General features: G+C 70.2%; 53 protein-coding genes and 3 tRNA genes (2 of these 56 only partly in view). 40 read left to right on the forward strand and 16 right to left on the reverse strand.

Annotated elements, in window-relative coordinates; all coding sequences use genetic code 11:
* The 6 genes in view from RIN75_RS02935 to RIN75_RS02960 are tightly spaced (at most 23 nt apart) and all read left to right on the forward strand, a layout consistent with a single transcriptional unit that may run on beyond the window.
* Positions 1-35, forward strand: the end of a protein-coding gene (locus tag RIN75_RS02935; protein ID WP_309110158.1) for a UDP-N-acetylglucosamine acyltransferase. 664 nt of this gene lie to the left of the window's left edge; only the last 35 of its 699 coding nucleotides appear in the window; its start codon lies beyond the left edge, outside the window; its stop codon occupies positions 33-35.
* A gap of 23 nt (positions 36-58) precedes the next feature.
* A complete protein-coding gene (locus tag RIN75_RS02940) occupies positions 59-298 on the forward strand; it encodes an acyl carrier protein (RefSeq protein WP_309110159.1) in 240 nt (79 codons plus the stop codon).
* Positions 291-1,025 carry a glucose 1-dehydrogenase gene (locus RIN75_RS02945; protein ID WP_309110160.1) on the forward strand — a complete coding sequence of 245 codons (735 nt, stop codon included), beginning with the start codon at positions 291-293 and terminating at the stop codon, positions 1,023-1,025. The genes RIN75_RS02940 and RIN75_RS02945 overlap by 8 nt, the downstream gene beginning before the upstream one ends.
* Positions 1,022-2,395 carry an AMP-binding protein gene (locus RIN75_RS02950; RefSeq protein WP_309110161.1) on the forward strand — a complete coding sequence of 458 codons (1,374 nt, stop codon included), beginning with the start codon at positions 1,022-1,024 and terminating at the stop codon, positions 2,393-2,395. The genes RIN75_RS02945 and RIN75_RS02950 overlap by 4 nt, the downstream gene beginning before the upstream one ends.
* Complete coding sequence (locus RIN75_RS02955) at positions 2,392-3,438, forward strand: acyl-protein synthetase (protein WP_309110162.1); 1,047 nt, start codon at positions 2,392-2,394, stop codon at positions 3,436-3,438. The genes RIN75_RS02950 and RIN75_RS02955 overlap by 4 nt, the downstream gene beginning before the upstream one ends.
* Positions 3,435-4,655 carry an acyl-CoA reductase gene (locus tag RIN75_RS02960; protein WP_309110163.1) on the forward strand — a complete coding sequence of 407 codons (1,221 nt, stop codon included), beginning with the start codon at positions 3,435-3,437 and terminating at the stop codon, positions 4,653-4,655. The genes RIN75_RS02955 and RIN75_RS02960 overlap by 4 nt, the downstream gene beginning before the upstream one ends.
* A 585-nt stretch (positions 4,656-5,240) precedes the next feature.
* Here RIN75_RS02960 and RIN75_RS02965 read toward each other — a convergent pair.
* From RIN75_RS02965 to RIN75_RS02975, 3 genes are read right to left on the reverse strand one after another with little or no spacing between them, the layout of a single operon-like run.
* Positions 5,241-6,338 carry a UDP-N-acetylglucosamine 2-epimerase gene (locus RIN75_RS02965; RefSeq protein WP_309110164.1) on the reverse strand — a complete coding sequence of 366 codons (1,098 nt, stop codon included), beginning with the start codon at positions 6,336-6,338 and terminating at the stop codon, positions 5,241-5,243.
* A gap of 36 nt (positions 6,339-6,374) precedes the next feature.
* Positions 6,375-7,541 carry an L-2-hydroxyglutarate oxidase gene (lhgO, locus tag RIN75_RS02970; protein WP_309110432.1) on the reverse strand — a complete coding sequence of 389 codons (1,167 nt, stop codon included), beginning with the start codon at positions 7,539-7,541 and terminating at the stop codon, positions 6,375-6,377.
* A gap of 31 nt (positions 7,542-7,572) precedes the next feature.
* The gene (locus RIN75_RS02975) at positions 7,573-8,436 is read right to left on the reverse strand and encodes an LLM class flavin-dependent oxidoreductase (RefSeq protein ID WP_309110165.1); all 864 of its coding nucleotides are present in this window, start codon (positions 8,434-8,436) and stop codon (positions 7,573-7,575) included.
* Positions 8,437-8,497: 61 nt separating this feature from the next.
* Here RIN75_RS02975 and RIN75_RS02980 point away from each other — a divergent pair, with 61 nt between their 5' ends.
* The 11 genes from RIN75_RS02980 (at position 8,498) to RIN75_RS03030 (ending at position 22,744) form a co-directional block, all read left to right on the forward strand.
* Entirely contained in the window at positions 8,498-9,310 is an 813-nt protein-coding gene (locus tag RIN75_RS02980) for an HAD family hydrolase (protein ID WP_309110166.1), read from the forward strand.
* Positions 9,311-9,454: 144 nt separating this feature from the next.
* Positions 9,455-10,552, forward strand: a complete 1,098-nt coding sequence (locus tag RIN75_RS02985; RefSeq protein ID WP_309110167.1) for a DegT/DnrJ/EryC1/StrS family aminotransferase — start codon at positions 9,455-9,457, stop codon at positions 10,550-10,552.
* Positions 10,549-11,511: a Gfo/Idh/MocA family oxidoreductase gene (locus RIN75_RS02990; protein ID WP_309110168.1), complete on the forward strand. Its 963-nt coding sequence runs from the start codon at positions 10,549-10,551 to the stop codon at positions 11,509-11,511. Before RIN75_RS02985 ends, RIN75_RS02990 begins: the two co-directional genes overlap by 4 nt.
* A 26-nt stretch (positions 11,512-11,537) precedes the next feature.
* Positions 11,538-13,475, forward strand: a complete 1,938-nt coding sequence (locus tag RIN75_RS02995) for a DUF6541 family protein (RefSeq protein WP_309110169.1) — start codon at positions 11,538-11,540, stop codon at positions 13,473-13,475.
* Positions 13,476-13,674: 199 nt separating this feature from the next.
* Positions 13,675-15,705 (forward strand): DUF6541 family protein, encoded by a 2,031-nt coding sequence (locus RIN75_RS03000; protein ID WP_309110170.1) that lies wholly within the window; start codon positions 13,675-13,677, stop codon positions 15,703-15,705.
* Positions 15,706-15,732: 27 nt separating this feature from the next.
* Positions 15,733-16,737 carry a glycosyltransferase gene (locus RIN75_RS03005; protein ID WP_309110171.1) on the forward strand — a complete coding sequence of 335 codons (1,005 nt, stop codon included), beginning with the start codon at positions 15,733-15,735 and terminating at the stop codon, positions 16,735-16,737.
* A complete protein-coding gene (locus RIN75_RS03010; protein ID WP_309110172.1) occupies positions 16,734-17,996 on the forward strand; it encodes a hypothetical protein in 1,263 nt (420 codons plus the stop codon). The genes RIN75_RS03005 and RIN75_RS03010 overlap by 4 nt, the downstream gene beginning before the upstream one ends.
* A 9-nt stretch (positions 17,997-18,005) precedes the next feature.
* Positions 18,006-18,746 carry a glycosyltransferase family 2 protein gene (locus RIN75_RS03015; protein ID WP_309110173.1) on the forward strand — a complete coding sequence of 247 codons (741 nt, stop codon included), beginning with the start codon at positions 18,006-18,008 and terminating at the stop codon, positions 18,744-18,746.
* A gap of 13 nt (positions 18,747-18,759) precedes the next feature.
* On the forward strand, positions 18,760-19,140 hold the full coding sequence (locus RIN75_RS03020) for a DUF2304 family protein (protein ID WP_309110174.1): 381 nt from the start codon (positions 18,760-18,762) through the stop codon (positions 19,138-19,140).
* Positions 19,141-19,558: 418 nt separating this feature from the next.
* Positions 19,559-20,743, forward strand: a complete 1,185-nt coding sequence (gene glf / locus RIN75_RS03025; RefSeq protein ID WP_309110175.1) for a UDP-galactopyranose mutase — start codon at positions 19,559-19,561, stop codon at positions 20,741-20,743.
* A gap of 111 nt (positions 20,744-20,854) precedes the next feature.
* A complete protein-coding gene (locus tag RIN75_RS03030) occupies positions 20,855-22,744 on the forward strand; it encodes a glycosyltransferase (RefSeq protein WP_309110176.1) in 1,890 nt (629 codons plus the stop codon).
* A gap of 84 nt (positions 22,745-22,828) precedes the next feature.
* On the opposite strand, the gene RIN75_RS03035 is transcribed toward RIN75_RS03030, so the two are convergent.
* From RIN75_RS03035 to RIN75_RS03050, 4 genes are all read right to left on the reverse strand, one after another.
* The gene (locus RIN75_RS03035) at positions 22,829-23,728 is read right to left on the reverse strand and encodes a glycosyltransferase family 2 protein (RefSeq protein ID WP_309110177.1); all 900 of its coding nucleotides are present in this window, start codon (positions 23,726-23,728) and stop codon (positions 22,829-22,831) included.
* Between the two features lie 4 nt (positions 23,729-23,732).
* Positions 23,733-24,548, reverse strand: a complete 816-nt coding sequence (locus RIN75_RS03040) for an ABC transporter ATP-binding protein (RefSeq protein ID WP_309110178.1) — start codon at positions 24,546-24,548, stop codon at positions 23,733-23,735.
* A gap of 15 nt (positions 24,549-24,563) precedes the next feature.
* Positions 24,564-25,475 (reverse strand): ABC transporter permease, encoded by a 912-nt coding sequence (locus RIN75_RS03045; protein WP_309110179.1) that lies wholly within the window; start codon positions 25,473-25,475, stop codon positions 24,564-24,566.
* A gap of 107 nt (positions 25,476-25,582) precedes the next feature.
* On the reverse strand, positions 25,583-26,113 hold the full coding sequence (locus RIN75_RS03050; protein ID WP_309110180.1) for a bacterial proteasome activator family protein: 531 nt from the start codon (positions 26,111-26,113) through the stop codon (positions 25,583-25,585).
* 113 nt (positions 26,114-26,226) lie between these two features.
* On the opposite strand from RIN75_RS03050, the gene RIN75_RS03055 reads away from it, so the two are divergent.
* Positions 26,227-27,426, forward strand: coding sequence for a cysteine desulfurase-like protein (locus RIN75_RS03055; RefSeq protein ID WP_309110181.1), 1,200 nt, complete (start codon positions 26,227-26,229; stop codon positions 27,424-27,426).
* Positions 27,427-27,437: 11 nt separating this feature from the next.
* Entirely contained in the window at positions 27,438-28,079 is a 642-nt protein-coding gene (locus RIN75_RS03060) for a class I SAM-dependent methyltransferase (protein WP_309110182.1), read from the forward strand.
* 32 nt (positions 28,080-28,111) lie between these two features.
* On the opposite strand, the gene RIN75_RS03065 is transcribed toward RIN75_RS03060, so the two are convergent.
* Positions 28,112-29,077, reverse strand: a complete 966-nt coding sequence (locus tag RIN75_RS03065) for an NAD(P)H-quinone oxidoreductase (RefSeq protein WP_309110183.1) — start codon at positions 29,075-29,077, stop codon at positions 28,112-28,114.
* Positions 29,078-29,133: 56 nt separating this feature from the next.
* On the opposite strand from RIN75_RS03065, the gene RIN75_RS03070 reads away from it, so the two are divergent.
* Both RIN75_RS03070 and RIN75_RS03075 read left to right on the forward strand, forming a co-directional pair.
* Positions 29,134-29,766, forward strand: a complete 633-nt coding sequence (locus RIN75_RS03070; protein WP_309110184.1) for a GNAT family protein — start codon at positions 29,134-29,136, stop codon at positions 29,764-29,766.
* Positions 29,767-29,846: 80 nt separating this feature from the next.
* Positions 29,847-31,388, forward strand: coding sequence for a M28 family metallopeptidase (locus RIN75_RS03075; protein WP_309110185.1), 1,542 nt, complete (start codon positions 29,847-29,849; stop codon positions 31,386-31,388).
* Between the two features lie 11 nt (positions 31,389-31,399).
* Here the strand turns inward: RIN75_RS03075 and RIN75_RS03080 are convergent, their stop codons facing one another.
* A complete protein-coding gene (locus tag RIN75_RS03080) occupies positions 31,400-32,140 on the reverse strand; it encodes a hypothetical protein (protein ID WP_309110186.1) in 741 nt (246 codons plus the stop codon).
* A gap of 67 nt (positions 32,141-32,207) precedes the next feature.
* A tRNA-Phe gene (locus RIN75_RS03085) sits at positions 32,208-32,303 on the reverse strand.
* Positions 32,304-33,158: 855 nt separating this feature from the next.
* Between RIN75_RS03085 and RIN75_RS03090 the strand changes: the two genes are divergently transcribed.
* A complete protein-coding gene (locus RIN75_RS03090; protein ID WP_309110187.1) occupies positions 33,159-34,268 on the forward strand; it encodes a hypothetical protein in 1,110 nt (369 codons plus the stop codon).
* Between the two features lie 3 nt (positions 34,269-34,271).
* Positions 34,272-35,282 carry a hypothetical protein gene (locus tag RIN75_RS03095; protein ID WP_309110188.1) on the forward strand — a complete coding sequence of 337 codons (1,011 nt, stop codon included), beginning with the start codon at positions 34,272-34,274 and terminating at the stop codon, positions 35,280-35,282.
* A 15-nt stretch (positions 35,283-35,297) separates the two neighbouring features.
* Here RIN75_RS03095 and RIN75_RS03100 read toward each other — a convergent pair whose 3' ends face one another.
* Together RIN75_RS03100 and RIN75_RS03105 are read right to left on the reverse strand one after the other, a co-directional pair.
* On the reverse strand, positions 35,298-36,002 hold the full coding sequence (locus tag RIN75_RS03100) for an HAD-IA family hydrolase (protein WP_309110189.1): 705 nt from the start codon (positions 36,000-36,002) through the stop codon (positions 35,298-35,300).
* Positions 35,999-36,841, reverse strand: a complete 843-nt coding sequence (locus tag RIN75_RS03105) for a winged helix-turn-helix domain-containing protein (protein WP_309110190.1) — start codon at positions 36,839-36,841, stop codon at positions 35,999-36,001. The genes RIN75_RS03100 and RIN75_RS03105 overlap by 4 nt, the downstream gene beginning before the upstream one ends.
* Positions 36,842-37,049: 208 nt before the next feature.
* On the opposite strand from RIN75_RS03105, the gene RIN75_RS03110 reads away from it, so the two are divergent.
* The 7 genes from RIN75_RS03110 (at position 37,050) to RIN75_RS03140 (ending at position 42,987) form a co-directional block, all read left to right on the forward strand.
* On the forward strand, positions 37,050-37,514 hold the full coding sequence (locus RIN75_RS03110; RefSeq protein ID WP_309110191.1) for a hypothetical protein: 465 nt from the start codon (positions 37,050-37,052) through the stop codon (positions 37,512-37,514).
* A gap of 1 nt (position 37,515) precedes the next feature.
* Positions 37,516-37,821 (forward strand): hypothetical protein, encoded by a 306-nt coding sequence (locus RIN75_RS03115; RefSeq protein WP_309110192.1) that lies wholly within the window; start codon positions 37,516-37,518, stop codon positions 37,819-37,821.
* Between the two features lie 16 nt (positions 37,822-37,837).
* Positions 37,838-38,068, forward strand: coding sequence for an AMED_5909 family protein (locus tag RIN75_RS03120; protein ID WP_309110193.1), 231 nt, complete (start codon positions 37,838-37,840; stop codon positions 38,066-38,068).
* Positions 38,069-38,495: 427 nt separating this feature from the next.
* A complete protein-coding gene (locus RIN75_RS03125; RefSeq protein ID WP_309110194.1) occupies positions 38,496-39,914 on the forward strand; it encodes an FtsK/SpoIIIE domain-containing protein in 1,419 nt (472 codons plus the stop codon).
* Positions 39,911-41,518 (forward strand): replication initiator, encoded by a 1,608-nt coding sequence (locus RIN75_RS03130; RefSeq protein WP_309110195.1) that lies wholly within the window; start codon positions 39,911-39,913, stop codon positions 41,516-41,518. Before RIN75_RS03125 ends, RIN75_RS03130 begins: the two co-directional genes overlap by 4 nt.
* Positions 41,519-41,533: 15 nt before the next feature.
* Positions 41,534-41,713, forward strand: coding sequence for a helix-turn-helix domain-containing protein (locus tag RIN75_RS03135; RefSeq protein WP_309110196.1), 180 nt, complete (start codon positions 41,534-41,536; stop codon positions 41,711-41,713).
* Complete coding sequence (locus RIN75_RS03140) at positions 41,713-42,987, forward strand: tyrosine-type recombinase/integrase (RefSeq protein ID WP_309110197.1); 1,275 nt, start codon at positions 41,713-41,715, stop codon at positions 42,985-42,987. Before RIN75_RS03135 ends, RIN75_RS03140 begins: the two co-directional genes overlap by 1 nt.
* A 76-nt stretch (positions 42,988-43,063) precedes the next feature.
* On the opposite strand, the gene RIN75_RS03145 is transcribed toward RIN75_RS03140, so the two are convergent.
* A tRNA-Ser gene (locus RIN75_RS03145) sits at positions 43,064-43,148 on the reverse strand.
* Between the two features lie 24 nt (positions 43,149-43,172).
* The gene (locus RIN75_RS03150; protein ID WP_309110198.1) at positions 43,173-43,643 is read right to left on the reverse strand and encodes a MarR family transcriptional regulator; all 471 of its coding nucleotides are present in this window, start codon (positions 43,641-43,643) and stop codon (positions 43,173-43,175) included.
* 138 nt (positions 43,644-43,781) lie between these two features.
* Between RIN75_RS03150 and RIN75_RS03155 the strand changes: the two genes are divergently transcribed.
* Positions 43,782-45,503: a bifunctional metallophosphatase/5'-nucleotidase gene (locus RIN75_RS03155; protein ID WP_309110199.1), complete on the forward strand. Its 1,722-nt coding sequence runs from the start codon at positions 43,782-43,784 to the stop codon at positions 45,501-45,503.
* 620 nt (positions 45,504-46,123) lie between these two features.
* On the forward strand, positions 46,124-47,026 hold the full coding sequence (locus RIN75_RS03160; RefSeq protein WP_309110200.1) for a neutral zinc metallopeptidase: 903 nt from the start codon (positions 46,124-46,126) through the stop codon (positions 47,024-47,026).
* A 122-nt stretch (positions 47,027-47,148) separates the two neighbouring features.
* On the opposite strand, the gene RIN75_RS03165 is transcribed toward RIN75_RS03160, so the two are convergent.
* A complete protein-coding gene (locus RIN75_RS03165; RefSeq protein ID WP_309110201.1) occupies positions 47,149-47,580 on the reverse strand; it encodes a MarR family transcriptional regulator in 432 nt (143 codons plus the stop codon).
* 84 nt (positions 47,581-47,664) lie between these two features.
* Here RIN75_RS03165 and RIN75_RS03170 point away from each other — a divergent pair, with 84 nt between their 5' ends.
* Both RIN75_RS03170 and RIN75_RS03175 read left to right on the forward strand, forming a co-directional pair.
* Positions 47,665-48,609, forward strand: coding sequence for an SMP-30/gluconolactonase/LRE family protein (locus tag RIN75_RS03170; protein ID WP_309110202.1), 945 nt, complete (start codon positions 47,665-47,667; stop codon positions 48,607-48,609).
* Between the two features lie 283 nt (positions 48,610-48,892).
* Positions 48,893-49,645: a sulfite exporter TauE/SafE family protein gene (locus tag RIN75_RS03175; protein ID WP_309110203.1), complete on the forward strand. Its 753-nt coding sequence runs from the start codon at positions 48,893-48,895 to the stop codon at positions 49,643-49,645.
* On the opposite strand, the gene hisC is transcribed toward RIN75_RS03175, so the two are convergent.
* The gene (gene hisC, locus RIN75_RS03180) at positions 49,642-50,703 is read right to left on the reverse strand and encodes a histidinol-phosphate transaminase (RefSeq protein ID WP_309110204.1); all 1,062 of its coding nucleotides are present in this window, start codon (positions 50,701-50,703) and stop codon (positions 49,642-49,644) included. The genes RIN75_RS03175 and hisC overlap by 4 nt on opposite strands.
* A 118-nt stretch (positions 50,704-50,821) precedes the next feature.
* On the opposite strand from hisC, the gene RIN75_RS03185 reads away from it, so the two are divergent.
* The 6 genes from RIN75_RS03185 to RIN75_RS03210 form a co-directional block, all read left to right on the forward strand.
* On the forward strand, positions 50,822-51,505 hold the full coding sequence (locus tag RIN75_RS03185) for a dienelactone hydrolase family protein (protein ID WP_309110205.1): 684 nt from the start codon (positions 50,822-50,824) through the stop codon (positions 51,503-51,505).
* Positions 51,506-51,654: 149 nt separating this feature from the next.
* Positions 51,655-52,545 carry a hypothetical protein gene (locus tag RIN75_RS03190; RefSeq protein WP_309110206.1) on the forward strand — a complete coding sequence of 297 codons (891 nt, stop codon included), beginning with the start codon at positions 51,655-51,657 and terminating at the stop codon, positions 52,543-52,545.
* Positions 52,542-53,801: a PPE domain-containing protein gene (locus RIN75_RS03195; RefSeq protein WP_309110207.1), complete on the forward strand. Its 1,260-nt coding sequence runs from the start codon at positions 52,542-52,544 to the stop codon at positions 53,799-53,801. Before RIN75_RS03190 ends, RIN75_RS03195 begins: the two co-directional genes overlap by 4 nt.
* Positions 53,798-54,562 carry an ESX secretion-associated protein EspG gene (locus RIN75_RS03200; protein WP_309110208.1) on the forward strand — a complete coding sequence of 255 codons (765 nt, stop codon included), beginning with the start codon at positions 53,798-53,800 and terminating at the stop codon, positions 54,560-54,562. Before RIN75_RS03195 ends, RIN75_RS03200 begins: the two co-directional genes overlap by 4 nt.
* A 59-nt stretch (positions 54,563-54,621) precedes the next feature.
* Positions 54,622-56,595, forward strand: coding sequence for an acetoacetate--CoA ligase (locus tag RIN75_RS03205; RefSeq protein WP_309110209.1), 1,974 nt, complete (start codon positions 54,622-54,624; stop codon positions 56,593-56,595).
* A 152-nt stretch (positions 56,596-56,747) separates the two neighbouring features.
* A tRNA-Ser gene (locus RIN75_RS03210) sits at positions 56,748-56,794 on the forward strand (it continues 43 nt past the right edge of the window).

The raw sequence follows: 56,794 nt of genomic DNA on the forward strand, positions 1-56,794 counted from the left end.
TCAAGGCGTGGTCGGACCGCGAGTCGGGGCACTGACCAGACGAGTGATTGAGAGCAGCATGTCGATCGAGAACCGCCTGCGGACCGTGTTCGTCGAAGCCCTCCAGCTCGACGACGACGTGGACGTCGAGAACCTCAAGTACCGCGACATCGACGCGTGGGACTCGGTCGGCCACATGGCGCTGGTCGCGGCGATCGAGGACGAGTTCGACGTCCAGTTCGAGACCGAGCAGGTCATCGACATGAGCAGCTTCAAGGTCGCGGTCGACATGCTGCGGGGCTTCGGCGTCGGTGAGTAGCCTCGACGGGAAGGTCGCGGTCGTCACCGGCGGCACGCGCGGCATCGGGCACGCCACCGCCGCCGCGCTGGCCGACGCGGGAGCGACGGTGGTCATCACCGGCCGCGACGGCGAGACGGCCGCCAAGCGCGCCGCCGAACTCGGTGCGAAGGTGTCCGGTGTGGCCCTCGACGTCACCGACTCGGCGGCGGTGAAGGACGTCTTCAAGGCGGTCGCCAAGGAGCACGGCCGGATCGACGTGCTGGTCGCGAGCGCCGGCGTGCTCGAAGGCGGCCTCATCGGCATGCTCACCGACGACCACATCGGCCGCACCCTCACCACCAACGTCGCCGGCTCTCTGGCCTGCGTGCAGGCGGCGGCGCGGGTGATGATGCGCAAGCGGTCCGGCGCGATCGTCCTGCTCGGGTCGGTCGTCGGCGAGCGCGGCAACGCGGGCCAGACCGTGTACGCGGCGTCCAAGGCGGCGCTGTCCGCGGTGGCGAAGTCGGCGGCCAAGGAACTCGGCCGCCACGGCATCCGGGTCAACGCGGTCGCGCCCGGCGTGATCCGCACCGACCTCATCGCCGAGCAGTCCGAGGAGGTGCTGGCCAAGGTGCAGGCGGACACCGCGCTGGGCCGGCTGGGCACGCCCGAGGAGGTGGCGGCGGTGATCCGGTTCCTGGTCTCCGACGAGGCGTCGTTCGTGACCGGGCAGGTGCTCGGCATCGACGGGGGTCTGGTGCTGTGAGCCTGGTGCACCCGGACGCCCGGCTGCGCGACGCCGCGACCGGTGAGCTGGTCGGCGGGGCGGACCTGGCCGCTCGGGTGGCGGCGGAGGCCGTTCTCCTGCGCGACCTGCCGCCGGGCGTGCTGTTCCTGCGCGTCGGCGTGGACGTGCCCAGCGTGCTGCGGTACCTGGGGGCGCTGGAGGCCGGGCGCGCGGTGGCGCTGCTCGACCCGGGGCAGGACCACGCGGTGCTGGCCGAGCTGGTCGGGCGGTTCCGGCCGGCGGCCGTGCTGGGCGCGCTTTCGGAGCCGTTGGGCGGTTACTCGGCGGAAGGCGTGCGTCTCTCGCCGGAAGGTGTCGCGCCGCACCCGGACCTCGCCGTGCTGCTGCCCACCAGCGGGTCCACGGGGAACCCCAAGTTCGTGAAGCTGTCCCGTCAGGCGCTGCACGCCAACGCGGTCGCCATCGCCGACGTGCTGGGCATCGGGCCCGACGAGGTCGCGCCCACCAGCCTGCCGCTGCACTACAGCTACGGCATGTCCGTGCTGAACAGCCACCTGGTGCGCGGGGCGACCGTGCTGCTGGAGGGCTCCGGCGTGGTCGCGCGGCCGTTCTGGGACGCCGTCGAGCGCTACGGGGCCACGTCGCTGGCCGGCGTGCCCTACCACTACGAGATGCTGCGGCGACTGCGGTTCGACCCGGCGAAGTACCCGTCGCTGCGCACGTTGACGCAGGCCGGCGGCAAGCTGCGCACCGAGCTGGTGGCCGAGTTCGACGAAAAGATGCGTGCCGTGGGCGGGCGGATGTTCGTCATGTACGGGCAGACCGAGGCCGCGCCGCGGATGGCCACCGTGCCCGCCGAGCGGTTGGCGGAGAAGCTGGGGTCGGCGGGTCCGGCGCTGCCCGGCGGGTCGTTCGCGATCCGGGTGGACTCCGGTGCGGAGACCACCGACCCGGACGTCGTCGGGGAGGTCGTCTACCGCGGGCCGAACGTGATGATGGGGTACGCGTCCGCCGAGGAGGAACTGGTCGAGGGCGACTCGCTGGGCGGGGTGCTGGCCACCGGCGACCTCGGGTACCTCGACGCCGACGGCTACCTGTTCATCACCGGGCGGCTCAAGCGGATCGGCAAGGTGTTCGGCAACCGGGTCAACCTCGACGACCTGGAGCAGCTGGTGAAGCACCTCGGCCCGGCCGCCGCCGTGCCCGCGGGCGACAAGGTCGTGGTGTTCCTGGACGGCGGCGACCGCGAGACCTGCAAGGCCGCGGCCAAGGCGCTGGCCGAGTCGCTGCACCTGCACGTGACCGGCTTCGACGTGCGGCCGGCGGACGGGTTCCCGCTGCTGCCCAGCGGCAAGATCGACTACCGGTCGTTGGAGGAACGGGTATGAGCGTGTTCGCCTTGTCCCAGGCCGAGAAGGAGGCCGCGCTGCTGGCGCAGCTCACCGAGCTGACGGCCCACCACCGCGCGCACTCCCCGGAGTACGACCGGATCCTGTCCGCTTTGGGCGCGCCCACGGCGTTCGGGTCGGTGGCGGACCTGCCGTGGCTGCCGGTGCGGATGTTCAAGACGCACGACCTCAAGAGCATCCCGGACGACGAGGTGTTCAAGGTCCTGACGTCCTCGGGCACCACGGGCGCGGGCGCGTCGCGGATCTACCTGGACAAGGAAGCCGCCGCCGTGCAGCCCCGGCAGCTGGGTGCGACGTTGCGCGAAGTCCTTGGCGGCAAACGACTTCCGATGCTGATGGTGGACACGATCAGCATCATCAAGAACCGCCGGTCGTTCTCGGCGCGCGGCGCGGGCGTGCTCGGCATGGCGAACTTCGGGCGGTCGCACGTGTACGCGCTGGACGAGCACGACCAGCCGGACGTCGAGGCGGTGAAGGGGTTCCTGGAGAAGCACGGCGGTGAGCCGTTCCTGATCTTCGGGTTCACTTTCATGGTGTGGCAGTACCTCTATGAGGTCGCGCGCGAGCACAAGCTGGACCTGTCGAACGGCATCCTGATCCACTCGGGCGGGTGGAAGAAGCTGATCGACATCGCGGTGGACAACGCGGAGTTCCGGCGGCGGTTCGCCGAGGACACAGGGTTGACCCGGATCCACAACTACTACGGGATGATCGAGCAGATCGGCACCGTGTTCCTGGAGGGTCCGTCCGGGAACTCGTTGTACTGCCCCGATTTCGCCGATGTGATCATCCGCGACCCGGACACGTGGGAGGAGCGGCCGGTGGGCGAGCCCGGGGTGATCGAGGTGGTGTCGACGCTGCCGCGGTCGTACCCGGGGCACGTGCTGCTGACCGAGGACCTCGGGGTGGTGCACGGGATCGACGACGGTGACTGGCCCGGCAAGCGGTTCTCCGTGCTGGGGCGGTTGCCGCGGGCGGAGGCGCGCGGGTGCTCCGACACGTTCGCGGGGGCGGCGGCATGAGGCGGCGCTTCCCGGCCGGTCCGGACACGAACGTCGACGCGTTGCTGGGGGACCTGTCGGTTCCGGTGGCGGATGGACCGCTGCGGGTGGGCGACGAGCGGATCGTCGACTTCCTGGTGTCGTTCGCGCGCAAGCTGCTGGCCCCGACCACGGCTCGCCGGTTCCCCGAACTGGCGTCCCTGGGGTTCTTCCTGCGACGCGGTGAGATCACCAAGGTCCTCTCGTCACTGACCCGTGCCGACGCACTGCGCTTCCCGCGCGGTCTGGTCTTCCACGTGCCGCCGGCGAACGTGGACACGATCTTCGTGTACTCGTGGGCGTTGTCGGCGTTGGCGGGCAACCGCAACGTCGTCCGCATCTCGCCCCGCTCGGCCGGTGCCGCGTCTACGGTCGTAGACGCTCTGAACGAGGCCCTTGCCGACGCTCACCCCGCCGTGGCCCAGACCCAGGCGATGGTCACCTACGACCGCGACGACGCGGTGACCGCGGCCCTGTCCGCCGCGTGCGACCTGCGCGTCATCTGGGGCGGCGACCGCGCCGTGACGGAGGTCCGCCGCCACCCCCTCGCACCGCACGCCAGGGACCTGACCTTCCCCGACCGGGCGTCTTTCGCGGCGGTCTCGGTGGCCGGCTGGCAGGCGGCTTCACCGGAGCAGCGCCGGGATGCCGCGGTCGGCTTCTACAACGACTCTTATTGGTTCGACCAGGCCGCTTGCGCGTCACCCCGGGCCTTGTTCTGGGTCGGTGACGAGGTGGCCGCGTCGGCGGCTTCGGCGGAGTTCTTGGCTCTGTTGAGCGAAGTCGTGGCCGCGAAGGGTTTTGTCGTCGAACCCGCGATGGCCGTCCAGAAGCGCGTGTCGGCGTACGGCGTGGCCGCCGACGGCCACGCCCGCGCGATCCACTTCGCCGGCAACGCGGTGGCCACGGTCGAACTGACCGCGCCGTCGGACGTCCCGCGCGAGTGGCTGGGCGCCGGCACGTTCCCGCTGGCGACGCTGCCGAGCTTGGACGCCCTGGTCCCGATGGTGGAGCGCAAGGACCAGACGCTGTCGGTCTTCGGCTTCACCGAGCCGGAGCTGCGCGACCTGGTCGAGCGGCTGGCGGGGCGCGGCATCGACCGGATCGTCCCGTTCGGCTCGGCGCTGACCTTCTCCGAACTCTGGGACGGCTACGACCTGCTCAACGAATTCACCCGTTTGGTCACCATCAAACCCTGACCCACCCACCCAACACCCCACCCACCCAACACCCCACCGCCCAGCCACCGCCGAACGCGCCCGGACCACCGCTGGCTGGCTCCCGGCCTTCGCTGGCTGGCCCCGGGGCGCGGCAGGCTGACTTCGAGGCGGGTCGGGTGGCTTCAGGGCGGGTCGGGTGGCCTCGGGGCGGGTCGGGTGGCCTCGGGGCGCGGCCGGCTTGCCTGGGCCGCCGCCGGCCTGCGTGGGTGCCGGCCTGCGTGGGTGCCGGGCTGCGTGGGCTCGCCGCAGCCTGCACCCGCCGCTGGATGGGCTTGGGTGCCGCCGGATTGCCCGGGTGCGCCGCCAGCCTGCCCGAGCCAGCGCCGGGTACCCGCGCCCGTCGCCGCTGCGCGAACCACCGCAGCGCCGGCCGCCGCTGTGCCGGCCGCCGCTCAGCCCGCCGCCGCACCAGCCGCGGGGGCCGGGGCGGTGCCTGCCGTTGTCCCGCGCTCCTCGTTCACGGGACGCGCGAGTCGGCGAGAGGTTTCAGATCCTGCGACTCACACGATCGGGTGAGACGTCCCAAGATCGCCTCACCAAGTACCCTACCAGCGCTTATGTCGCCTAGCAGTACCCCAACTGCGACAGCGTGTCCACGACGATGCGGCTCGGGTGGAACTGGTCCATCCGGGACGGCAGGCGGTACGACTCGTAGTCGTCCAAGAACGCCTGCAGCTTGCCACCGTCCATCCCGGTCAGCAGCAGCGTGGTGCCGGGGCCGTGGTTGTCCTCGGTGCGCTCCCGGTGGATCGCGCACGGTACGCCCAGGTAGTTGCACTCGGCCTGCAGGCCACCCGAGTCGGTCACCACGAACTTCGCCCGCGCCATGATCGGCAGGAACGCCAGGTACCGCAGCTTCGGCTTGATGATCAACCGCTCGCCGTCGAACAGGTGCCCCAACCCGTACTGCTTGATCCGGTCCTGCTCCGGCGGCCCCGCCAGGTACAGGATCGGCATCCGCTCGCTGGCCTTCTTCAGCAGCTCCAGCGCCTCGCGGTACTTGTCCGCCCGCGACACCAGCTCGAACCGGTGCAGCGTGGCCAGGCCGAACTCCGCCGGCAACTCGAACGTCGGCTCCGCGTCGATGGCCAGGCGCATCGCGTCGATCGCCGTGTTCGCACCCGTGTTCACGACCGCGCCGCGCGCGTTGCGGAGGTTGTTGACCTCCTTCGCCGTCGGCGCGAAGTGCAGGTCGACGATCTTCGCCGCCAGCTTGCGGTTCAGTTCCTCCGGCAGTGGCGACAGCAGGCTGCCGGACCGGGCACCGGCCTCGACGTGGGCCACGCGGGCCTTCAGGATGCGCTTGCCGATCAGCGCGCCGTACGGCGTGGTGAAGGTGTCGCCGTGGACGATGACCAGCGGGGGGCGGCCGTCGTCGGTGAGGATCGAGCGGAGTTCGGCGCGGCGGCCCCAGGCGTTGCGGAGGACCGTGGCGGCCCAGCCCGGGACCTGCGCCGGGCGCTCGATGTGCACCGCCTGCTCCTTCGGCACCAGCCACACGGCGGGCTCCGGCAACCGCAGGTCGTCCAGCGTCTCGGCGACGTGGTCGACGTGCTGCGCGGTGAACCAGATCTGCGGCTTGGTGCCCCGCTCCGCGATCGCGTGGAAGACCGGAGCGATCTTGATCAGTTCCGCGGTGGTGCCGAGGATGAAGGAGATCACGGCTGGACAGAGTACCGGGGGGCCGCCGACCGGGACCTAGCGCGTCAGGTCCGCGACGTGCTTCGCGATCTCCAGAGATCCGGTCGCGGCGGGCGACGGCGCGTTGAGCACGTGCACCTGGCCGGGCGCGGTCTCGACCAGGAAGTCGTCGACCAGCGAGCCGTCCGGGAGCATCGCCTGCGCCCGCACGCCGGCCGACGCGGGCACCAGGTCGTCCTCCCGCACGGCGGGCACCAACCTGGCCAGGCTCGCGGCGAACCGCTTGCGCGAGAACGACCGCAGCACCTCGTCCATGCCGGTCCGCGCGTACTTCCGGGCCAGCTTCCACGTGCCGGGGAACCTCGCCACCTCCAGGACGTCCCGCCCGGAGAAGTCCCGCCACCGGTACCCCTCGCGGCGCAGCGCGAGCACCGCGTTCGGCCCGCAGTGCACGCTGCCGTCGAGCATCCGGGTCAGGTGCACGCCCAGGAACGGCAGCGTCGGGTCCGGCACCGGGTAGATCAGCCCGCGCACCAGCGACGTCCGGCGCAGCTCGAAGTACTCGCCGCGGAACGGCACGATCCGCGCGGCCGGGGACAGCCCGGCCATCCGGGCGATCCGGTCGCTGTGCAGGCCGGCGCAGTTCACCAGCACGTCCGCCCGCACCACACCGGACGGCGTCGCCACCTCGACACCACCGCCACGACCCGGCCGGATCGCCAGCGCCGGGGTGGAAAGCCGCAGGTCCTGGCCCTCCAGCGAGCGCACGAGAGCCGCGCACACGGCCGGGAAGTCGATGATGGCGGTGCTCTCCACCCGCAGCGCCTCGACGCACGCCACCTCGGGCTCGTAGTCCAGCGCCTCGGCGGCGGAGATCAACTTCGCGGGCACGCCGTTGGCCTCCGCGCGCTGGGCGAGGGCGTGCAGGCGGGGGAGTTCCTCGCGCGAGGTGGCCACGACGAGCTTGCCGCACACCTCCACCGGCACGTCGTGCCGCCGCGCGAACTCGATCATGGACCGGTTGCCTGCCACGGACATCCGCGCCTTGAGCGACCCCGGCTTGTAGTACAGCCCGGCGTGCACGACGTTGCTGTTGTGCCCGGTCTGATGGGCGCCCCAGCGGTCCTCCTTCTCCAGGACCGTGACCCGGTCACCGCGGGAGACCAGCTCGTTCGCCACTGCCAGGCCGACGATCCCGCCGCCGATGACCACGATGTGCCGCACGGGCGGTGAATCGGCTCGGTTCGGCACGGCGTTACCCCAGCGCGGGCAGCACGTCGGCGGCGACCTCTTCCAGCACGCTCTCCCGGCCGGCGAACACCCCGTCGTGCCGCGGCCAGTGCACGACCACGTCGGTGAACCCCAGCTCCTCGGCCCGGCCCACCGCGTCGCGGAAGGTCTCCACGCTGGTCAGCGAGTACACCGGGGCGGAGTCCAGGCTCAGGAACCGGTCGACGCGGCGGCCGTGCTCGTGCTGCACCTCGGTGAACCGGGCCGCCAGTTCGGCCACCCCGCGCCACCACGAGTCCAGGTCGTCGTCGGGCGTGCCGGAAGTCACCCAGCCCTGCCCGTGCCGCGCGGCCACGGCCATCGCCTTCGGCCCGTTGGCCGCGATCAGGAACGGCGGCCGGGGGCGCTGCACCGCACCGGGGTAGCTCCGCGCGTCCACGGCGGAGAAGTGCTCGCCCTCGTAGGTCGTCCGGTCCCGGCTGAGCAGCTTGTCCAGCAGCTCCACGAACTCGGCGAACCGCTCGGTCCGCTTCGCCGGCGCGGGCTGCCCCATCGCCAGGTGGTCGTACCCGTCACCGCCGCCGGCGCCGACGCCGACGGTGAGCCGGCCGTCGGAGATGTCGTCCAGCGCCAGCAGCTCGCGGGCGAACGGCACCGGGTGCCGGAACGTGGGGCTCGCCACGAACGTGCCCAGCCGGATGCGCTCGGTCACCATCGCGGCGGCGGTCAGCGTCGGCACCGCCCCGAACCACGGCCCGTCCACCAGCGTGCGCCACGCCAGGTGGTCGTAGGTCCAGGCGTGGTGGAAGCCGTACTCCTCGGCGGCCCTCCACTTGGGTTCGGCGAACCACCAGCGGTGCTCGGGGAGGATGACGATGCCGGTGCGCACCGTCGTACGGTAGCCAGGTGTTCGCCCACGGGTCATGGCGGGACCAGGCATCATCGGGGGTGTGGAAAGACCTGGACTCGTGGCCTCGGACGTCGACGGAACCCTGCTCAGCCCCCTGCACGGGGTGACCGAGCGCACGGCGGAGGCCGTGCGCCGGGTGGTCGCGGCGGGGGTGCCGTTCGTGCTGGCCACGGGCCGCCCACCGCGCTGGGTGCCGGAGGTCGCGCAGCAGGCCGGGCTGGACGGTTACGCGGTGTGCGCGAACGGCGCCGTGCTCTACCACCTGGGCCAGGACCGGGTGCTGTGGCAGCGCACCCTGGACCCGGTGCTGGTCCGCGACGTGATGGGCGAGCTGGACCGGGTGCTGCCGGGCGTGGCGTTCGCGGTCGAGCGGACGGGCCGGACGGCGTTCGACGACACCGTGGCGCAGTTCATCGCCGAGGACAGCTACGCGCACCCGTGGCCGGAAGGCCCGGAACCCAACGGCGACCGGTCCGGGATGCTGACCACGCCGGTGGTCAAGATCCTGTGCCGGCACCGCGAGATGACCAGCGCGGAGATGGCCGAGGCCGCCGCGCAGGTGCTGGACGGGCAGGTGGACGTGACGTTCTCCACCACGATGGGCCTGATCGAGCTGTCCGCGCCGGGCGTGACGAAGGTGACCGGGCTGGTCGACGTGGCCGAGCGGCTCGGGGTGGCCGCGGCGGACGTGGTGGCGTTCGGCGACATGCCCAACGACGTCGAGATGCTGACCTGGGCGGGTCACGGCGTGGCCATGGCCAACGCCCACCCCGACGCCCTGTCCGCCGCCGACGAGATCACCGCGCCCAACTCGGAGGACGGCGTGGCCCTGGTCCTGGAGCGCTGGTTCTAGAGATTTCACGTGACGGTGACCGGGTCGTCACAACGAGGTCGGCAACCCTCGGCGGATCGCGGGCGTCCCTAGAGGTAGCGTGGTGCCCCGCGTTGCCGGCCGTAGGCACCGTAGCCAGGCGTTCGAAGGCGGAGAGACTGCTGCATGATCCCCATCACTGTCGTTGACGTGGCCGCGGCCGAAGACCTCGTGCTGCAGGTGCTGCGGTCCGGAGCGATCGCCCAGGGACCGATGGTCAAGCGGTTCGAGGACGCCTTCAGCGGTGTCGCCGGCGTGCCGCACGCGGTGGCCGTGAACAACGGCACGACCGCGCTGGTCGCCTCCCTCCAGGTGCTCGACCTCCAGCCCGGCGACGAGGTGGTGACCTCGCCGTTCACCTTCGTCGCCACGCTCAACGCGATCCTGGAGGCCGGCGCCACCGCCCGGTTCGCCGACATCTCCGACGAGGACTTCAACCTCGACCCGGCCGAGGTCGAGGCGGCGATCACGCCCCGCACCAAGGTCCTCATGCCCGTCCACCTCTACGGGCAGATGGCCGACATGGGCCGCCTGGTGCCGATCGCGGAGAACCATGGCCTGGCGCTGGTCGAGGACGCCGCGCAGGCCGTCGGCGCGACCTTCGAGGGTCGCCCGGCGGGCAGCTACGGCCTGGGCTGCTTCTCCCTCTACGCCACCAAGAACATCACCACGGCCGAGGGCGGCGTGATCACCACCGCCGACGACACCCTCGCCGACCGCCTGCGCGTCCTGCGCAACCAGGGCATGCGGCAGCGCTACCAGTACGAGGTCGCGGGCCACAACTACCGCATGACCGACGTGCACGCCGCGATCGGCATCCCGCAGCTGGAGCAGCTGGCCACCATCACCGAGGCCCGCCAGCGCAACGCCGAGGCGCTCACCAAGGGCCTCGACGGCGTCAAGGGCCTGCGCACGCCGCGCGTCCTGCCCGGCCGCACCCACGTGTGGCACCAGTACACCGTCCTGGTCACCGACGACGCCCCGATCAGCCGCGACGAGTTCGCCGCCAAGCTGACCGAGAAGGGCATCGGCAACGGGATCTACTACCCCAAGACCGTCTTCGACTACGACTGCTACCGGGACAACCCGAACGTCGTCGCGAGCGACGTGCCGGTGGCCGAGCGGGTGGCGCGGCAGGCGCTGTCGCTGCCGGTGCACCCGAAGCTGACCGACGCCGAACTCGACACGATCATCGGCGCGGTGCGCGAGGTGCTGGGCGCATGACACCGAAGGTCGCCCTCGTCGGCGTGGGCTCGATGGGTTCCCTGCACGCCCGCGTCACCAGCCAGAACGAGCGCTGCGAGCTGACCCGCGTGGTCGACCCGCGCGAGGACGTCGGCAAGCGGGTCGCCGACACCTACGGCGCGCGCTGGACGCCGGAGATCGGCGACCTGTCCGACGTGGACGCGGTGATCGTGGCGTCCGCGACGGAGTCCCACTACGCGCTCGCGCTGGAGGTCCTCAACCAGGGCAAGCCGCTGCTGGTGGAGAAGCCGGTGTGCGCCGACCTCGCCGAGACCGAGGAGGTGCTGGCGCTCTCCGAGAAGCTGGGCATCCCGGTCATGTGCGGCCTGCTGGAGCGCTACAACCCGGCGGTCATGACCGCGCTGGAGCTGATCACCGAGCCGGTGTACGTGTCCGCGATCCGGCACTCGCCGTACGCGCCGCGCATCCGCACCGGTGTCGCGTGGGACCTGCTGGTCCACGACGTCGACCTGGCGATCCGCTGCATGGGCGGCGCCGAGCCGCACGGCTTCTCCGCGGGCGTCGGCCAGTTCCACCCGTCGTCGGTGCCCGGCGCCGAGGACGTGGTGAACACCCTGCTCACCTTCCCGTCCGGCGCGATCGCGTCGGTGTCGGCGAGCCGCATCGGGCAGCGCAAGATCCGCTCGCTGTCCATCACCGAGCTGGACCGGCTGATCGAGGTCGACCTGCTCACCCGCAACATCACGATCTACCACCACGTGTCCCAGGACGCGGCCACGCCCGACGGCCGCGGCTACCGCCAGCAGGCGATCATCGAGATCCCCGAACTGGTCACCGCCCGCGAGCCGCTGGCGACCCAGCTCGACCGGTTCCTCGACCTGATCGACGGCCGCATCGACGCCGACGCCGAGCGCGCGTCGATCCTGCCCTCCCACCGCGCGGTGGCCGCCGTGCGCGCGCAGTCGACCGCCGGCTGACGGTCCTTACCCGGGGGAAGACCCTCATGAGCGCATTGGTTGTCCTGGCCTACTGGGTGCCGGGACTGGTGATCGGTCTCGCGCTGCGGCTGAGAGGCTGGACGCTGGCCGCGGCGGCGCCGGTGCTGACGTTCGGGGGTGTCGCCCTCGGCACCTACGCGCTGGGGCGCACCGGCATCCCGTGGAACCTGCTCACGGTCGTGCTGTGGTTCCTGGTGCTGGCGGCCGTGGTCGGCGTGCCGACCTGGCTGGTCGCCCGCCGGCGTGCGCGGACCGAGGCGGCCGAAGCCGGCGATGGGGCCGCGGCCGGGCCGGTGGTCGCCAAGCGGCCCTTGCGGGACAACGTCGTCGTGCTGGTGGGCGTGGTGGCTGGCATGGCGGTCGGCGCGCTGACGTTCCTCAAGGGCATCAAGAGCCTGAACACGGTCAACCAGGACTGGGACGCCCCGTTCCACGGCAACGCCATCCGGTGGATCGCCGAGCACGAGACGTCGCTGCCCTCGGCGCTGGGCCAGATCGCGAACCTGCCCGGCAAGGCGAACTACTTCTACCCCAACACCTACCACGCGCTGCTCGCCCCGCTGCTGGACAAGGTCGCGGCGATGCCGGAGCTGCTGAACCTGGCGGCCCTGTCGATGGTGCTGGCGTGGCCGCTGGGCGTGGCGGCGATGGCGCTGGCGTGGCGGGTGCCGCCGCTGGCCGCCGCGGCCGCCGCCGCGGTGTCGACGTGGTTCAGCGCGTTCCCGTACGACTCGCTGTGGCGCGGCCCGCTGTGGCCGTACGTGGCGGGCGTGGCGCTGGTGCCGGCGACGCTGGCGTTGACGCGCAAGATCTTCACCGAGCGCGGCCTGGGCGGGCCGATCGCGGTGGCGCTGGCCATGGCGGGCCTGGTCGGCCTGCACACCAGCCTCGCGTTCGTGATGGCGGTGTACGCGCTGATGCTGCTGGTGGCGCTGGTGGTGCGGCTGGAGCCGGTGGACTGGAAGGTCGCCCGGATCCCGCTGCTGCTGACCGCCGTGCTCGCCGTGCTGGCGGCGCTTCCGTTGGCACTGCCCGCGTTCGCCAACGCGGCGGGCGTGACGAGCGCCGGGTGGCCGGAGTTCGCGACGCCGTCCGAGGCGTTCGGGCAGCTGCTGCTGTGGTCGCCGACCGTGCCGTTCCCGCAGTGGTTCCTGGGCTTCGCGGCCCTGGCGGGCATCGTGCTGATGGTGCTGCACAAGCGGGTGCCGTGGGTGGTGGCCGCGTGGGTCGTGCTGGGCGGGCTCTACGCGGCGTGCGCCTCGATCAACAGCAAGCTGGTCGACACGCTGACCGGCCCGTTCTACAACGACGCCTGGCGGTTCGCGGCCCTGCTGCCGCTGGCCGGCGCGCTCGCGGTGGGCGAGCTGGTGTGGACGGTGGCGACCCGGATCGGCGAGAAGTCCGAGTCCCGGCTGGGCGCGCGGGCCGCGTTCGCCGTGCCGGTCGCGCTGGCCCTGGTCGGCCTGCTGGGGCTGGCCGTGCTGACCAAGGGCGCCTACCTGGGCCGCAACACCGAGCGCCTGGGCTACTCGAACCACGACTACTCGACGGTCACCCCCGGTGAGCGCGAGGCCTACCGGTGGCTCAAGGAGCACTCCGACGGCAAGCCGGTGCTCAACGACATCGGCGACGGCTCGGTGTGGATGTACGCGCTGGCCGGGGTCAAGCCGGTCGAGTGGACCTTCTACGGGGCCGGCGAGGAGAGCACCGCGGGCGTGCTCTCGTTCCACCTCAAGGAGATCGCGACCAATCCGAAGGTCGAGAAGGCCATCGAGGACCTCGACGTGCGGTACGTGCTCGTCGGGCGCGGGATGGTGCGGCCGGACATGCCGCGCTCGCCGGGCCTGAAGGACCTCGACGCGTTCCCGTACGTGCGGAAGGTGTACTCGAACCCGGACGCGACGGTCTACGAGCTGGTCGAGCCGGGGGACCAGCGGCCCTGAACCGACGGCACCGAGCCGGCCTGCGGGACGTTTAACGGGACGGTAACGTCGCGGCAAGCAACGCCCGACGATCCGACGACAACATCATCGCTGCCCTGCCCCCGAGATCCTTCGAGGACCCGATGATGGCCGAGACGACCTCCCTGCGAGCCCGGTGACCGCCCACGACGTCGGGGCGGTCCTCCTTGCGCTGCTAGTCGTGGGACTGCCCGGGGCTGGACTGCTGCTCGCCTGCGGCACCCGCCGCCCGCTGTGGTTCGCGGCCCTGGCCGTGCCGGGGTCGGCGGCGGTCGCCACGCTGGTGGCGATCGGGTGCGCGTTGACCGGACTCCGCTACGGCCCGCTGCCGTTGGCCGTGGTGACGGCCGTCCTGCTCGCCGTGGGTGCCTGGCGGGCGCGCGGGCTCGTGCGCTTCGGGCGGCCGGCGTGGACCGGGCGTTCGGTTCGCTTGGGGCTCGGGCGTTCGGCGGCGCGGGCCGGCGGGCCGCTGCTGGTGGTCGCGGCGGCCGGGGTGAGCGGGTTGACCTGGTGGTACGGGCTGCGTGGGCTGTCGACGGTGAGCCAGGAGCACGACATGGTCGTGCACCACGTCCTGACCGCTTACATCGAGCGCACCGGGCGGGGCGCGCCCTGGCAGGTGCTGCCCACGGACGTGCTCACCGGCGCGGACGTCTCGTTCTACCCGGCCGGCCTGCACCTGCTGATGGCGCCGACCGCGACCCTCGTCGGCGGCACGGTGGTGGGCGTCAACGCCGTCACAGTGGTCGTCCTCGGGTTCGCGTGGGCGGTGTCGGTGGCCGCGCTCGGGTACGTCGCCGGTCGCCGGGCCCGGCTGGGGCGGGTCATGGCCGGTCTCGCGGCGGGGTTCGCGGCCCTGGTCGCGGTGGGGCTGTACCGGCCGGTGTTCTCGCTCATCCACGAGGGCGGCATCGTGCCCAACGCGGCGGCGCTGGTCCTCGCGCCCGGCGTGCTCGCGGCACTGCTGGCCCTGCCCCGCAAGGGCTTCGGGCCGCTGGTCGCGGCGGGGGTGGCGTGCGCGGGGCTGGTGGCGGTGCACCCGAGCGCGATCGCGACGGTCGGGCTGAGCCTGGTGGCGTGGCTGGTCGGGGAGGCCTTGGCGCGGCGGCGTCGGTCTGCCGCGCCGCCTTTCAGGCGGCCGAGCCGCGCGACGGAGTCGCGCCATCAAACGCTGTGGCGCGAGCTGCCGCGGTTGCTGCTGGTCGGAGCGGTGGCGCTGGTGGTGGCGGCGCCGGTGCTGGCGCAGGCGTTGGGCGTGGCGGAGGGTCCGACGAACTTCCGGCCGGACATCCGGCCGGTCGGGCTGTGGCAGGCGGTGCGCAACGCCCTGCTCATGCCGTACGCCGGGTTCGTGCCGGACCTCGTCGGCGAACCGCAGAAGGCGGCGGCGCTGGTGACGTTGGTCGGCGCGGCGGCGGTTCTCGTGTTCCGGCGTGGCTTCGGCGTGTTCGCGGCGTGGCTGGTGTGGGCGGTCGTGGAGGTGCTGTTCGCGACCAGTCCGGACAGCGGGCCGGACGCCCTGGTCACCGGCTTCTTCTACCACGCCCACCTGCGCGTTTGGTCCCACCTCTCGCTGTTCGCGCCGGTCCTGGCCGGGCTCGGCGTGGCGCTGGTGGCCTCGGCGGTCGCGGTGCGGCTCGGGCGGCGCGGTCCGAGGCCGCTGTGGACGGCGGTCGGGCTCGCGGGTGTCGTCGCGGTGGGGTACCTGGTGTGGCCGGCCCTGGGCTACGCCAAGGTCGACGCCGCGTACCTGGCCAACCGGTACGTCCGCCCGGACTTCGTGCGGGTGAGCGCCGACGACCGGGCCGCGATCGACTGGCTGGCCGGGCGCGTGCGGCCCGGCGAGCGCATCCTCAACTCCGCCAACGACGGTTCCACGTTCCTGTACGTCGAAGCCGGCCTGCCGGTCGTCAACGTCACCACGCTCGGCTCGTCCCGGGCCGACTACACCTACCGGCTGCTGCAGCGGTTCAACACCTACCCGACCGACGCCGGGGTGCGGCAGGAGCTGCGGGACCTGAACGTCCGCTGGGTGTACGTCGACGCGGTGGCCCCCGGCATCGGGGCGTCCGGCGCGCCGGAGGGGTGGGTGGGCGGACCGTCGTTCTCGACCGCCCCGGGCTTGGCGCACCTCGACGGGCTGCCCGGCCTGACCCTGGCGTTCCGGTCCGGGACGGTGTCGGTGTACGAGCTGGACCCGGCGACGCCCTGAGCGCCGCCCCGCTGGATACTGTGGGGCGTGCCGAGCCGGAGCGAAGTCCCCAGCCTCAGCGTTGTCATCCCCGTCTTCAACGAGCCCGACTGGATCGGCCGGTCCGTCGGCGCGCTGCGCACGGCGCTGGACAACGCCGGGTGGGACGCGGAGATCATCGTCGTCGACGACGGCAGCACCGACGACACCCCGGCCAAGCTGGAGCAGCTGCCGGTCACCGTGCTCAGCCAGGCCAACGGCGGCCGGTTCGCGGCGCGGCTCGCGGGCATCCACAAGGCCTCCGGCGAGCTGGTGCTGCTGCTGGACAGCCGGGTCGTGCTCGGCGCGGACTCCCTGGTGTACCTGCGCGACCAGATCCTGGCGCACCCCGAGCGCACGGTGTGGAACGGGCACGTCGAGTCCGACGACCCGAGCAACCCCTACGGCGCGTTCATGGCGGGCCTGGTGTCCGTGGCGTGGCGGCGGTACGTGGGCAACCCGCGCCTGACCTCGTTTACCGCCGAGGACTTCGACCTCTACCCCAAGGGCACCGGCCTGTTCCTCGCGCCGCGCCGGCTGCTGGAGCAGGCGGCGGTGTCGTTCTCCTCGCTGTACGACGACGTCCGGATGGCCAGCGACGACACCCGGATGCTGCGGTTCGTCGCCGAGCAGGGCCCGATCCACATCTCGCCCGGCTTCCACGCGCTCTACCACAGCCGCGACGCGCTGCCGAAGTTCGTCAAGCACGCCTACTTCCGGGGCAGCACGTTCGTCGACGGCTACCTCGACTCGCCCGGCCCGGTCCGCAACGCGGCCTTCGCCGCGGCGGGCGTCGGCGTCGCGGGCCTGGTGCTGGCGGCCCGCCGCCCGAAGACCGCGGTGGCCGTGGCCGCCGCCGGTTCGGTCGCGGCCGGCGTGGTGGTGCGCAAGCTCGGCGGCAGCAAGGAGCAGGCGACGGCGGTGGCCAAGCTGCTGCCCCTGTTCGCCGCGTGCTTCGGCGCGGGCGCCGTGCGGGGCCTGCTGATGGCGCTGCGCAAGCGGCTCGGGCGGTGAGTGCGGCGCCCGCGGCGGGCCGGTCCCTGGGCACCGTCGGCATCGCGACGCTGGTCGCCGCGGGCCTCGGGTACCCGCTGCTGATCGTCGCCGGCCGGGTGCTGTCCGAGGCCGACGCCGAGGTGTTCCTGGTGTTCTGGGGGCTGCTGTTCGGCGCGGGGTCGGCGTTGTCGCCGGTCGAGCAGGAGGTGTCCCGGCAGGCCGCCCTGGCGGACGTGGAGGGGCGCCGGACCGGGTTCGCGGCCGTGCAGGCGATGGCGGTGTGCGCGGTCGGCGTGGCGGTGCTGGGCCTGGTGGTGATGCTGCCGCCGGTCAGTTCCCGGCTGTTCGGGGACGCGGGGCTGGTCGCGGTCGTGACGGCGGCGGGCGCGCTGGGGTTCGCCGCCCAGTTCGGGGTGCGCGGGCTGCTCATGGGGCACCGGCGGATCACCCCCTACAGCCGGCTGGTCGTGGCCGAGGCGCTGGTCCGGGCGGTGCTGCTGGGCGGGTTCGTGGTGGCCGGGCTCAACGACCTGCTGCCGCTGACCGTCGCGGTGGCGGTCGGGTCGTTCGCGTGGCTGGTCTTCGCGCGCGGCGCGTGGACGTCGGTGGACCTGCGCGAGGGCCGCGAGCCGTGGGGCGTGGTGCTGCGGCGAATGTTCGTGCTGGTGCTGAGCGCCGGACTGACCGCGAGCGTGCTCACCGGGTACCCGGCGATCGTCAAGCTGTTCAAGTCGCCCACCGAGGCGGACACGCTGTCCGCCCTGTTCTTCGCGCTCACCGTGGCGCGGCTGCCGCTGCTGCTGCTGTCGCCGGTGCAGGCGATGGCGGTGCCGACCGTGGTGCGGCTGTCGGTGGACGAGGATGGCCGGCGGCGGTTGCGCGGCCTGCTCGCCAAGGGCGCGGCGGTGGCCGTGGCGGTGGCGGCGGTCGGTGCGGCGCTGGGCGCGTTGGTCGGGCCGTGGGCGGTGCGGCTGCTGTTCGGGCCGGCGTACGTCGTCCAGCCGTGGGCCGTCGCCGGGCTGGTGTGGTCGTCGCTCGTGCTGGGCGCGGTGATGCTGCTCGCGGCCGTCCTGGTGGCCCGCAAGCAGGGCGGCGCGGTGCTCGCGCTGTGGGCCGTCGTGGCCGCGTTGAGCGTGCTCGTGCTGTGGCTGTCGCCGGGCGGGATCGTGGTGCGGGCGGTGCTCGGACTGGTCGTCGCGCCCACCGCCGGACTCGCGGTCGGGGCGTGGCTCGTCCTACGGGAACGCGCCGACGGGCCGGTTGGACCGGGTCGTTAGGCTTTGCCCGTGTCTGACTCGGTCGACCTGCGTCGAGTGCTGGTCGTTCTCCCGGCGCTGAACGAAGAGAACAACATCGACAAGATCGTCGCCGAGGTGATGGCCGAGCTGCCCGACGCGGGCGTGCTGGTGGTGGACGACGGCTCCACCGACCGCACCGCCGCGCGGGCGCGGGAAGCCGGCGCGCACGTCGCCCGGCTGGCGGTGAACCTCGGCGTCGGCGGCGCCATGCGCACGGGCTTCCGCTACGCGGTGCGGCACGGCTACGACGTCGTCGTCCAGGTCGACGCCGACGGCCAGCACAACCCGGCCGAGGTCCCCGAACTGCTGCGCGCCCTGGGCGAGGCCGACCTGGTCATCGGCGCGCGCTTCGCCGGCAAGGGCGACTACAAGGCCCGCGGCCCGCGCCGCTGGGCGATGAAGGTCTTCTCCCTGGTGCTGTCCTGGATCTCCGGCCAGAAGCTCACCGACGTGACCTCCGGCTTCAAGGCCGCCGGTCCGCGCGCGGTGGCCCTGTTCGCCCGCCACTACCCGGCGGAGTACCTGGGCGACACCCTGGAGTCCCTGGTCATGGCCGTCCGGGCGGGTCTGCGGATCCGCCAGGTGCCGGTGGCGATGCGCATGCGCGCCGCAGGCATGCCGAGCACGTCCCCCGTCAAGTCCGCGGTGTACCTGCTGCGCGCCACCCTGGCGCTGCTGCTCGCACTGATGCGCCGCAAGCCCGCCGCGGGCTCGCACGAAGCGGCCTGAGGAGGTCGGTCCCATGCCCGAGTGGCGGTTGCTCAGCATCGCGCTGGCGGTGTTCGTGCTGGTCGTGGTCATCGAGATGATGCGGCGCCGCAAGCTGCGCGAGAAGTACGCGGGCCTGTGGCTGGTCGTGGGCACCGGCGTGGTGGTGTTCGGCGCGGTCCCGGGCCTGCCGTCCTGGTTCGCGGACCTCACCGGCATCCAGCTGGCGGCGAACTTCCTGTTCGCGGCGGCCTTCGTGGTGCTGCTGTTCGTGGTGTTGCAGCTGAGCAGCGAGGTCGGCCACCTGGAGGAGGAGGTGCGCACCACGGTGGAGGAGATCGCCCTGCTCCGGTGCGAGCTGGAGGACGTGAAGCGGGAGCTGGAGCAGAAGCTGGAAGACGCCCGCCGCTCCTGAGCGCTTCGCTTTCTCGTTCAAGCGACGCGCTTCGCGCTCTCAACCGAACGCGCTGCGCGCTCTCGAGATTAAAAGCGCCTCGCCGCCGGGCAGGCCGCCAAGGATGGACACAAGGGCAGGGCTTCTCGCTCGTGCCGTCCCCGCATGGCCTGGCGGAGCCAACCACAGATTTCCCGGGTGCCGCTGAAAACTTTTGCTCGTTCCTCGCAAAACTTTTCGGCCGCACCCGGAAATCTGTGGTAGCCCTTCGGGCGGGCCATACGGGGATGACACGAGCAAGAAGCCCGGGGTGGGTGTGGGCTCGGAGCCCTGCCGGGCGCTGCGCGCCGAAGAGCGCGGCGCCGGGCGCGGGGGAGGACCTCAGCCGACGACGGGGTGGCGGTGGTCACAGTCGGTCGCTGCCGTACCCTCGGGTGCCGTGAGCTTCGCAGGATATGACCTGATCGTGGTCGGTTCCGGCTTCTACGGCCTGACCGTCGCCGAGCGTGCCGCCAGCCAGTTGGACAAGCGCGTGCTGGTGCTGGAGCGGCGCGAGCACATCGGTGGCAACGCCTACTCCGAGGCCGAGCCGGAGACCGGGATCGAGGTGCACCGCTACGGCGCGCACCTGTTCCACACGTCCAACAAGCGGGTGTGGGACTACGTCAACCAGTTCACCGAGTTCACCGGGTACCAGCACCGGGTCTTCGCGATGCACAAGGGCGTCGCCTACCAGTTCCCGATGGGCCTGGGCCTGATCACCCAGTTCCTCGGCCGGTACCTCACCCCCGACGAGGCCCGCGCCTGGGTCGCCGAGCAGGCCTCCGAGATCGACTCCAAGGACGCCACCAACCTGGAGGAGAAGGCGATCTCGCTGATCGGCCGCCCCCTCTACGAGGCGTTCGTCCGCGACTACACCGCGAAGCAGTGGCAGACCGACCCGAAGGAGCTGCCCGCCGCGGTCATCAGCCGGCTCCCGGTCCGCTACACCTTCGACAACCGGTACTTCAACGACACGTACGAGGGCCTCCCCAAGGACGGCTACACGGCGTGGCTGAAGAACATGGCCGACCACCCGAACATCGAGGTCCGCCTCAACGTCGACTTCTTCGACGTGAAGGACCAGATCCCCGAGGGCACCCCGATCGTCTACACCGGCCCGGTGGACCGGTACTTCGACTACACCGAGGGCAGGCTCGGCTGGCGCACCCTGGACTTCGAGCAGGAGGTGCTGCCGACCGGCGACTTCCAGGGCACCCCGGTGATGAACTACAACGACGCGGACGTGCCGTTCACCCGCATCCACGAGTTCCGGCACTTCCACCCGGAGCGCGAGTACCCGACCGACAAGACGGTCATCGTGCGCGAGTTCTCCCGGTTCGCCAAGGAGGACGACGAGCCGTACTACCCGATCAACACCGCCGAGGACCGGGCCAAGCTGGAGCGCTACCGCGAGCTGGCCAAGCGGGAGGCGGCGGAGCACAACGTGCTGTTCGGCGGTCGCCTGGGCACCTATAAGTACCTCGACATGCACATGGCGATCGGGTCGGCGCTCACCGCGTTCGACAACAAGATCGCCCCGCACCTGACCGACGGCGCCCCGCTCGACGGCAGCCTGGACTGAGCGGACTCCGGTGGCGCGGTATCGTCGCAGCTGACCGCGCCACCGGGAATCCCCGGTGGTAGTCCACACCGCATCCCGAACCGTGTCGTTGGTTCGTCGGAGGAACAGCACGTGACCGAGCACAGTACCCGTGGCGGCATCGACCCGAGCACGGTGCTCCAGCGGATCATCCTGCCCCGGGACGAAGACCCGCTGGACGTCCGCCCGCTCTACCTGGACGAGCCGGAGAACGTGCACTCGCACGTCTCCTCCCGCCGCGAGGTCACCGTGCCCGCGTCGGCCAAGGTGTCGTTCGCCTCGTACTTCAACGCGTTCCCGGCCAGCTACTGGAAGCGCTGGACGGTCGTCGAGGAAGTCGTGCTGCGGATGCGGCTGCGCGGCGAGGGCCGCGTGGACGTGTACCGGTCCAAGCCCAACGGCGACCCGATCCACCTCGACGGGCGGGCCGTGCGGTCGGCGAAGGGCTGGGTGGACGTCGAGTTCCGGATCGGGCTTAAGCCGTTCGAGGACGGCGGCTGGATCTGGTTCGACGTGTTCACCGACGACCACACGCTGGAGATCGGCGAGGCGGCCTGGACCACGGACGTCGAGCTGCCCGCGCAGAAGGTCGCCATCGGCATGACCACCATGCGCCCGGTGGACGCCATCATCGCGCTGCGCGCGCTGGGCGAGGACCCGGCCGTGCTGGACGTGGTGCAGAAGGTGTTCGTCGCCGACCAGGGCGCGGTGAAGGTGCGCGACACCGAGGGCTACGCCGAGGCGGTCCGGCTGCTCGGCGACAAGCTCGAAGTGATCGAGCAGGACAACCTGGGCGGCTCCGGCGGGTTCACCCGCGGCCTCTACGAGGCGATCGAGCACACCGACGTCGACCAGATCATGCTCATGGACGACGACATCCGGCTGGAGCCGGACGCGGTGCTGCGCTCCAACGCGTTCGCCCGCGCGGCGGCGCAGCCGGTCATCGTCGGCAGCCACATGCTCAACCTCCAGGCCCGCGCCCGGCTGCACAGCATGGGCGAGGTCGTGGACCTGGGCACGTGCTTCTGGCGCGCCGCGCCGGGCGCGGTGACCGACCACGACTTCGGCAGCCAGTCGCTGCGCGCGACCGAGGAACTGCACCTGCGCATCAACTCCACCTACAACGGCTGGTGGATGTGCCTGTTCCCGCGCGAGGTCGTGCAGCGCACGGGGTACCCGCTGCCGCTGTTCATCAAGTGGGACGACGCCGAGTACTCGCTGCGCGCCCTGGAGAACGGCTACCCGACGGTGTCGCTGCCGGGTTCGGCGGTCTGGCACATGCCGTGGACCGACAAGAACGACGCCACCGACTGGCAGGCGTACTTCCACACCCGCAACCGCCTGGTCATGGCCGCGCTGCACAGCCCGTACGACGTGCGGTCGACGCTGGCGAAGCAGGGCATCAAGCTCACCCTGCGGCACCTGCTGTCGATGGAATACTCGACGGTGGCCGTGCAGCAGAAGGCCATCGAGGACTTCCTGGCCGGGCCGTCGCGCCTGTTCGACTCCCTGCGCACGGCGTTGCCGGAGATCCAGGCCCTGCGGAAGGGCTATGCGGACGCCCAGGTCCTGCCGTCGGCCCGGAAGTTCCCGCCGCCGACGTTCGACATGGTCCGCGCCGAGGCCATGCTGACGCCGCCGACCAACCCGGCCGTGAAGGCTCGGGAGGCGGCGAAGGCGCTGGTCCACAACCTGCGCTCGCCGGAGCCGGCCACGGCGGACCGGCCGCAGATCAACGTGCCGTCGGCGGACGCGCGGTGGTTCCTGCTGGGCAACCTCGACAGCGCCACCGTGTCGAACGCGGACGGCAGCGGGGTGGCGTTCCGCAAGCGCGACCCGAAGGAGTTCAAGAAGCTCATGGCGCGGGCCGTGCGGAACTACCGCCGGTTGAGCCAGGAATGGCCCCGGATGAAGCAGGTCTACCGGGACGCGCTGCCCGAGCTGACCTCTGTCGAGGCGTGGCGCAAGGTTTTCGAGAACTAGGTAGAAGCTCGACAAAAACGCGCGGCGCCCTCCAGGTCGCCGCGCGTTTTTGTGCCCGAATGCGATTCCGTCGACAGCGGACGGTTACTTCCGGAAGAACTTCTCCTGCCGGCCCTGGCGGACCAGCTTCACCCATTCGAAGAACGCCTTCGGGTCCCTGCGCACACCGACGAAGTACAGGCCGAAGCGGAAGAACTCCAGCATCCCCAGTTTGCGCATACCCGGCTGGGAGAGCAGGTAGCCCCGGTTGCGGTAGGTGTAGTAGCGCTTGATCGGGTTCTCCGGGTCCTGCGCGTGGAACCGGCCGCCGAGCATCGGCTTGAACTCGTCGGAGCCGTCCGGGTGCAGGTAGGCGACCTTCAGGCTGGTGCCGAACGGCAGACCCGTGCGGACCAGTCGGCGGTGGATCTCCACCTCGTCGCCGCGGAAGAACAAGCGGTAATCCGGGACGCCGATGACGTCGACCGTCGACGCCCGGAAGAGCGCGCCGTTGAACAGCGACGCGATGCCGGGCAGGAAGTCGACGCCCAGGTCCGCGGTGCGGCGCTTCCACGTCAGGCCGCGGCGCAGCGGGAACGCGAGCTTGTCCGGGTGCTCGATGTTGGAGACGACCGGGGACACCGCCGCCAGCCCGCGGCGGTCGGCCTCCTCCAGCAGGACCTCCAGGACGCGGTCGTCGGCCGGGCGGCCGTCGTCGTCGGCGAGCCACAGCCAGTCGGCGCCCAGGGACAGGGCGTGCAGCATGCCCAGCGCGAAGCCGCCGGCGCCGCCCAGGTTGCGGTGCGACGCCAGGTAGGTCGTGGAGATGGGGCACTGCTCGACCAGGTCCTCGACGGGCTGGTCGGGGCCGTTGTCCACGACCACCAGGTGGTCCAGCGGTCTGGTCTGGGACGCCAGGACCTTCAGCGACTGCGCGAGCAGCTCGCGGCGGTGCCGGGTCACCACGACCCCGACCACGGAACCCTTCGGCAATGCGCTGCTCACTGGTCTACTCGCCACCGTTCCCGCTCAGCACCGGCGACTGGCCGATCCGTTCCAGCGTCTCCGGGCTGAGGTGCTCGTAGGGGTCGCGGCCCTTGTAGGTCCGGACGACCTCGCGCAGCGAACCCTGCATCTTGACGCGGCCCTCGTCCATCCAGATCGCGGTATTGCACAGCTCGACGAGGAAGTCGTCGGAGTGCGAAGCGAACACCAGGATGCCGGATCGCTTCACCAGGTCGTTCAGCCGGTCCCGGGCCTTCTCCAGGAACGCCGCGTCGACCGCGCCGATGCCCTCGTCCAGCAGCAGGATCTCCGGGTCGATCGACGTCACGACGCCGAGCGCGAGCCGGACCCGCATGCCGGTCGAGTACGTCCGCAGCGGCATCGACAGGTAGTCGCCCAGCTCGGTGAACTCGGCGATGTCGTCGACCCGCTTCTCCATCTCCTTGCGGGTCATGCCGAGGAACAGGCCCCGGATCATGATGTTCTCGTAGCCGGAGATCTCCGGGTCCATGCCGACGCCCAGGTCGAACACGGGCGCGATCTTGCCCTGGATGCGGGAGCTGCCCCGGGTCGGCTCGTAGATGCCCGCGAGCAGGCGCAGCAGGGTCGACTTGCCCGCGCCGTTGTGCCCGACCAGGCCGACCCGGTCGCCGTGCCGCAGCGAGATGTTGATGTCGTGCAGCGCCTCGATGATCGGGATGCGGCCCTCGGAGCCGATCTTGCCGCCGACCTTGCCCAGGGCGAGCTTCTTCAGCGACCTCGACTTGGCGTCGAAGATCGGGAAGTCCACCGAGGCGTTCCAGACGTCGATGCTGACCATGGTTGACGGCCTCACTCAGACCCAGTAGGAGACGCGGGCACGGTAGTTGCGCAGCGCGACCAGCGCCAGTGCCCAGCCGACGACGGTGAACGCGCCCACGACCACCCAGTGGTGCCAGTCCTGCACCTGGCCGAGCAGCGGGGCGCGCACGATCTCCAGGAAGTGGTACAGGGGGTTGAACTCGGCGATCAGGATCTTCCAGTTGCCGTCGCCCTCGGTGAACTTGTTGAGCACACCCACGTGCCACACGATCGGCGTCATGAAGAAAATCAGGTTGATGAAGCTGTGGATCACCGGCGGGATGTCGCGGAAGCGGGTGCTGATGATGCCGAACAGGATCGCCACCCACACCGCGTTGACCACCAGCAGCGCGAAGGCCGGGATCGCGAGGACGATCGTCCACGAGATGCCGGGGTGGGTGACGACGTCGCCCTCCATCTTGTACTGCTCGGTCAGCGCCGGGAAGAACACCGCCAGCACCACCACGTAGACGGCCAGGTTGTGCACGAAGAACAGCACCTGGCGCCACACCATGCGCAGCACGTGGACGGTCATCGGCGCGGGCAGGTGCTTGATCAGGCCCTCGTTGGCGATGAAGACCTCGGTGCCCTCGGTGACCACGCCCAGGATGAAGTTCCAGACGATGAAGCCGACCGTCACGTACGGGAGGAAGGTGGCCAGCTCCTGGCCGAGCAGCGTCGAGTACAGCAGACCCAGCGCCAGGGCCGTGGTGCCCATGGAGATCGTGATCCACAGGGGTCCGATCACGGACCGCCGGTAGCGCTGCTTGATGTCCTGCCAGCCGAGGTGGCCCCACAGCTCGCGCTGCCGCCACGCGTCGCGCACGTCACCGAACGCCCGCGCGAACGTGCGGGAGTCGGGCGCGGGGGGAACGACAGGTCGGTCGACCGTACTCGTGTGTTGCACGAGTACTGAGACTACCGGCGGCAGGTAGGCCGACCTGCCGCCGGGCTGTCACGGTGCGGTCACCACCGCTCGCGAGCGCATCGCTCGTTCGAGTGGCCGGCCGGTGACTACAGGTACTGGCCGCCGCGCACGTGGCCACCTTCGGACGACTCGGCCGAGGGGCCCGCGGGCAGCGCCCGGCCGCGCATCTGCTCCAACTGCACGCGGGCGGCCATCTGCTGGGCGAACAGGGCCGTCTGGATGCCGTGGAACAGGCCCTCCAACCAGCCCACGAGCTGGGCCTGGGCGATCCGCAGCTCCGCGTCGGACGGGGTGCCGTCCTCGGTGAACGGCAGCGACAGCCGCTCCAGCTCCTCGCGCAGCTCGGGGGCGAGCCCGTCCTCCAGTTCGTCGATGGACCGCTTGTGGATCTCCTTGAGCCGCTGCCGGCTGGCCTCGTCGAGGGGAGCGGCGCGCACCTCCTCCAGGAGCTGCTTGATCATCGTGCCGATCCGCATCACCTTGGCCGGCTGTTCGACGAGGTCGGTGACGTCCTGGCCCCCGTCCTCACCCGCCGCGGGCACCCGCGCGGCCCCCACCGGGGTCCCGTCCGGCCCGACCACCACCACGTGCCGCTCGCTGTCCGCTGCCTCTGTCATGGGTTCAATACTGGACCGATCGGGTGGCCGGCGGTGAACCGGGTTGTGGAACCCCGGTGCCCGCTCTCACCCGGCGGGTATCGAGCGGCCGGCAATCCAATACAGTCGCGGGCATGGCGTTCGACGTCGCACGAGTCCGTGGGCTGTTCCCCGCGCTCGGCGACGGCTGGGTTCACTTGGACGCGCCCGCGGGGATGCAGGTCCCCGAGCAGGTGGCCACGGCCGTCTCCACCGCGCTGCGCGCACCGGTCTCCGGGCCGGGCGGCATCTTCCCCGCCTCCCAACGCGCCGAGGCCATCGTGGACGCGGCCCGGCGGGCGGTCGCCGACCTGGTCGGGGCGGACCCCGCCGGCGTGGTGCTGGGGCCGAGTTCCGCGGTGCTGCTCCAGCGGCTGGCCGACGCGCTGTCCGAGGGCTGGTTCCTCGGCGACGAGGTCGTCGTCTCCCGCCTGGACCACCCGTCCAACATCGCGCCCTGGCAGCGGGCCGCGCAGCGCACCGGCAGCGTGGTGCGGTGGGCCGAGGTGGACATCGAGACGTGCGAGCTGCCCGCCTGGCAGTACGACGAGCTGGTCACCGACAAGTGCAAGCTGGTCGCGGTGACCGCCGCCTCCGGGTCCGTCGGCTCCCGCCCTGACCTGGCCAAGATCGCCCAGGCCGCCCGCCGCACCGACGCACTGGTCGTGGTGGACGCCTCCGCCGCCGCCCCGTTCGTGCCGCTGGACATCACCTCGATGGACGCCGACGTGGTCGCGGTGTCCGCCAACGCCTGGGGCGGCCCGCCGGTGGGCGCGCTGGTGTTCCGGGACCCGTCGCGGCTGGACCTGCTGCCGTCGGTCGCGGTCGAGCCCGGCGCGCGGGGTCCCGAACGGTTGGAGCTGGGCCCGCACGCCTACCCGCTGCTGGCCGGTCTGGTGGCGTCGGTCGAGTACCTGGCCGGTCTGGACGACGCCGCCGTGGGCCCCCGCCGTGAGCGCTTGCTCACATCGCTGTCCTCGGTGAAGGCGTACCAGGCGGGTCTTCTGGCTAATCTCATCAACGAACTGCGATCGCTCCGTCACGTCATGGTGATCGGCGACGCCATGCGGCGGGTCCCGGCGCTGGCGTTCACGGTGGCCGGCGTGAAGTCGACCGAGGGCGTCGAGCACCTGGCCGAACGCGGTGTCTGCGCGTTCGCGGACTCCGGGCAGCACGGCGTGTTCTCGGTCCTGGGGGTGGGCGAGGTCGGCGGCGCGATCCGCGTGGGCCTCGCGCACTACACGAACGCGGTCGAGGTGGACGAACTCGTGCGGGCGGTCGCCGAGCTGGGGTAGCCGGAGGTGTGGTGGACGACGCTCTGTCCCGGGAACTCGCCGACCTCGCCGCACTGCACCGCCTCAGCCCATTGATGAGCGAGTACCTGCCCACCACCCCGCACGAGCTGCGCCCGGCCGCGCTGGCCGCGGTGCTGGACGAGGTCCTCCTGGGGTCGCGCACGGTGCTCGTGGAGTGCGGCTGCGGCGCGTCGTCCGTGCTCCTGGCCCGCATGCTGGCCCGGCGGGGTTTCGGGCACCTGCTGTCCATCGAGCACGACGAGCGCACGGCGGCCTTCGTGGCGAGCCAGCTGCGCCGCGAGGGTCTGGGTCATGTGGCACGGGTCGTCCAGGCGCCCCTGACCCCGCACCCGGCCGCGTTGGGCAGCGCCCAGTGGTACCACCCGCAACTGGTCCACGACGAGGTGTCGGCCTTCGTGGAGCGCTACGGCCTGGTGGACCTGCTCCTCGTGGACGGCCCACTGCTGGGTGACGCCCGCTACCCGGCGCTACCGGTGTTCCGGGGCGTGCTGGCGCCGGGCGCGGCGGTGCTGGTGGACGACGCTGAGCGCCCCGGCGAGCAGACCGTGCTCGTGCGCTGGGCGGAGGAGTTCGCCCTCCGCTTCCGGACCACCCCGCGCACCTTCCTGGCCACCGGCGTGGCCCTGGAGTGACACCCCGGAACCGGCGTGTCGGAACTGGCGTGTCAGAACTTCAGGACCACCTTCCCGAACACGCTGCCGGACTCCAGCGCCCGGTGCGCCTCGGCGGCGTCCCGGACCGGCAGCACCCGGTCCACCACCGGCTTGACCTCGCCGGACGCGATCAGCGGCCACAGCCGGTCGCGGACCTCGGCGACGATGCGGCCCTTGCCGTGCGGGCCGTCCACCGGGCGGAAGCGGAGGCCGGTGCCGGTGATGGACGCGCGCTTGGACAGCAGCTTGCCCAGGTTCAGCTCGCCCTTCACCCCGCCCTGCATGCCGATGACGACGATCCGGCCGTCGGGGTTGAGGGCGTCGACGTTGCGGCCCAGGTAGGCGGCGCCCATGTTGTCCAGGATGACGTCCGCCTCGACCTCGGCGACGAAGTCCTGGGTCTTGTAGTTCACGGTGATGTCCGCGCCCAGCTCGCGGCAGCGTTGCAGGCGCTCGTCGGAGCCGGCGGTCACCGCGACCTTCGCGCCCAGGGCCTTGGCGACCTGGATGGCATGGGTGCCGATGCCGCCCGCACCGCCGTGCACCAGGAACGTCTCGCCCTCGGCCAGCCGCGCGACCATCACGACGTTCGACCACACCGTGCACGCGACCTCGGGCAGCGAGGCGGCCGTCACCAGGTCCACGCCGTCGGGCAGCGGCAGCAGTTGCGCGGCCGGCACGGCGACCTTGGCCCCGTAGCCGCCGCCGGAGAGCAGCGCGCACACCTGGTCGCCGACGTTCCAGCCGGTCACGCCCTCGCCGAGCGCGACGACCGTGCCCGAGCACTCCAGGCCCAGGACCTCCGACGCCCCGCGCGGCGGCGGGTAGTGCCCCTGGCGCTGCAGCAGGTCCGCCCGGTTGACCGCGGTGGCGGCGACGTCCAGCAGCACCTCGCCCGGTCCGGCGACGGGGTCCGGGACCTCGGCCCACTCCAGCACGTCCGGCCCGCCTGGTTCACGAATGGTGATCGCGCGCATGCCTGCAAGGTAATCGGGTGGCACCCGGGCCGCCGCGCCCGCCACCATCGACCCGCATGGAGCCCTGGCCCTACCGCCACCTGGCGTTGCGCACACCCCGCCTCGAACTGCGCCCCGACGACGACGAAGGCCTGCTCGAACTGGTCGACGTGGTCCTCGACGGCATCCACCCGCCCGACGAGATGCCGTTCGGCGTGGAGTGGACCGACGCACCGCGCGACCGCCTCGGGTTCAACGTCGTGCAGTACCACTGGATGGTGCGGTCCGAGCAGTGCCCGGGCCGCTGGGCGGTCAACTTCCTGGCGCGGCTCGACGGTCGGGTGATCGGCGAGCAGACCCTGGTCGGGCACGACTTCGCGATCACCGGCGAGGTGTCCACCGGCTCGTACCTGGGCCGCCGCCACCAGGGACAAGGGCTCGGGACGGAGATGCGGGCCGCCGTACTCATGTTCGCGTTCGACCACCTGAACGCCCGCACGGCCAGGTCCAGCGCTTTCGTGGACAACCCGGCGTCACTGGGCGTCAGCCGCAAGCTCGGCTACCGCCCCGACGGGACCCTCGTGCAGGTCCGCCGAGGTGCCCGCGCCGAGCAGACCCGGCTCCTCCTGGACCGCGCGGACTTCCGCCGCCCCGACTGGGACCTGGCGGTGACCGGGGTCACAGACGCCCTGTGGTTGCTCACGGGCTGAGAACCCGCCGAGTGAGGGATTGATTTCGGCACGTCACCGGGCGAGGGTTCGCCCAATCCGAGTGAAGGGGAAACTCGCTCATGCCAGGTAGAACCCGGATGCGCCGCGCGGCTATCGCCGCGGCGTCCGCGTCCCTCGTCTTCGTGGCCGCCCCGGCCGTCGACGCGGCACCCTCGACGTCGGCCCTGGACGGTCCCGCCCTCGCCCAGAAGCTCACCAAGAACGTGACGCTGGAAGGGGTCAACCGCCACCTGATCGCCTTCCAGCGCATCGCCGACCGCAACGGCGGCAACCGCGCGGCGGGCACCACCGGCTACGACGCCAGCGTCGAGTACGTCGCGGGCAAGCTGCGCGGCGCGGGCTTCGACGTCACCACGCCGGAGTTCACCTACCAGGTGCAGGTGACGGACGCGGCGATCGCCAAGGCGGGCGCCAACACCTACGAGAACATCCCGCTGACGTTCTCCCCGCAGACCCCGGTCGGCGGGCTCACCGGTCCGCTGCGGGTCGTCCCCGAGGACGGCTCGACGGGCTGCGAGGCGACGGACTTCGCGGGCCAGGACTTCACCGGCGGCATCGCGCTGATCCGCCGCGGCGGCTGCACGTTCGACATCAAGCACCGCAACGCCGCCGCCGCGGGTGCGGTCGCGGTGATCATCTCCAACAACGTCGACGGCAGGCTGTCCGGCGTGACCCTGGGCTCGCCGGGCGTCGTCCCGACCGGCGGCGTGTCGAAGGCCGACGGCACCGCGCTGGTCGCGTTCGCCGGGCAGCCGGTGACGGTGGACCTGCGCTACCACTCCGAGGACCGCGTCTCCCGCAACGTGATCGCGCAGACCAAGACGGGTCGCACCGACAACGTCGTGTTCGCCGGCGCCCACCTGGACAGCGTCGCGGCGGGTCCGGGCATCAACGACAACGGCACCGGCTCGGCGGGCCTGCTGGAGACCGCGCTGAAGCTGGGCGGTTCCCCGAAGGTGAAGAACGCGGTGCGCTTCGGCTGGTGGGGTGCCGAGGAGCTGGGCCTGCTCGGCTCGACCGCGTACGTGAAGTCGCTGACGTTCGAGCAGCAGCTGGACATCGCGCTGTACCTGAACTTCGACATGATCGGTTCCCCGAACGCGGGCTACTTCGTCTACGACGGCGACAACTCCGACGGCGTCGGTGCCGGCCCCGGCCCGTACGGCTCGGCGCAGATCGAGAAGGCGTTCGTGGACTACCTGACCGTGGAGAAGCAGATCCAGGTCGAGGGCACGGACTTCACGGGCCGTTCGGACTACGGCGAGTTCATCCGCCAGGGCATCCCCGCGGGCGGCCTGTTCACCGGTGCCGAGGTCCTGAAGACCGAGGCCCAGGTGGCGAAGTGGGGCGGCAAGGCGGGCGTCGCGTACGACCCGAACTACCACCAGGTCGGCGACACCCTCGGCAACGTCGACCGAGTCGCCCTGGACCGCAACTCCGACGCGTTGGCCTGGGTGACCGCGGTGTACGCGATCAGCACGGAAGACGTGAACGGCGTGCCGTCCCGCGCCACCCGCGCCACCGTCCGAGCCGAAGCGGCCCGCACCCCGTCCCTCGACGAACACCACGAGGAACACCACACGCACGACGCGACCGAGTGACCGACTAGCTGTTACCGGACGGGCCGAACCCTCAAGGGAGCGTTCGGCCCGTCCCACATCATCCACGTCAACTCCCGGGCCTCCGGGGACCACATGGAGTCGATGTACCCCCAGTACCCTTCAAGCCCTCTGAGCACGGCATCGGGATGCGGCGCACCATCCACCGGCTCCCCGTCCCAATCAACCCACGACAGAACGTCGAGCAACACCCTGATTCCGACGTTCCGCGCCTGTTCGACCTGGGTGGTCACCGCCATCAGGTAAGGCAGGGCCGGCGCCAACACCGCGTACACGACCCGAGACCGCTGATCCGCCACGGCGCCCACCACCCGGTCGTAGGCCCCTTCCTCTCCTCCAGCCAACGCCCGCAACGCCCCCGGCACGTCATGCCCCCGCCAGTTGACGGCATCCACAGCGGCCCAGAAGACGCCGGTCATCTCCCCATCCCGCACCCACCGCCGCCGAATGGCCTCCCGCGCAAGCGCCTTCTCCAGCCACTCGAGAAACGCGGGCAACCGCGCGTCAACGCTGAAGCAGTCCCGCTCGGTGCCGGCCACATCGGCTTGGAGGTGCGGCCAAAGGATGCGGAACGCGTTGTAGTGCGCCTGCCCTTCACGCTGATCGGGGTGGTCGCGCAGGTACCCGTCGAGGAAGTCGAGGTATCGGCCCATCAACTCGTCCACGAGCCCCCCGACAACTCCGCGGCGAACCGCCCCAACCCCTCCTCCGACGCCCGCGGGTGTCACGTCCACCGCCAGACGCGGACAGGGGCGGCGCGCCGTGGTGGCGCGCCGCCCCTGTCCGTGCTGGTGGAACCAGCGGAAGCGGAGGGATTTGAACCCCCGGACGGTTGCCCGTCTCCCGCTTTCAAGGCCGGCTTCCATCGTCCCGGGTCGTCCGTAGCCGACCGTTTCCGCAGCTTACGTGCCCACGGTCGTTCGCCGTAGTTCATGTCCGTCCGGGCTCGTTGCTACACGAGTAGCTACACCCCGTCTGGGCGTGCAGTGCAGCACTGGCACGGCATGTACCCACCGCGATTGATCAACATGCGGTCTCTCGCCTGTGCGTAGGCTGTTCGCGTAGCGATGCGATCGGCGAGCTTCCGGCCTGCTTCAGGATGATGGACCCTGCTCTTCCCATGTTGGAGCGGTGCCGCGTTCGCCACCTCGGCGTAAGCCCGCTGCGCTGAATCTCTCGCCACGGCCGCCTCGACCAACGCTGCCAAGTCCTCTGCTTCAGACATCTGCCTTCCTCTACCTCAGTCCGGCCAGCTCCAGCGGCTGGGCACTGAGATCAAGTGGAACAAATGGCAAACAGGCCGCCCCCTGAGGCGAGTGTCGGAGCCGCTGGCCGCTGGCGCGAAGCGTCGGCGGGCGTCGATCGCCGTGCCCAGCGCTGTCAGGCCGTGTGACCGCGCGATCGTGCCGGGCGTGGACGCTGGAAGTGTTGAAGAGGCCGGCACGATCGCGCGGTCACACGGCCTGACAGCGTGGCGGCGCGCCGCCGGCTCGGCCACGTGCACCGACTCCGCGCGCGGCCGACGGGCAGAGCGAAGCGGGAGCCCGGCGTGCCGCGATGCGGGGAGTCGGTGCAACGTGCGTTGCACCCGGCCGCGCCGCCGCAGGCGGCGCGCCTTGATCCCATAGAGCGAAGTTCGGCAAGACCGAGAAACATGTACGTGGCAGAAGACGATGCGTTGACTAGCGTGGTGATCGGGCTGGTCGGTGGTCGACACACGAGCTTGCGCGGTAGCCCAGGGAGGGAGGGGTCATGCAAGATCTGCCAGATGATCTAAGTCGGTTTGATCATGACCTGGTGCTCGTGCTTTCGAAAGACCGACGAAAGCTGTCACTTAAAGAAGCAGTAGACATAATCCGACTTGAATCCGGCGAACAGGTCAACCTGGAGACAGTGATAGCGGAAGGGCGGAATCCGCTGGAATGGATCCAGCCGAAAGCCCTGTGGAAGTTTGACCACGCGACCCGTCGTGGCGTCCACTATGCGGTTATCCCCGACGAGCATGGCAGCTTTGTATTGTCGGCTTGGAGTACTGAGCACCGTGGCGTCTTTCACTTGGCAGCTACTGTCCCTGTTACTGATCCGCGATGGAAGAAAGTTGAGCGGTGGATTGGGCGGGCCACGCCAAACCTTGTTCCCTGCTTCCTGAATCACGCAGATTTCGCCGACATCGGAGCTGCGCTTGCCAACCTGGGTGAGGCTGAGGTGAGTCGGCTAACTGCGCGCAGTCTGCTAGACCAATCATCTACAACTCGTGGCTGGAAGAGTCGTTCGGATAGCTTGCGGCCAACGCCGATAGACGCCATCGGCGAGGCGGAGGCCAACCATACTTCCGTTAGAACCATGACTATCAGGGTAGGTGACATTCTTAACGTTCACCTCCGCAGGTTGGCTGGTGCAACCTTCTACTCGGGGCGCTTCGAAGTATTCGAAGCAGAGGTCTTGACACGCCTCGCTGCCGCAGTGGCGTCTCGTCGTAACCTAATGGGCAACCGGCAGCGAAGGATTGGCGCGCCAATGGGTGCCCCGATCTCGATCAAGCTTCCGGGTCCGTTCCTCGGCGCAGAAATCGACACCGGTGAAGTCCTCTCCACGTTGGAGGAATTTAGTCAGACCAGCATTGCTGTCCTTCATCGCAATCCGTACCTCCATGTCGTAGTGACTGATTACTCCGATGGATCGAATTTCGATGTGTTTGTCACAGACCCTGAAACTATCGAGATCTATCCCGGATATCGCGCTAGCTTGGGGTCCCTTACGAGATTGAGTCAGCGCTTGGGGGAGAGGTTCCTCGCGACAGACATTCGTGAGGCAGCGGACGAGCCCGTGGTCAACCTCAGCGATCTTGTGGCGAGCAGGTAGAACATGGCTGACGAGATGGCACCATCTTCCCGAGAGCGAAGACTTCTCGAGACCTACTCCACATATGATGAGCACGTCGATGTGATATCGGCCTTCGAGTGGATGTTCACCCAAGTGAAAGATCTTGCCGCTACCGTGCGCCATTTTGAACGGTTCCCGAAGATCGCCATAGGACGCAAGGTTGAATTGACGCCAGACTTCACCGTTCTCTTTTCTGATGGTAGTGCGATTGTTGGAGAAATTGCAAAAATTGCCGTCCACGAAAATAGCGTCGATAAATTATGTAGACAGCTTGGCAATTACGACGCGCTCACCTCTGTTCCTGTGGCCCGAGGCGAGTTGGCGAAGGTTGAACAGGTCGACGTACTTCAGCTTGTGAACGTTCGTGTCGGATACGCCGCAGTGCAGCGGATTATTGTAGACCGGTATACAAATGCGGCGCATCCATATAAGCCGTCCCGTGCGCCGACCATCGTTCAGTACGCACGAGATAGGGAGGTCTACACCTTCCAGCGCATCCTGCATCCGGATAACGGTGACGTGGTCCGGGGCGAGCGGACGCCGAACATAGGTGACTACCTTGATCAAGGCTTGAACATTAAGGCCGCCCACTTCGTGAAAATCAAAGCGGAAAGAGCCTTGATAAACGATCAGGTCGATCCGCTTTATATGGCAACGCACCTGTGGGCGAAGACTTGGCCCAGTATGTATGGAGTTGGGTCAACAGACATCGTGATAAAGCCGGCAGAGACCGCTGATGTGCTGCGTAGGCAGCACGGTGTCGGACGTGCGCTCGATGTCAAAAACGCATTGGAGTTACTGGAAGCTGCGGGGCTTGCGGCCAAAGAGGACGCTGGCTCCTGGCGTATTTCGAGGAAATTGCTTGGGCGAAGTGGTGATCGGGAAGTGCATTCGATCATCGCCCGAAGGGCGTGTGCGCCGAAAGCCCCAAAGAGTGTTGTTTCGCAGAAGAGGCTAACTGTCTCCGAGGTTGAGCAGGGAACTCTTTTTTGAGCGGCTAACACGCCTCTATATGGCGCGAAGGACATTCGCCATGTTCGTCACGACTACATCAGAGCCTGCCGTTGTAAGCGACGATACCTTGCTTGTCTTGTTGGCATAACCGATTGTGTGTGTCTGGGCAGCTTGGGCGGCTTCGATGTCGGTGACCGAGTCGCCGATAAGCGTGCACTTCCAGGGTGGAGACTTAAGTATCGTTGCGGCCTGCCGGACGAGGTACGGGTTCGGCTTCAACAGTTCGAAGTCGGATTGCGTGCGAGCCGATACCGTAAGTACGAGCGGCATGAGGTCGTGGCGGTGGAGGTAGGTGTTCACGGCTGCGCGTGAGTTGTTGCTGACTATCGCTAGCCTGCGGCCGGTCGCGTGCCAGGCTTTGATCAAGTCGTGTGCGCCTGGGGTGGGTGGCGCGGTGGCGGCTGCTTCCACCTCATGGGCTTGTAGGGCGGACTCGATGTAGCGAGCGTCCTTGCTGCTGAGGGTGGCGGCGTAGGTGAGGATTTCGAACGGGTCTTCGGTCTTCTCGACCTCGGCGGGCAGCTCTCGGTGGCCACCCCCAGCGAGTACTTCGCGCAGTTGGTCGGCGACATGCTGGGCGGGAAGGTTGGCGAAGATCGCGCAGACCGGGCCGTCAAAGTCAAGCAATAGCGCGTCTGTGGTCGCCAGGATGTGGTGCAGAACCTCGGGGTCGTCCAGAGGCACATGGTCGGTGGTCACCGCTTGTACTCCGTTGCGATGGTGTTCCACAGGCTGTCGAACCAGGTTCGGGCCTGCTCGACGTACTGACTGCCGGTGCTGGTGTCATCGTCGTTGGCGCTGTGGTGGAAGAGGATCGCGTCCTTGCCCATGAGGTCGTAGATCGCCTGGGTCTGTCCTCCGAGAGAGAGGACGTGTTCGCGGACGGGGTAGAAGCCGAAGAAGGCTTCGTCGTTGTTGATCAGGTAGAGCTTGAACAGCGGTGCGGCGGGGTGCACGCGGACCTCTGCGGTGGCTTCCTTGACCAGGCCCAGTGCGCCTAGCTCGGTGACGTTGTCGACGATTGCCAGGGTGTGGCGGCGCATGATCTCGGCGGCGCGTTCGCGGAAGGCGGGGCTGTCGGCCTGGTCCTCGACGGTGCAAGGGACGGACCACGGGACAGTGGGGTCGGGCACGAGGATGCGGACGTGGACGGACTCCGGGGTGAGTCGGCCGATGCGGATCTTGTCCAGGGGTTCCTGGATGACGCCGTGCAGGGTCTCGCCGGAGAAGCCGGCGAAGTCGATCGTGACGTGGTCCTGCTCGAAGGCTCGTTCGATGTGGGGGCGCAGGCCGACCGGGCGCTCTGTGCGCTCTCGGACGAAGACGCCGCTGCCCTGTCTGGAGACGATCAACCCTTCGTCGCGCAGTTCGCGTAGGGCGTTCTGCACGGTCATCGGGGCTACGTCGTACTTCTTCGCCAGCTCGGCGCGGGAGGGCAGCTTGTCGCCGGCCTTGAAGACCTTGGTCAGGATGGCGGCCCTCAGCGCGTTCGCCACCTGCACGTATGGCGGTCGCGGGTCGTTGGGGTCGAGTGCCATGCCGTGTCCTCACGTCGGTAGTAACTGCCTAGCTGCGTACAGCTCTGTACGCATCTGTTCGCAGTATGTTCGCGCGCGAACATGCAGCCTGTCTAGCCAGCCTAGGGAGCTAGCTGGCTGTACCGCTTGACTTGTCTAGCCAGGCTGGCTTACCTTGTAGTTGTCTAGCTCGGATAGGCGGGCTAGCTGACGACGGAGGTAGCTAGTCATGGCGGTTCCGTACGGCACGCGGTTCTCGGCGTCGTTCGACCAGGTCTTCCCGCAGGGCGCGCTGATGGTTGGTGAGGTCGCGCCGGACATGGAGTACCTGAGCGCGGAGGACCGTGGGCGCGGCAAGCAGGCGAAGCAGCGGGTGGACGAGCGCACGGGTAAGCGGCAGTGGAAGGTGGTCGTCACGGACCCGTCCGCCGAGAAGGAGCGGGACGCGTCGGTGACGGTGACGATCCTGGCGGACGTTCAGCCGGTGCCGCCGCAGTCCGTGCAGGTCATGCCCGGTGTCGAGGTGCGGCCGGTCTCGTTCGAAGGGCTGACGGTCGAGCCGCGCGTCATGGGCGACAAGTTCAAGTACCAGGGGTTCACGATCCGGGCCACGGGCATTGCTTCGCCGCAGGTGGGCGGGGCTCCGAAGCGGTCCGGCGAGAAGCCGGCCCAGGGCGAGCAGAAGGCGGCCTGACGTGTCGCGGCCGTCTCGTGAGGCGGTCGCCCGGTGGAACACCGCGTACGCGGAGCAGACCGAAGCGTTGTTCGCCGCTGCTGCCTCGGACGAGCCGGCGGCGGCGCTTCGGCTGGCGGTTGGTTACTCGGCGGTGGCGCAGGCGTGGCGGATCTTGGCCGCTGATCTCGCCGTGGCCCTGTGGGCTCGTCATGCCTGTTCCATCGCCGCTGAGGAGTTCGAACGGCGGGCGCGTGTCGAGCAAGCCCGCGTCAACCTGATCGACCCGAACAAGGGGGCCGGTGGTGGCGCAGCCGAAGAAGCGTGACCTGTGGAAGCTTGCGATGGAGTGCGAAACGTTGGCGCAGGTGCATGAGGCGCTGGGCAAGGTGATGCCCGCGCCTGACGCTGGTCCTGCGAGCTGGCGGACGTTCTACCGGCACAGCGCCAAGGCGTACGCGCGGATCGCGGAAGTGGATCGGGGGCACCACCACGAAGCCCTGTACTGGGCGTCCCGTGAGCGGGCGAACGGAGAGGCGATCAAGGGCGAGTCGTCCACATCGGACGCTGATTGACGGCGGTCGGGCGGGTGCTCTGGGTGTAGTGCCCGCCCCTTGCCGACACAACTGAAGACGATCACTGACCTGTTGGTGGTCGTCGGTGAACAGCCCTAAGTCTTGGCGGGCCTGGAACTGTTCAGCCGACGACATGCCGACCGGGTTTCTCGCGCGCTTTTGTTGTCACACAAGGGGTTCCGGTCATGTCAAGGGTAAGGGCTACGGGGGGCCGTGCGTCAAGTCGGCGTCCCTCGACTGCGTGGAAGTTGCCCAACGGGCGGCGGTGTGGCGGGTGCAAGCGGTTCGGTGTCTTCGCCCCGAATCAGTTCACGTGCTGCCGGTGCCTGGGGTGGTTGCCGCTGATCTTCATCGTGCGTACGGGTGGTGCGCGATGAACGGCGGGAAGTGGGTTGATCCGGCTCCGTTCGAGGGTGCTCGGCCTCGGGTGCCGTGGTGGATGTTGTTGCCGGGCAAGGTGAAGTGGCTGGCGGGCCTACTGGCCTTGGTGTGGCTGCTGCTCGTTCTCGTCGTGCGCTTGGTGCTCCTGGTCGTCCGGTACCCGGTGGCCACATTGGTGCCGGCGTTGGCGGCCTGGTGCTGGTGGCGGTTCGGGCTCTCGCCGCTGGTCCTGGCGGTGTTGTCGCTGGTCTGCGCCTTGACGGTCTGGTACGGGCTGGCGCGGGAGTCGTTCCTTCGGCACTGCTGGTACCGGGTCGTGACGGAGTGGCGGCGGGTGACCGTGTACGTGCCTCGCTGGCGGACGGTCGTGCGGCTGGCTGAGCTGTCCAAGGACGCTCGGGGTCGTGAGCACCGCCCCAGGTTGCGGCGGGTGCGGTCGGAAGGCTGGCGGGACCGCGTCCGGGTGCGGATGATCCCGGCCCAGTCGCCGGAAGCCTGGGAGCTGCGGCGGGACGGCTTGGCGCACTCCTTCGGAGCTCGGTCGTGCCGGGTGCGGGTGCTACGTCCCCGGTTGTTGGAGCTGGACTTCGTGCACCGTGATCCGCTGCTGCGGCCTCTGCCGGTCCCGGCCCTGGTGGACTCGGCGGAGGTGGATCTGCGGCGGGTGACAGTCGGCCGGACGGAGAACGGCAAGCCGTGGCGGCTGCGGCTGCTGGGCTCTCAGGTGCTCGTGGTCGGTGTGCCGGGTGCGGGTAAGGGCTCGGTGTTGTGGTCGCTGGTGTGGCAGCTCGCCCCGGCGGTCCGGGCGGGCCTGGTGCGGCTGGTGGGGATCGACCCCAAGGGCGGGATGGAGCTGGGCCAGTGCCCGGACGCCTTCGACCGCGTCGTGTACGACAACGGCCCGGACGCCGTCGCGCTGCTGGAAGAGATCGCCGCTGAGGTCAAGGAGCGGGCCAACCGGTATCGGGGCATACGCCGGCTGTGGGCGCGCTCGACGGGTGAGCCGTTCACGGTGCTGGTGGTGGACGAGCTGGCGGACCTGATCGCCTACCAGCCGGATAAGCAGCTCCGCGAGCGGGCGGCGCGCGCTATCCAGACGATCACCTCTCAGGGGCGGGCTCCTGGCTACGCGGTGGTGGGGCTGGTGCAGGACCCGCGCAAGGAGGTCGTGAGCTTCCGGCACCTGTTCACCACGCGGGTGGCGCTGCGGCTGGATGAACCGCAACAGGTGGACATGGTGTTGGGGGACGGTGTCCGGCAGCGCGGGGCGGCGGCGCACGAGATCAGCGAGAACACGCCTGGCGTGGCCTGGGTGAAGACGGACGGGCAGCGCGAACCGGACCGGGCTCGGGCCTTCCACGTCACGGACGCGGACCTGGTCGAGCTGGGCTTGTTCCTCGCCCCGGCGATCGTGCACGAGTTTCCCGGCCAGCCTGGCGGTAGCGAGGGTGGTGCTGCGGCATGAGCGGCGGGACTCGCGCGGAGCGGATGCGTCAGCCGATGGCGCTTGACGTGGTCAAGGCTGCGGCTGAGCAGCACGGGGTGTGCGTGCGGCCGTTCACGATGGAAGTCGAGGACCGGGAGAGCTTTGAAGTCCGGTACGTCGCGGTGCCCTGCGGCTCGACCATCGAGAGCGTGTGCGGGCCGTGTGCCAAGAAGGCGAAGGCGTTGCGGATGGCGCAGTGCCGGGAGGGCTGGCACCTGGCGGAGGAGCCCGACTTCACGCCGGACCCGCCCAGCCAGGATCAGAAGGAGCTGCTGACCTTCCGGGCGGACCTGGTCAAGGCGTACCGGGACGCGGTCGAGGACGGCCAGGCGGGCGACGCGGACGAGCTGCGGGACGAGATCCACTCGGTGGACGCGGAACTTCGGCAACTCGGTGTGCGGGGTCGGCTGCCCTCACCGGACCTGCCTGCCAAGCGGCCGGTCAAGCGGTCCACGAAGCGGCGGCAGGACGCGCCTGAGCTGCCTCGGCGGCGGGTCGAGAAGCGCACCGTGGGGCGGGAGTACGCGGGGCGGTTCCGGCCGTCCATGTTCGTCACGCTCACGCTCGACACCTACGGGCGGGTGCGTGATGACGGGACGCCGGTGGATCCGGACGCTTACGACTACCGGCGGGCGGCTCGGGACGCGGTGCACTTCGCCTCGCTCGTTGACCGGTGGTGGCAGAACCTCCGGCGGGTCGCCGGGTGGGACGTGCAGTACTTCGCCACCGTCGAACCCCAGCGTCGGGCCGCTCCGCACCTTCATGCGGCATTCCGCGGTTCAGTCCCGCACGACGTGATCCGGCTCGTTACTGCGGCTACCTACCACCAGGTGTGGTGGCCCAGCCACGACGAACGGGTCTACGGCGGGGAGCGCCTGCCGGTCTGGGACGGCAACGCCAAGACGTTCGTGGACCCGGACACCCGCCAGCCGCTGACCACATGGGAAGACGCGGTTGAGGCGGTGGACGAGCCGGCGCACGTGGTGCGGTTCGGACGCCAGGTGCACTCCAAGGGCATCCTCGGCGGCACCGAAGAAGCCGGACGCCACATCGGGTACCTGACCAAGTACCTCACCAAGTCGATCGGTGAGGTGGTCGAGCAGAAGACGGACAGGCAACGGCGGCACGCGGACCGCCTGGCGGACGAGCTGGCCGTCACGCCCTGCTCGGACCGGTGCGCGGTGTGGCTGCTCTACGGGGTCCAGCCGCGCAACGCGGGCTCGCGCATGGTGCCGGGGCACTGCAAGGGGCGGGCGCACCGCCGGACCACCCTCGGCCTGCCCGGCCGGCGGGTGCTGGTCTCGCGCAAGTGGTCCGGCAAGACGCTCGCGGACCACCGCGCGGACCGGAAGCGGTTCGTCCTGGAAGCGCTCAAGGCTGTCGGCATCGAGAAGCCGGAACGGGACACCTCGCACCTGTCCTGGCACCTGGTCCGGCCCGGCGACCCGAACGTGCCACCACGGGCGCACCTGCTCATGCACGCCATCGCCCAACGGGTCACGTGGAAAGCGGAGTACGACCGCGCCTTGCTCGCGGCTGGCAGTGCACCGCCGGATGTTTCGGCAATTCCGGATGCTGCTTGATCAACGGGGGATGAGATGAACGACGAGCTTTACCGCGTGGAAGAGGTCGCCCGTGCGCTGAGGATCGGGCGGACCAAGGTGTTCGACCTGATCAGGGCCGGTGAGCTGACCTCGGTGAAGATCGGCGGTAGTCGCCGCATTCCGGTCAGCTCGGTCCGGGAGTACCTCTCCCGGCTGATCGGGGAGGCCGCGTAATGCCCAGGGGAAAGCGTTCGAACGGTGAGGGGTCCGTCTACCAGCGCAAAGACGGGCTGTGGGTCGGTGCTGCCTATGTGCTCACCACCACCGGTCACCGGAAGCGGGTTACTGTTTCGGCAACTCAGGAAGAGGAGGCGTGGCGGAAGCTCCGGAAGAAGATCGCCGATTCGGACGCGGGCATTCCGGTGTCGGCGGAGAGCTGGAAGGTGGAGAACTACCTCCGGTACTGGATGGACAACGTCGTGGCGACCAAGCGCCCTCGGACGGTCGAGGGTTATGCGGCCGTCGTCCGCCGGCACCTGATCCCAGGTCTCGGCGCAAAACCCCTTAAGCGGCTCTCTGCGCAGGACGTGCGGACGTTCCTTACCCGGCTCCGCCACGACTGCCGGTGCTGTGCGGACAAGATCGACGCCAAACGGCCGAAGGAGGCTCGGCGGTGCTGTGCGGTGGGGAAGTGCTGCCGCCTGGTGCTGTCCGACCGGACCATCCAACAGGTGCACGCCGTGCTCCGGAATGCCCTCCAGCACGCGATGCGGGAGGAGATCATCCCGCGCAACGTCGCCAAGCTCGTGCAGGTCAAGTCACCTCGGTACGACGTCCACCGGGGTCTCGACGCGGACCAGGCGCGCAAGCTGCTCAAGGAGGCGGAAGGGGATCGGCTGGAGGCGCTGTACGTCCTGGCGCTCTACCTCGGGATGCGGCGTGGCGAGCTGCTGGGCCTGCGGTGGACTGACATCGACTGGGACGGGTGGGATGAACGCTGCCGGGAACACGCTGACGAATTTTGCGAGGACTGCGCTGACCTGCACTTCCCGAGTCTGGAGGTCCGGCAGACACTCCAGCGCGTGGGTAAGCAGCTCGTGTTCGTCCCGCCGAAGACGGACCGGTCGGAACGGGCTACGCCGCTGCCCCGACTGGTCGCCGAAGCGCTGATCGAGCACTGGGACCGCCAGGACGATGAGGCGGAAGCGGCCGATGCCTGGGAGGACTCCGGGCTGGTCTTCACGACACCGCAGGGCGGGCCGATCGACCCGACCTACCTCCGCGCCTCCTGGTACCCGCTGCGCAAGCGTGCGGGCCTGGACGGCGTGCGCTTTCACGACCTGCGGCACTCGTGTGTAACCCTGCTCCTCCGCCTGGGCGTCCCGCCGCACATCGTCCGGGACATCGTCGGCCACTCGGCCATCGACGTGACCATGACGATCTACGCAAGCGTCTCGCTGGAGGACAAGCGGGAGGCGCTGAAGAAGCTCACCGAAGAACTCGGCTGAGCCCGTTGCTACACCCGTTGCTACATGGAGGGGGTGCGGAAGTCCTCAATGGACGTACCGCACCCCCTCCTACCTGCGGAAGCGGAGGGATTTGAACCCCCGGACGGTTGCCCGTCTCCCGCTTTCAAGGCGGGTGCATTCGGCCGCTCTGCCACGCTTCCCCGAAGGTGTCGCGGGCTGAGAGGTTACCCGTCCAGGGTGCGCAGGTGCGTGATGACCCGGTCGAAGACCTTCGCCAGCACCTCCTGCTCCTCCCGCGACAGCAAGTCGATCATGTGTTCCCGGACACCCTCGACGTGCGTCGGCGCCGCGCCCTCCAGGGTCTTCATGCCCTTCTCCGTCAGCTCCGCGAAGACGCCCCGCCCGTCCTCCGGGCACTCCCGGCGCACCAGCAGCCCCTCGCGCTCCATCCGGGCCACCTGGTGCGAGACGCGGCTCTTCGAGGACGCCACCTCGTCCGCCAGCTGCGACATCCGCATCCGGTGGCCGCGCTGCTCGGACAGGCGGACCAGCACCTCGTAGTCGGCCAGCGACACCCCGTGCCGGTCCTGGAGTTCGCGGTGCAGTCGGTCGGCCAGCATGGAGGCGCCCACCACGTAGTTCCGCCAGGCGCGCATCTCACCGTCGTCGAGCCAGCGCGGCTCCTGCTCAGTCACCCCACCAGGCTATGCCCGCGCAAGTTCCGTTAACGGACGATCCACGCAAGTGTCTGGTGCACGTCAGGTTGGAAAGGCAAACTCCCTGACCTTGGTGCGCCCTTCCTACCGAGGGCGCCGTCAGGGAGGAACCCCCTTATGACCTCGTTCAGACGGACCACGGCCGCGCTCGCGCTCGCCGCCGTGTCCGGGCTGGCCGTCACCCTCGCGCAGGCCCCCGCCCAGGCCGAAGACAAGGCCTCGCGCACGGTGGACGTCCGCCTGATCGGCATCAACGACCTGCACGGCAACATCGAGCCGCCGTCCGGCTCGTCCGGTCGGGTCACGCTGTCCGACGGCTCCCAGGTCACCGCGGGCGGCGCCGCGTACAACGCCACGCACATCAAGAACCTCCAAGCGCAGGTGCGCAACTCGGTCATCGTCGGCCAGGGCGACCTGATCGGCGCGTCGCCGATCGTGTCCGCGCTGTTCCACGACGAGCCGACCATCGAGATCCTCAACACGGTCGGCATGCACGCCACCGCCGCGGGCAACCACGAGTTCGACGAGGGCTACCAGGAGTTGCTGCGCATGCAGCGCGGCGGCTGCCACCCGGTCGACGGCTGCGACTTCCGCGAGTCGTACGAGGGCGCCGACTTCCCGATCATGGGCGCCAACGTCACGCTCGCCAAGAACGGCCGGCCCGCGCTGCCCCCGTTCTGGGTGGAGTTCCGCGACGGCATGCCCATCGGCTTCATCGGCATGCCGCTCAAGGACGTCCCGATCCTGGTCGACCCGAACGGCATCAAGGAGCTGAAGTTCGGCGACGAGATCGCCGCCGCCAACCGGTACGCCGACCTGCTCAACTGGCTCGGCGTGAAGTCGATCGTGCTGCTCATCCACCAGGGCGACAACACGCAGGGCGGCGGCCCGGACGACTGCCGCCTCAACGCCACCAAGGGCCCGGGCCAGATCATCGCGGAGAGCGTGTCCCCGAAGATCGACGCGGTCTTCTCCGGCCACAGCCACCAGCACTACAACTGCACGGTCAACGACCCGGACGGCAACCCGCGCCCGTTCATCGAGGGCCTGGCGTTCGGCCGCGAGCTGTCCGTGGTGGACCTGAAGATCGACAAGCGCAGCCGGGACGTCATCCGCTCCGAGACCAGGGCGCGCAACCACATCGTCACCCGCGACGTGCCGGCGGACCCGGAGGTCCAGGCGATCATCGACCTGGCCAAGGAGAAGTCGGGCCCGATCGCGAACCAGCCGGTCGCCAGGATCGGCGGGGACATCGTGCGCGCCGCGACCCCGTCCGGCGAGCAGCCGCTGGGCCTGCTGATCGCCGACTCGCAGCTGGAGGCGACCAAGGGCAACGGCGCGGTCCTCGCGCTGATGAACCCGGGCGGTGTCCGCGCGGACCTCACCTACGCCTCCTCGCCCGCCGGTGAGGGCGCGGGCGTGGTGACCTACGGCGAGGCGTTCACCGTGCAGCCGTTCGGCAACATCCTCCAGACGGTCACGCTGACCGGCGCGCAGATCAAGGCGGCGCTGGAGCAGCAGTGGCAGGTCGTCAACGGCGCGACCCGGCAGATCGTGCTCCAGCCGTCGGCGGGCCTGACCTACACCTGGTCGGCGTCCGCGCCGATCGGCTCGAAGGTGTCCAACGTCGTCCTCAACGGCGCCCCGCTCGACCCGGCCGCGAACTACCGGGTCACGATCAACTCGTTCCTCCAGGGCGGCGGCGACGGCTTCTCCGCCTTCACCGGCGGCACGGAGATCACCGGCGGCGGCATCGACCTCGACGGGTTCATCGCCTACCTGAAGGCGCACGACGGCATCACCGCCCCGGCGACCGGTCGCATCACGAACGTGGCGTGACGACACGCGCGGTGAGCGGGCCCGCAACGGTCCGCTCACCGTGCGCGACAACCGTCCCACTGAGACGGATGAGGATCGTTTCACCAGTTCAGGGCCACGGTGAACGGTTGAATAACGCGCCGATCAAGCGCATCCTTGGGGGTGGACCTGCCGCGAGGTGTTCCAACAGCAAGAACCTCCGCGGGCACGCCCGGAAGGGGTAGGTGGTGCGGTGCAGAGAAGTCCTCGCTGTGGCGATCCGCGTTCGGCCGCAACCCCGCGGGTGGGATGATGGTGCAGAGCGTCCCGGTCGCGATCGTGAGCGGTTCCCACGAGGTTTCGAGCGCGCGGCGCTCCGGGCGTGATGGGCGCGTACGACGCTGTTGACCCCGGTGCGAATCCTGGTGTCGTCTCGCACGTCGGCACCGGCCGAGGTCCACGCCACCTCGTCACGACCGCGGAGAACGTCACTCCACATAAGGAAGAAACCCGGGTGCGGTGCCGGCGACGTCGGGCTCCGCACCCGGGCGTGTCCACGCGTCCGCCAACCGTTCACCGACACGGTGTCCGCGACGGTGATCGCGGTACCCGAGTGCGGCTATCGTGATCGGCGCCGTAAGGGTGCGCGGTTGGAGGACAGCGTGCAGTTCAACGAAGATGCCGAGCTGGACACGTCACAGGTCACCGACCAGCGGGGCGTGGGCGGACGCGTCGCCCTGGGCGGCGGTGGGCTCGGGATCGTCGGCCTGATCATCTACTTCGTGCTGTCCCAGCTCGGCGGCGGCGTCGAACTCCCAGCCGGCTCGGGCTTCTCCGACGTGGGCCGTGACCAGCAGGTCGGCTCGGAGTCCATCAAGCAGAAATGCCGGACCGGCGCGGACGCGAACCGCGAGGCCGACTGCCGCGCGGTGGCCTTCATCAACTCGATCCAGAGCTTCTGGACCGACCAGTTCGCCCGCTCGGGCAACACCTACCAGCCCGCCCAGACGAACTTCTTCTCCGGCGGCGTCCAGACCCGCTGCGGCAACGCGTCCTCGGCGGTCGGCCCGTTCTACTGCCCGGCCGACGCCCAGGTGTACATCGACCTGAACTTCTTCCAGGAGTTGCAGCAGAAGTTCGGCGCGACCGGCGGCCCGTTCGTGGAGGCCTACGTCCTGGCCCACGAGTACGGCCACCACGTGCAGAACCTGCTCGGCACGTCCGACCGGGTCCGCACCCGCAGCGGCCCGAAGTCGGACGCGGTACGCCTGGAGTTGCAGGCCGACTGCTACGCCGGCGCGTGGGCCAACCACGCCACCACGATCCCCACGGCCTCCGGCAAGCCGCTCATCACCGGCGTGACGCAGGAGGACATCGAGGCGGCGCTGGACGCGGCGGCCCGCATCGGCGACGACTTCATCCAGCGCGAACTCGGCGGCGGCCGGATCGACACCACCCAGTTCACGCACGGCACGTCGGCCCAGCGCCAGAAGTGGTACACCCTCGGCTACGAGACCGGCGACCCCGCCCGCTGCGGCACCTTCGACACCGACAACCTGGGCTGACACCGACAACCTGGGCTGACACCGACAACCTGGGCTGACACCGACAAACCGGGCTGACACCGACAAACCGGGCTGACACCGACAAACCGGGCCGACACCGACAAACCGGGCTGACCGGCCGCCTACTCCCCGCCGAGGGCGGTCACCGCCCGGGCCAGCAACGCCCGCAGCGTGACCCGCTCCTCCTCCGAGAACTCGTCGGCCAACCGCCGCTCCACCGCCGACGCCCGCACGTCGGCCGTCTCGAACGTGCTCCGACCCGCCTCGGTCAGCCGCGTCTCCAAAACATTCCGGTGGACCTCGTGCGGAACCCGGGCGATCAAGCCGCCCGCTTCCAGGTTCCGCAGGATCGTCGTCATCGTCTGCGGCGTCACCCGGCACTTGCGGGCCAGTTCGGCCGCTGACACGCCGGGGTTCTCGCTGAGCACCAGCAAGGTCGCGTACTGCGCCACGGTCAGCCCCGCCGGCCGCACGGCCTGCTGCTTGGCCTGCATCAGCGCGTGTTCCGCGTGCTTGATGTCGCCGCCCAGGCGCTCCTCGAACGGCATGCCCATGGTCGCCATCGTAGTAACCCGTTGACGACTATCAGAGTTCTGATCTAACTTCGTCCACGTACTCACCTACGAGGACGGAGCATCATGCGTCTCCTGATTGCCCTGGTCGCGGCTCTGCTACTGGTCGCCGCGCCGGCACAGGCCACCCCGAAGACCCACGTCATCACCGGGCACTCGGCCGAACTCCACCCGGAAGGGATCACGTGGGACCCGGTCCGCCGGACGTTCCTGGTCGGCTCGATCCGCCACGGCACCGTCGAGGTCGTCCGCCGCGACGGCACCACGAAGACCCTGGTCCGCGACCCGCGCATGGTCTCGACGTTCGGCATCCACGCCGTCGGCACGAAGCTCTACGTCACCTTCGCCGACATCGGCCTGGGCGCCCGGTCCACGGCCGACACCACTTACAAGTCCTCCGGCCTGGCGGTCTACGACCTGGTCACCGGCCGCCTCCTGCACTTCGTGGACCTGGCGATCGGCGAAGGCCGGCACGGCGCCAACGACGTCGCAGTAGACCGGCGCGGCAACGCCTACGTCACCGACCCGGCCTCCGACGCGATCTACCGCGTCGACCCGTACGGCCGCGCCACCGTCCTGCACCGCGACCCGCGTTTCGGCAGCACCACCATCGGCCTCAACGGCATCGCCTGGCACCCGTCCGGCTACCTGATCGCGGGCCGCTACGACACCGGCACGCTCTTCAAGATCCCCGTCGACAACCCGGCGGCGTTCACCGAAATCACCACCGACACCAACCTCACCGGCGCCGACGGATTGGCCCTACGCCCCGACGGCAGCCTCGCGGTCGTCACCAACAGCCTCGGCGCACCCGGCACCAACGCCGTCACCGTCCTCCACTCCACCGACAACTGGCACACCGCCCACACCACCCACCGCACCGCCCCGTGGGGCGACGACGAACCAACCACGATCGCCCATTCGCCGCACGGCAGCTACGCAGTGGACGGAAACGTCGGCGCACTCCTCACCGGCACCACGTCCGACACCTTCACCCTGCGCGAACTGTGATCGGGAAACCCTTTCCTGATCTTGCCGGTCAAGTAGCTCCCGCCGGGAAGAACGTGAGCACCTGCTCGGCGGCGGCATCGGGGGACGTCGGCAACCCGCAGCGGGCAAGGGTCTCGACCGCACTTGGGTTCGCCGCCGTCGTGAGCGGCAGGCGCCGGACGGCGTGAGTTCGGTGGCGGGGGCGCGGTCCGGGTGGGCCGCGCCCCTTTGTCGTGCGGGCCACACCGCGTTCGTCCGCCCGGAGTGTTAGCGTCGCTAACCAACTGGCCGAGTGGGGGTGGACGTGACGACGTTGGAGGCGATCCTCGTCGTCCTCGCCGGGGTCTTCGCGGGTGGCATCAACACCGTGGTCGGGTCCGGCACGCTGGTGACCTTCCCGGTGCTGCTGGCCGTCGGGTACCCGCCGGTCACCGCGAACGTGTCCAACAGCCTCGGCCTGGTGCCCGGGTCGTTGAGCGGCGCGTTCGGCTACCGCAGGGAACTCACCGGGCAAGCCGGCCGCGTGAAAAGGCTGCTGCCCGCGTCGGTCCTCGGCGCGATCGTCGGCGCGGTCCTGCTGGTGACCCTGCCGGAGGACGCGTTCTCGGCGATCGTGCCCGTGCTCATCGCGATCGCGCTCGTCCTCGTCGTGCTCCAGCCCTGGCTCAACCGCAAGCTCGCCGAACGGGAACGGCACGAGCACGGCGGGCTGTCGCTGTGGGTCGGCGTGTTCCTCGCGGGCATCTACGGCGGCTACTTCGGCGCCGCGCAGGGCGTGCTGGTGATGGGGCTGATGGGCGTGCTCATGGACGAGCACCTCCAGCGGATGAACGCCCTCAAGAACGTGCTCACGGCCTTCGTGAACCTGGTCGCGGGCATCCTGTTCATCTTCATCGCCGACGTGGCGTGGCTCGCCGTCGCGCTGCTCGCGGTCGGGTCGGTCATCGGCGGCCAGATCGGCGCGAAGGTCGGCCGCCGACTCCCACCGACCGCCTTGCGGGCGGTCATCGTGCTGGTGGGAGTGGCGGCCATCGTCCAGCTCCTCGTCAAGGACTAGAACGACTTCGCGGCGGCCAGGAAAGCGTCGTTCTCCTCCGGCTCGCCGATCGTCACCCGCGCCCCGTCACCGACGAACGCGCGCACGATCACCTTGTGCGCCAAGCAGTGCTCGTTGAACGCGGCGGTGCGCTCGCCCAGCGGCAGCCACACGAAGTTCGCCTGGCTCACCGGCACCTCGAACCCGGCGGCGATCAGCTCCGACCGCACCCGCGCCCGCTCGCCGACGATCGCCCGGCACCGCGCCATCAGCTCGTCCTCGGCGTCCAGCGACGCGATCGCGGCCACCTGTGCCAGCGCGTTCACGCTGAACGGCACGTAGACCTTGCGCAGCGCCTCGGCCACCTGCGGCGAGGCCACCGCGTAGCCCACGCGCAGCCCGGCCAGGCCGTACGCCTTGGAGAACGTCCGCAGCACCGCCACGTTGTCCCGGCCCGCCGCCCACTGCCGCTTCGCCAGCTCCACGCCGTCCGGGATCGCGTCGTCGTCCACGAACTCCCGGTAGGCCTCGTCGATCACGACCAGCGCGTCGGCGGGCGCCCGCTCGATGAACCGCTCGATCTCCTCGGTGCGCAGCGCCGTGCCCGTGGGGTTGTTGGGGTTGCACACGAACACCAGCCGGGTCTTCGGCGTGATCGCGGCGGCCATGGCGTCCATGTCCAGGCCGTGGCCCGCGGTCAGCGGCACCCGCACCTGCTGCGCGCCCACGACCTGGGTGATGATCGGGTAGGCCTCGAAGGACCGCCACGGGAACACCACCTCGTCGGCCTCCGTGCAGGTGGCCTGCACCACCTGCTGGCACAGCGTCACGGAGCCGCAGCCGACGGCCACGTGCTCCGGAGCCACACCGAGTTTCTGACCCAGGCGCGCCACGAGGTCGGTGGCGGCGGTGTCGGGGTAGCGGTTCACGGCGGTGGCCGCGTCCGCGATCGCCCGCACCACGCTGGGCAGCGGTCCGGCCGACACCTCGTTGCTGGCCAGCTTGATCGCGCCGGGGATGGTTTTGCCGGGCACGTAACTGGGTAGCGCGGAGAGGTCTGCGCGGGTTCGCACGGTCATCCGAGGACTCCTTCCGGTTCTGACCAGGACGTTAGCCGCTCAAGACCCGGATGGGGCATAGCCGCCGTCTGGTTGCTCACGTTGACTGCCGTTCACCCCCACGTGGAAGGGTTGCCGCATGACACCTACCCGCACCGAGACGCTCTCGCTCACCGACGGCCGCACGCTGCGGCTGACCGTCGCCGAGCCGGAGAACGTCGTCCGCGGCGGCATCGTCGTGCTGCACGAGGCGCGCGGCGTGACCGACACCGTCCGGGGACTGGTGAGCAGCCTGGCGGCCGAGGGGTGGCTCGCGGTCGCCCCGCACCTCTACCACGGGGCCGAGGACGAGCCGGCGGACGCGGACGAGCGGGCAGGCGCGCTGTCCGGCGAGTCGGTGCTGGCCGACACGGACGTGGCGTTCGTGTGGCTCGGGCAGCGCGGGGTGAGCCCGGACCGGCTCGGCGTCATGGGCTTCGACCTGGGCGGATCGGTCGCGATGGTGGTTGCGGGAAGCCGAAGCATCGGTGCCGCGGTGACCGTCGGCGGCGGCGGCATCCTGGAACCGCTGGCCGAGGGACTGCCGTCCCTGGTGGAGGTCGCCGAGGAACTGGCGTGCCCGTGGCTGGGGCTCTACGGGGACGACGACGAGGAGATCCCCTTCACGGACGTGGAGAAGCTCCGGGACGCCGCCGCGGCGGCTCCGGTCGCGACCGACGTGGTCCGGTTCCGGCACACCAGCCACCGGTTCGACACCACCCCGGCGGCCAGCGCCGAAGCCTGGCAGCGCGCGCTCAACTGGTTCGACTCCCACCTGCGATGACGGGTTCTTATAAGAGTCTTTACAGCGGCTTGGAACCGGACGTGCTTCCCGGTACATCTAAGGAGTGCGTCCGGAACGCAGACACGGACGCGGTGGCTGGGTAACGCGCGGCGCGGCTACGGCGAAGTGCGCAGTGCAGGGGGTAACTGATGAGCGACGGGAACACCGTTCCACTGACACATCCCGCACCACCGGTGAGCGCGCCGTACCCGGTGCCGGACACGTCGACGACGCAGGTGATCACGCCGGCGGACCTGCCGCAGACCGCGGTGGGTCCCTTCGCGGCGCCCGCCGACGGGGCGACCGTGACGCTGAGCGCGCCCGCGCTGTCCGACGCGCCCACCTTCGCCACGACCGTGCCACCGGTCCCGCCGACCGACGCACCGACCTTCGCGACCGGCGCACAACCGATCACGCCGCCGCCCGCCGCGCCGGCGCCCGCTGACGCGCCGACCTTCAGCACCGGCGCGCAACCGGTCACGCCGCCGGCACCGGCCGCGCCCGCTGACGGCCCGACGTTCGCGACTGGAGCCCAGCCGAGCGCGACCGCTCCGGCCGCGACCGCTCCGGCCGTGGCCGACCAGTCCGCCACCCAGGTGATCAAGCCGGAGACGCTCGCCGCTGACGGCCCGACCTTCTCCACCGCCGCCCAGGCCGACCTCCAGAAGGCCACCACGGCCCTCGACGCGGTCGACGAGGGCGAGGTCAAGCTCGACCTGGACAAGCAGGCCGTGCAGGACCTGATCAAGCTGATCACCCAGGCCCGCGACGTGGTCGACAACGTCCACCGCACCGCCGTCGACAACCTCGACGTGGAACTGAAGTTCGGCAACAACTGGGTCGGCGAGGCGATCAGCCGCCGGCTGCGCGAGGTGGCCGTGGGCGACGACGCGTCCGCCGTGTCCGTCATCGGCGACTTCCTGAACGTGCTGTTCGAGGTCGAGAAGACCATCCGCGACGCCGCACGCAACCTGGAGGACGCGGACGACGAGGCCGCGGACGCGTTCGGCAAGGCGGCGGGGGAGGTCAAGGGCTCGTGAGCGGGAACAACAACGGCCAGGGCAAGGCCAACAACGGCAACCACCACGGCCACGACAAGCCCAGCGACCTCGGCCAGAAGGTCGACTGGATGACCTACTCGCACGAAGCCCTCTACAAGATGATCCACGAGGGCGTCGACCTGAAGGCCGCCGGTTCCGCGCAGGCCGACTGGACCGCCGTCGGCAAGCAGCTCGCCGACGTGCACGAACTGCTCGCGCGCGCCATCGCCCAGTCCCAGCAGGCGTGGTCCGGCGAGTCGGCCGACCGCGCGCGGGAGGCGCTGGAGTCGGTGGAGAAGTGGGCGCTGAACACCAGCGACCACGCGGAGAACGTGGCCAAGTGCATCGGCGACGAGATCCAGCACGTGCAGACCGCCCGCGAGATGATGCCCGCGCCGGTCCCCCCGCCGCCGCTGCCCGACCCGGCCGTCACGCCGGACACCGGCACCGCGACCCCGGTCGCCCCGGCGCCGATCCGCTCGCCGCTGGTCTCGGCCCGCCGCCCGCTGGTGGACTCGGTGTACGAGGACCGCCTGCCGGTCGACAGCCTGCGCGACCCGGCCGAGCCGGTGGTCACGCCGACCACGCCGACCAGCCCGTTCACCGGCATCGACCGGGTCGGCGCGCCCGCCGTGGACTCCGTGCTGACCGCGGACGCCTCGCACCGCCAGGCCGCCGAGGTCATGGCGATGTTCCAGCAGAACTCGTACCTGGTGGACCGGACCGTGCCGTCGTTCGCGCCGCCGCCCAACCCGGTCGCGCCGCCGCCCCCGCCGCCCGTGGTGCCGCCGACGGGTCCCAGCGCGCCGCCGGTGGACACGTCCGGTGGTGGCCACGTCGTCGCCGGTCAGCCCCAGCAGCAGCAGCCCGGTCGCGAGCACACCACCCCGCAGCAGGGCCGCGGTGGCGGCGGTCGCGGCGGCTACGCGCCCGGTCGGATGCCCATGCCCGTGATGGGCGGCGCGTCCGGCGGCGGTGGTGGCGGTGGCCCGCTGGGCAGCCCCGCGGCGACCCCCGGCTTCGTCGGCGACCGGACCGGTGGCGCCCACCCGGGCAGCGTGACCAGCCAGTTCTCGTCGTCGAAGGCGGTCACCCCGCAGTCCGGCATGATCGGCGCGGCGCCCATGGCCGCCCCGCCGCCCGTGGCCGGCAACTCGGCCGGCAACAGCGAGCGCAACCGGCCCGGGTACCTGGAGGAAGAGGACAACGTGTTCGGCGTCGACCGCAAGGCCGCACCCCCGGTGATCGGCCTGTGACCGACAGAGTCTTCCGGTTGAGCGCGCTGGAGTTCTTCCTGCTGTGGCAGGCGGTCCACCGCGAGGCTCATCCGGTCCCCCTCGGCACCCGGCACTACGGACACACCCAGCAGGAGCGGGCGCGGCTCGTCGAGACCACGTCCCGCGACCTGTTCGCGCGCGGCCTGGGCACCGTGCAGCGGCCCGACGAGGAGTTGTACGGGGTCCTGCGCGGCCTGGCGGAGTTCGAGATCGGCCTGGAGGTCGTGTTCACCCGCGGCGGCGAGCAGGCCCGCGGCCTGGCCACCGCCGCGTGGCACGGCGCGTTCGCGGGCCGGGTCGGCGAACAGGTCCAGGTGACCGGGTTCCGGCCCACCGCGCTGGCCGCCACCACCGTCGGCACCCTGCCGCCCGCACCGCCCGGCGCGGGCCGCTCGGTCAACGTCCGCTGGGACGACTACCTGGAGGCGGGCCGCGCCGGCGAGCAGGACGGCACCGAGGGCTTCCTGGACGTGCTGCGCCGCGCCGGCCTGCGCGAACCCGAGGCGAACACGCTCATGCGCGCCGTCACCACCCGCCGCGGCGGCGGTCAGGTCGGCGTGATCGCCCGCAACCGCAACGGCTACCTGCACCCGACCGGTGACACCGTGTCGTGGCTGGACACCGCCGACGGCCGGTACCTGGTCCGGCGGGACGGGACGTGGCTCGTCGTCGCGCCCGTGGACGGCCAGAGGCTGGCCTCGGCGGTCGAGCAACTGGTGGCGGGCGCCGGCCGGAACTAGCCCGTTGTGTGGTTGGCGACTGTGGTTCCGGGCGCTCCGATGAGCTAGGAACTTCAGGTATGACCGACATGCGTGCCGGCACCGCCGCCGGCGAGGCAGAGCTGCTGTGGCGTCCCGACCCAGACCGGGTCGCGGACAGCCGCATGGCCGCGTTCCGCACCTGGCTCGCCGACGAGAAGGGCCTCTCGTTCGAGGACTACGCGGCGTTGTACGAGTGGTCCGTGACCGACCTGGAGGCGTTCTGGGGCGCTCTCGCCGAGTTCTTCGAGGTGGCGTTCCACAGCGCGCCCACGGCCGTGCTGGGCGCCCGGACGATGCCCGGCGCGGAGTGGTTCCCGGGCGCGTCCCTGAACTACGCCGAGCACGCGTTGCGGCACGACACCGACGACCTGGCGGTGATCTTCCACCGGGAGGACGGGCTGGCGTCCCAGCTGACCTACCGCGAGCTGCGCCGCCGGGTGGCAGCCGTGCGGGCCGGGTTCGTGGAACTCGGGGTGTCGAAGGGCGACCGGGTGGTCGCGCTGGTGCCGAACTCGCCGGAGGCCCTGATCGCGTTCCTGGCGGCGGCGTCGCTGGGCGCGGTGTGGTCGTCGTGCTCGCCGGACTTCGGCGCGCGGGCGATCGCCGACCGGTTCACCCAGATCGAGCCGACCGTGCTGGTCGCCGTGGACGGGTACCGGTACAACGGGCGCGGGTTCGACGTGCGGCCGACGGTGGAGAAGCTGCGGGCGGAGATCCCGTCCCTGCGCGCCACCGTCCTGGTCGACTACCTGGGCGGCACCCTGCCCGGCACGGTCGCGTGGGACTCCCTGCTTCACTCGCACGCGGACGCCGAACTGGCCTTCGAGCCGGTCCCGTTCGACCACCCGCTGTGGGTCCTGTACTCGTCCGGCACGACCGGCCTGCCCAAGGGCATCGTCCAGGGGCACGGCGGGATCGTGCTGGAGCACCTGAAGATGCTGGCGCTGCACAGCGACCTCGGCCCGGGCGACCGGTTCTTCTGGTTCACCACGACCGGCTGGATGATGTGGAACTTCCTGGTGTCCGGCCTGCTGGTGGGCACCACGATCGTGCTGTTCGACGGCAGTCCCGCGCACCCGGACCTGTCGGTCCTGTGGCACCTGGCCGAACAGCACCGCGTGACGTACTTCGGGACGTCCGCCCCGTACATCCAGTCGTGCCTCAAGGAAGACCTGAAGCCCGCGACCCGCTACGACCTCACGGGTTTGAAGGTGGTCGGCTCCACCGGCGCGCCGCTGACCCCCGAGGGCTTCCGGTGGATCGCGGACGCGGTCGGCCGCGACATCCAGATCGCCTCGGTGTCCGGCGGCACCGACCTGTGCACCGCGTTCGTCGCGGCGGCCCCGGACCTGCCGGTGTGGCTGGGCGAGCTGTCGTGCCGGGCGCTGGGCGCGGCCGTGCAGGCGTACGACGAGTCGGGAGTTGCGGTGGTCGACCAGGTCGGCGAACTGGTGATCACCGAACCGATGCCGTCCATGCCGGTGTTCTTCTGGGGCGACGACGACGGGTCGAGGCTGCGCGAGGCGTACTTCGACACCTATCCCGGCGTGTGGCGGCACGGCGATTGGATCCGCATCACGCCTCGCGGTTCGGCGGTCATCTACGGCCGCAGCGACTCGACGCTGAACCGCGGCGGGGTGCGGATGGGGACGAGCGAGTTCTACCGGGTCGTGGAGGGCATCGACGGTGTCGTGGACTCCCTGGTGATCGACACGTCCGGTGCCGGCCAGACCGATGGCGAGCTGCTGTGCTTCCTGGTTCTGGCGCCGGGCGTGGACTTGTCGTCGGTGGAGCCGGTGCTGAAGACGGAACTGCGCACCAACCTGTCCCCGCGCCACGTCCCCAACCGCTTCATCGCCGTCGCCGAGATCCCGAGGACGTTGAACGGCAAGAAGTGCGAGGTCCCGGTCAAGAAGATACTGGCCGGCACCCCTCCGGAGCAGGCGGTGAGCCGAGACGCCCTGCGCAACCCGGACGCCCTGACCCCGTTCCTGGCCCTGGCTTCACGATGATCTCGGGAGACGTACGCCACACGCACGCCTCCTGAACCCCCGGTGAACGCCCCCTTCACGCCCTCTGACCAGTGGTTATGGGGTCAGGAGGGGGGCGTTTTGCCAGTAGGCGGCAGGCATGTGTAACCTATGCGTCGTACCGCAGGGCTCCGGGAGGCTTCGCCTAGTCTGGTCTATGGCGCCGCACTGCTAATGCGGT

It is taken from the genome of Saccharothrix sp. (genome assembly GCF_031180885.1).
Lineage (GTDB): Bacteria > Actinomycetota > Actinomycetes > Mycobacteriales > Pseudonocardiaceae > Actinosynnema.

What these genes read in the sequence shown, in the direction of transcription:
- RIN75_RS02940 (WP_309110159.1), top strand. Translation starts at nt 59, where the DNA reads ATGTCGATCGAGAACCGCCTGCGGACCGTGTTCGTCGAAGCCCTCCAG.
- RIN75_RS02955 (WP_309110162.1), top strand. Translation starts at nt 2,392, where the DNA reads ATGAGCGTGTTCGCCTTGTCCCAGGCCGAGAAGGAGGCCGCGCTGCTG.
- RIN75_RS02960 (WP_309110163.1), top strand. Translation starts at nt 3,435, where the DNA reads ATGAGGCGGCGCTTCCCGGCCGGTCCGGACACGAACGTCGACGCGTTG.
- RIN75_RS02985 (WP_309110167.1), top strand. Translation starts at nt 9,455, where the DNA reads ATGATCCCCATCACTGTCGTTGACGTGGCCGCGGCCGAAGACCTCGTG.
- RIN75_RS02990 (WP_309110168.1), top strand. Translation starts at nt 10,549, where the DNA reads ATGACACCGAAGGTCGCCCTCGTCGGCGTGGGCTCGATGGGTTCCCTG.
- RIN75_RS02995 (WP_309110169.1), top strand. Translation starts at nt 11,538, where the DNA reads ATGAGCGCATTGGTTGTCCTGGCCTACTGGGTGCCGGGACTGGTGATC.
- RIN75_RS03020 (WP_309110174.1), top strand. Translation starts at nt 18,760, where the DNA reads ATGCCCGAGTGGCGGTTGCTCAGCATCGCGCTGGCGGTGTTCGTGCTG.
- RIN75_RS03040 (WP_309110178.1), bottom strand. Translation starts at nt 24,548, where the DNA reads ATGGTCAGCATCGACGTCTGGAACGCCTCGGTGGACTTCCCGATCTTC.
- RIN75_RS03050 (WP_309110180.1), bottom strand. Translation starts at nt 26,113, where the DNA reads ATGACAGAGGCAGCGGACAGCGAGCGGCACGTGGTGGTGGTCGGGCCG.
- RIN75_RS03055 (WP_309110181.1), top strand. Translation starts at nt 26,227, where the DNA reads ATGGCGTTCGACGTCGCACGAGTCCGTGGGCTGTTCCCCGCGCTCGGC.
- RIN75_RS03065 (WP_309110183.1), bottom strand. Translation starts at nt 29,077, where the DNA reads ATGCGCGCGATCACCATTCGTGAACCAGGCGGGCCGGACGTGCTGGAG.
- RIN75_RS03070 (WP_309110184.1), top strand. Translation starts at nt 29,134, where the DNA reads ATGGAGCCCTGGCCCTACCGCCACCTGGCGTTGCGCACACCCCGCCTC.
- RIN75_RS03075 (WP_309110185.1), top strand. Translation starts at nt 29,847, where the DNA reads ATGCCAGGTAGAACCCGGATGCGCCGCGCGGCTATCGCCGCGGCGTCC.
- RIN75_RS03090 (WP_309110187.1), top strand. Translation starts at nt 33,159, where the DNA reads ATGCAAGATCTGCCAGATGATCTAAGTCGGTTTGATCATGACCTGGTG.
- RIN75_RS03095 (WP_309110188.1), top strand. Translation starts at nt 34,272, where the DNA reads ATGGCTGACGAGATGGCACCATCTTCCCGAGAGCGAAGACTTCTCGAG.
- RIN75_RS03105 (WP_309110190.1), bottom strand. Translation starts at nt 36,841, where the DNA reads ATGGCACTCGACCCCAACGACCCGCGACCGCCATACGTGCAGGTGGCG.
- RIN75_RS03110 (WP_309110191.1), top strand. Translation starts at nt 37,050, where the DNA reads ATGGCGGTTCCGTACGGCACGCGGTTCTCGGCGTCGTTCGACCAGGTC.
- RIN75_RS03120 (WP_309110193.1), top strand. Translation starts at nt 37,838, where the DNA reads ATGGAGTGCGAAACGTTGGCGCAGGTGCATGAGGCGCTGGGCAAGGTG.
- RIN75_RS03130 (WP_309110195.1), top strand. Translation starts at nt 39,911, where the DNA reads ATGAGCGGCGGGACTCGCGCGGAGCGGATGCGTCAGCCGATGGCGCTT.
- RIN75_RS03135 (WP_309110196.1), top strand. Translation starts at nt 41,534, where the DNA reads ATGAACGACGAGCTTTACCGCGTGGAAGAGGTCGCCCGTGCGCTGAGG.
- RIN75_RS03140 (WP_309110197.1), top strand. Translation starts at nt 41,713, where the DNA reads ATGCCCAGGGGAAAGCGTTCGAACGGTGAGGGGTCCGTCTACCAGCGC.
- RIN75_RS03155 (WP_309110199.1), top strand. Translation starts at nt 43,782, where the DNA reads ATGACCTCGTTCAGACGGACCACGGCCGCGCTCGCGCTCGCCGCCGTG.
- RIN75_RS03165 (WP_309110201.1), bottom strand. Translation starts at nt 47,580, where the DNA reads ATGGGCATGCCGTTCGAGGAGCGCCTGGGCGGCGACATCAAGCACGCG.
- RIN75_RS03170 (WP_309110202.1), top strand. Translation starts at nt 47,665, where the DNA reads ATGCGTCTCCTGATTGCCCTGGTCGCGGCTCTGCTACTGGTCGCCGCG.
- hisC (WP_309110204.1), bottom strand. Translation starts at nt 50,703, where the DNA reads ATGACCGTGCGAACCCGCGCAGACCTCTCCGCGCTACCCAGTTACGTG.
- RIN75_RS03185 (WP_309110205.1), top strand. Translation starts at nt 50,822, where the DNA reads ATGACACCTACCCGCACCGAGACGCTCTCGCTCACCGACGGCCGCACG.
- RIN75_RS03190 (WP_309110206.1), top strand. Translation starts at nt 51,655, where the DNA reads ATGAGCGACGGGAACACCGTTCCACTGACACATCCCGCACCACCGGTG.
- RIN75_RS03205 (WP_309110209.1), top strand. Translation starts at nt 54,622, where the DNA reads ATGACCGACATGCGTGCCGGCACCGCCGCCGGCGAGGCAGAGCTGCTG.